Source organism: Nocardia sp. NPDC055321 (genome assembly GCF_053645575.1).
The window spans coordinates 229341-279321 of record NZ_JBSHMS010000002.1; the positions used below are offsets into that span (position 1 = coordinate 229341).

Sequence of the window (49981 nt, forward strand, 5' to 3'; positions counted from 1 at the left end):
CGTGCTCTTCGGCGGCACCGTGAACCGCCTGCTGGACGAAAAGGCCGGGCGCGGAATCGAATCCGCGCCGGCGGTGATCGCCGCACGGGACGCCGCCGACCAGGCGCGAGCCGACCGGACCGCGCTGGATCAGCAGATCGTCAAGGCGCAGAACGACGTCGACAAGGCGATGACCCTCGCGCGCTGCGAATCCAACCCGCGACCCGAGTGCACACAGCTGCCCGTCACCGGGGTGCCGGGGCGCGGGCCCGAGGAGCGCACCGCCAATCAGCTGCTCACCGACTACCTCGCACAGCTGTCCGCCGCGCAGGGCCGCACGGCCGGGCTCGACGCGCAGATCACCGAGAAGAACGACGCGCTGAGCGCGGCCCGGGCGGGCGCGTACACCGGCGGCGACCGCGGGCTCGGGGCGCGCTGGGTCGCCATGAACGACCACACCACCGCGCACGCCGGACCGCTGGCGCTGCGTGTCGTGCTCGCACTGCTGTTCATCGTGCTGGCGCTGCTTCCGGTGCTGCTGCGCTGGTGGCGCGGGGAGACCTCGTTCGATCGCGAGATCGCCACCCGCACGATCACCGACCGGGTCGAGCAGGCCGCCGACACCGCCATCGCCGTCAAACAGGCGGAGGTACGGGTGGAGGCCGAGACGCTGCGGGCCGACCAGCAGCTCACCGCGGCCAAGCTGGCCGCGCACGCCGACACCGCCATCGATCGCGAGCGCCAGCGCACCCGCATCATCGCCGCGATCGGCAATTTCGAGATCGGCATCACCGAACCGGCGCAGCGCGCGATCGACGAATTCGACCGTGCCGCACAGCGTGAGCTTCCGGCGGCACGGGGGGAACTACCGGCCGGGAGCACGGCCGGCAACGACATGCCTCAGGAGGGGACCGTGACTCACACGCCGAACTTGCCCGACCGCTACGCCCCCGGCCCGGTGGCGCCGGTCGGCGCCGGCGGAGCGCTCGCACCGGCCGCGCCGGCGCCGATCGCGGCGCAGGCCGCGCCCGCGAACAAGGGTGGCGGACTGGAACTTCCGATCATCGGCACGGTGCCGTTCACCGACACCGCGGCCCGCTGGATCCGCCCGCTGGTGCCCTCGTTCGTGGCGAACGCGATCGACACCGCGACGCATCCGCTGCGCACGGTGCGCCAGGCGTTCGAGGAGGCCGAGGAGATCACCTTCACGCTGCGCCGGACCCGCAAGGTGACGGTGGATTCGGAGGATTCGGCCGCGCAGCGGGCGCAGCAGCAGGTCTACGGCGCTCCCCCGCAGTACGGCTACCAGCTGCCCGCTGGGTCGCCCCAGCACGTGTACGCCCAGCGTGTGGCCGCCGACGTCCTGAATCCGTATCCCCGGTACCAGCCCTACGCCGCAGCCCCGGGCTACCCGGCGCTGCCGCCCGGCCAGGTCGTCGAGCCCGGCTACCCGCTGCCGCCCGCCGACCGGCAGGGTTCGCTGCCCGCCCAGCACCGCCCGGAACTCGACCACCGGCACACCCCCGAACTGGGTGGCCGCGATCAGCGCGAATTGCCCCCGGGCACAAGCTCTTAACCGTCCATCGGTGCTGCCCCGGCAGTACCACCGCCCGAGCCCGCGACCATCCCGGCCGCGGCAACTCGGCCTCGCGCAACCTGCGCGGTCGCCACGGGGTGCGAACGATCCGGGGGTACCGGGCCGCATCGACGCGGTAGGAGCCACACCGATCCCCCGCGGAGCTCCGGCGATCGCGACGAGACAGTCGTCACGTACCGCCCGTGCCGAGAAGCGCAGCGCGTCAGTGATATTCACCACCGGCGGTCTCGGTGGCTCTCCCAGGGACCGGTACCGGCCCCGAATCACACCGCGGCCCGGCGTCTCACTCGGAAACAGCCGGGCCACAGGGATTTTCAGTTGTCCGTTCACCGCACCCGATGCGATGCGGTGAGGGTCAGCGCGTCTTCGCCCGCGCGCTGCGGTAGGTGAGGAACGCGGTGATCAGCAGGATCACCGTCGTGCCGGTGGCGGCCACGTGCACGCCGTTCACGAAGGCGTGGTGGGCGCCGTCGGCCAGGGCCTGCCCCGCCGCGGCGGGGAGCTGCCGGGCGGTTTCCAGTGCGCCGCCGAGGGATTCGCGAGCGGCGGCGGTCCGGTCGGCAGGGACGCCGGTCAGATCCAGGCCGCGGCGGAACACCGCCATGACGGCGCTGCCCAGCACGGCCACGCCCAGGGCGATACCCGCTTCCATCGCGGTCTCGGAGATCGCGGCGGCGTTGCCCGCGCGTTCGGCGGGGGCGGTGCTGACGATGAGGTCGGACGACACCGTCAGCGCCACACCGACTCCGAGGCCGATCAGGACGAAGCCGAGCACGAACGGCAGCACCGTGCCGGTGGGCTCCGCGCCCAGCAGCCAGAACAGCGACGCGCCCGCCGCGGCCGTGACCAGCGCCGCGGTCAGCACCGTCACCGGCCGCCAGTAGCGCACGGCGTAGGCGGCGGCCAGTGAACCGGCGATGCTGCCCAGGGTGCCCGGAATCAGCAGCAGACCCGCCTGCAGGGGCGTGCGGCCCAGCACCAGTTGCAGGTATTGAGAACCGAAGAACAGCACGCCGGCCAGCGCGAAGACGGCCAGTAGGTTCGCGAACACCGCGGCGCGGAACGGCGGCAGCCGGAACAAGCCCAGGTCGATCAGCGGTGCGGTCAGCGCGCGCTGGCGGCGGATGAAGAGCCATCCGGCCACCACGCCGGTCGCCAGGAACGCGAGCAGACTCATCTGCGGCCCGTGCGCGGCGAATTCCTTGACCGCGTACACGATCGGGATCAGCGCCAGCATCGACAGCGCGGCGCTCACCAGGTCGAAGCGGCCCGGGTTCGGGTCCCGCGACTCCGGCACCAGGAACGGCGCGGCGACGATCAGGCCCGCCATGACCGGCAGGTTGATCAGGAACACCGAGCCCCACCAGAAGTGTTCGAGCAGCCAGCCGCCCAGCAGGGGCCCGAAGGCCGCGCCGCTGCCGGCCATGGCGCCCCAGACCGAGATGGCCAGGGTGCGTTCGCGGGAGTCGGTGAACATCGACCGGATCAGGCCCAGGGTCGCGGGCATGAGCGTGGCGCCGGCGACACCCTGCAGCACGCGCGCGGCGATGAGCATCTCGGGGCTGACGGCCCAGGCGGCGAGCGCGGAGGCGATGCCGAATCCGGCCGCGCCCAGCAGTAGCAGCCTGCGGCGGCCGATGCGGTCGCCGAGGGTGCCCATGGTGATGAGCAATCCGGCCAGGACGAACGAGTAGACGTCGATGATCCACAGCAGCTGCGGCGTGGTCGGGGCGAGGTGCGCGGTGATCGCGGGGACCGCCAGGTCCAGCACGGTGGCGTCGACCGAGATGAGCAGCAGGGCCAGCGCGAGCACGCCGAGGCCCGCCCAGGTGCGGGCGGTCGCCTTTCCGCCGGGTCGCGGCGCGAGGTCTTTCGTCGTGGCGTGCTCGTGCGGTGACACGGGTCCGGAACGTGCCGTGGTGTCGGGGCTCATTGTCTTTCTCTTTCGGGGTTGCTGGGGCCAGATTTGAACCGTCCAGACGGTACAGTAACAGATCAACCGTCCAGACGGTACAGTTATTCGCCGTGACCACCCGTGATCCGTCCGGCACCCGCAACCGGATCCTCGACGCCCTCGAGACGCTGCTGCTGGAGAAGGGCATGTCCCAGGTGACGCTGGAGAGCGTCGCCGCCGCGGCCGGCGTCTCCAAGGGCGGCCTGCTCTATCACTTCAAGTCCAAGGACGCCCTGCTCGCCGGGTTGGTGCGCCGGCTCGGCGAGCGCGCCGACGAGCAGGTCCGCGCCGCGGTGGACAGCGGGCAACCGGTGGCCGAGTGGTACCTGCAGAACCCGCAGCACTACGACGCCGCCGACGCGCACGAACTCGCCCTGTACCGCTCGATGCTCGCGGCGATGCGCACGGTCGACGGACCCGTCGACGGCAGCGCCGACGAGACCGACCGGGCGCTGTTCGAGGTGCTCGACGCCTGGAAAGGCGTGCTGGACAACGAGATCGAGGATCCGGTGGAGGCCGAGATCATCCGGCTCGTCGGCGACGGCGTCTATCTGCGCGCCCTGCTCGGCATGCCGCCGGTCGACGCGGAGCTCTATCGCCAGGTCGTCGCACGGCTAACCGGTGGTTCGTCCGGTTAGACTCGGGCCGTGTTGCCAGCCGCCGCCGACTCCGTCGGTCCGTCGACCGGCTCGGTGGGGGGGACGACCACCGATTCGGTGATCGTGCCCGTTCGCCCGATGCAGTTCCGCGAACTCCTCGATCTCCCCTTCGCGCTGATACAGGCGCGCGTCAAACCGCTCGCCGCGATCGCCGCGGTGACCGTGGCCGGCGCCGCGGCGATCGCCATCGCGGCGACGGTCCTGATCTCGGTCGCCACCGGGGATTCCGACGACGGCGTGCTGGTCGGCGCGATCATCACGACCCTGGTGTGCGCGTGGCTGGTGCGCCTGATCATGCGCGGGGTCACCGTGCCGCTGGGACTGGCCGTGGTGCACCGGCGACCGCTGACCTGGCGCGCCGCGTTCACGCGACTGTCCGAGGTGTCCGGGCCGGTACTCGGCTACCAGGTCGTGTTCACCCTGATCGGCCTCGGCGTGCTGGCGCTGGGCACGCCGCTGATGATCACCCTGCCGTTCGCGGTGCTCTGGCTGGCGTGGCTGCGCGCGCGCCGCTCGCTGATGCTGCCGCTGATCTTCGACGAGTCCGCGCCCTACAAGCTCGCCGTCATGCGCTCGCGGGTGCTCACCGGCGGCACGGAATGGCAGCTCGTCTGGGTGTTCATGTACCTGCGCGCGCTCATGGTGGTGCTGCTGGTGCCGCTGTTCGCGCTGTGGAACTACGTCTCCGACATCACCGGCACCCGCCGGTGGACGGTGACGGTCCTGCTCATCACCCTCGCCCTGCTGATGGTCGCCTTCGCGGAAATGGTCGAGTCGGCCGCGCAGGTCGTGGCCTACGTCGACCGGCGGTGCCGGCGCGAGGCCTGGGACATCCGGGTACCCGGGCAGGCGCGGCCGTGACCGAATCCCAGCTCGGACAGCACGATCCGGCCCCGCCCGAACCCGCGCTCGGCCCCGCCGCCGCCCACCTGGCCGCCGCCGAGGAGGCCGCCCGCCGCGCCGACTTCGGCACCGCGGTGCGCGAGCGCTACCGCGCCGTCACCCGCGGCCTGGAACAGCGCGGCATTCTCGAGGAACAGCGCGCCCGCACCGCCGGGGAGACCGCCCGCGCGGCCACCACCGCCGTCCCCGAGGACGCGGCGGAACTGCCGTGGGCGGCACACAGTTTCGACGAGATCGTGTACGGCGGACGGCCCGCGGGCGAAGCCGAGTACCGGCGACTCGCCGCGGCCGACCGCTTCTCCACGGCGCCGCCGCCCAAGGACGCGCCCGCCGAGATCGTCTCCGCGAAGAAGCGCAAGAAGCGCGTTCGCAAGACCAGGGACAAGCGCGAACGCGAGCCGTTCGAGTGGCCGCCCATCCTGCGCGACTGGCGTTTCTGGGCCGCGGTCGGCGGCACGCTCGCGGTGTTCCTCTTGATCTACGTGCTGCTCAATGCCGGTGCGCCGCCGGACGTTCCGGATGTGCCCGACACGCCGAAACCGCCGACCGAGGCGCCCGATCCGCCGGAGCGGCCGCGCGAATTCGGCGCGGGCCAGGACTCGATCTTCGAAACCATGCCCGCCTGGGCGGCGTTCGGCGGGCTGCAGTTCCTCATCGCCTGGGCGCTGGTGCTGTGCTGGCGCGGCCGCCGGCGCGGCACCGTGGTCGAGGAACCACTGCCGGTCCGCGCGCCCGCGCACGAACTGCTCGAGGGACAGGCCGGGCTGTACCGCCGGTCCCGCGATCACGATCACGTGGCGAGCAAACTGCGCGCGGCCACGCTGCGGCGCCTGCGCCCGGTCCTGAGCCTGACCGCCGACAGCACGCCCGAGATGGTCGTCGGCGCCGTCATCGCGCGCACCGGCACGGACCCGGCCCTGGTCCGGGCCGCCCTGTACGAACCGGTCGCCGACCGGGCCACGCTGGAAGTCGTGGCCGCACAACTCGAATGGATCGAAGCGGAGGTCCTGTGACCCGATCGGAGCCCCAGGTGGACGCGTTCGCCAAGGCCAATCACACCGTCACGGCCGAACAGGCCCAGCAGGCGCTGCTCGCGCTGCGCGGTGAGATCGGCAAGGCGGTCGTCGGCAACGACCAGGCCGTGATGTACCTGGTGCTGGCCCTGCTGTGCCGGGGCCACGTACTGCTGGAAGGCGTTCCGGGCGTGGCCAAGACGCTGCTGGTGCGCGCGCTCGCCACCGCGCTCGACCTCGAGCACGCGCGCATCCAGTTCACCCCGGACCTGATGCCCGGCGACGTCACCGGATCACAGATCTACGATCCGCACTCGGCCGAGTTCACCTTCCGGCGCGGCCCGGTGTTCACCAATCTGCTGCTCGCCGACGAGATCAACCGCACCCCGCCGAAAACCCAGTCCTCGCTGCTGGAATCGATGGAGGAGCGCCAGGTCTCGGTGGACGGCGTACCGCAGGCGCTGCCCGACCCGTTCGTGGTGATCGCGACGCAGAACCCCATCGAGCAGGAGGGCACCTACCCGCTGCCCGAGGCGCAGCTGGACCGGTTCCTGTTCAAGGTCGACATCCAATTGCCCGGCCGCGACGACGAATTCCGGATCCTGCAGCGGCACGCGGCCGGGTTCGATCCGCGCGACCTGGTCGCGGCGGGCCTGCGCCCGGTGGCCGGGCCCGCGCACATCGCCGCCGCCCGGCGGGCCGTGGCCGGGGTGACGGTCAGCCCCGAGGTCCTGGCCTACACCGTCGACCTGTGCCGGGCCACCCGCACCTCCCCCGCCGTCACGCACGGCGCGTCCACCCGCGGCGCGACCGCCCTGATGGCGGCGGCGCGCGCCTTCGCCTGGCTGAACGGCCGCGGCTTCACCACCCCCGACGACGTGAAAACCGTTGCGACGGCGGTCCTCCGGCACCGGCTGCAACTGCGGCCCGAGCACGAGGTCGAGGGCGTGACGGCGGAGGGCGTGATGGCGTCGCTGCTGATGTCCGTGCCCGTCCCGGTGTAGCGCGTGATCGTCACCGGCCGGCTGGCCGCCGCGGCGGGCCTCGCGGCGCTGTTCGTCACCTTCGTGCTGCCGTCCTGGCCCGGGGTGCTGCTGGCGACCGGCCTGCTCGCCGCGCTGGCGCTGACCGACCTCGCGCTGGCGGGTTCGGCGGCGGCGCTGGAACTTTCCCGCGAACCTGTCACGACGGTGCGCAGCGGGCGCACCGCGGAGGTCGAACTCACCGCGCTGAACACCGGCGCCCGGACGCTGCGTGGCGTGCTGTGGGACGACTGGCCGGCCAGTGCGCACGCCGATCGGCGCGGGCACGCGCTGCGGCTGCCGCCCAACACGAAGACGCGGCTGCACACCGAACTCACGCCGCGGTACCGCGGCGATCGCGTCGCCGGGCCCGTCACCGTGCGGCTGTACGGGCCGCTCGGCCTGGCCGGGCGGCAGACGCGGCGCCCGGTTCCGGCCCGGCTGCGCGCGCTGCCACCGTTCCGCAGCGAGAAACTGCTGGCCTCCAAGGTGAAGCGACTGCAGCACCTCGAGGGGCGCAACACCACCGTCATGCGCGGGCAGGGCACCGAGTTCGACTCCTTCCGCGAGTACGTGGCCGGGGACGACGTGCGCACCATCGACTGGCGCGCCACCGCCCGCGCCAACGACGTGCTGGTGAAAACCTGGCGGCCCGAACGCAATCGGCACGTGGTCATGCTGCTGGACACCGGGCGGGTGAGCGCGGGCCACGTCGGCGCGGGCACCCGGCTGGACGCCACCATCGAGGCGGCGCTGCTGCTGGGTGGTCTGGCCGCGGCCGGCGGCGACGCGGTCGACCTGCTCGCCTACGACCGCCGGGTCCGCGCCGAGGTGCGCGGGGTCGGCGGAAAACGCCTGCAGCTCAAGCTCATGCACGCGCTGGCCCCGGTCACCCCCGAGCTGGTGGACACCGACTACCAGGGGCTGATGCGCACCACGCTGCAGCGCGCGAAGCGGCGCAGCCTGGTGGTGTGGTTCACGCATCTGGACGCCGCCACCGTGCAGGAGGGACTGCTGCCGGTACTGCCGGTGCTCGCCGAACGCCATCGGGTCCTCGTGGTGTCGGTGACCGACCCGGAGGTAGCCGACGCCGCGGGCCGCCGCTCCGGTCTCGCCGATCTGTACGCGGCCGCCGCCGCGGAGAACGTCGTCGCCGACGACGCGGTGGCCCGGGAGACGTTGCGGCGCATCGGTGTCCGGGTGATCACGGCCGCTCCCGACCGGCTGCCCGAGGCCCTCGCCGACGAGTACCTCGAACTCAAGCGCACCGGCGCGGTCTGAACCGAGGAGCTAGCCCGCCACGGGCAGGGGGCGGGCGGCCGCGTGCCCGGCGGGAATGGGCGGCTGGATCGCCATGATGGCGCGGCGCTGGCGTTCGGCCAGGACCGCGCCCAGAATCTGCAGGGGCGGATAGCCGTTGGGCGGGGGCACCGACAGCTGGGTGCACACCGCGAGCACCAGGGTGCGGCCCAGCTGCTCCTGCGCCATCGGGGTGAGGGTGCGCGAACGGGTCAGGTAGGTGCGGACCGCGAGCGCCAGTTCATCGGTGAGACCGGACAGATCCAGCGGCCGGGACCACGCCAGCAGCCACGGCGGCGGCGCGGCCAGGGCGGCGAAGGGCAGCCGGCTGCGGTCGTGCACCACCACGGTGCCCGCCAGCGCGTCACCGATCCGGCGGCCGTCGGCCGAGCACAGCGAACTCACCACCGCCACCAGTCCGGTGCCGAGCAACCAGAAGTCGACCGTGCCGGCCAGCCCGCGGGTGACCGCGTGCCGGAAGTCCACCGGGCCGCCGTCCGCGCGCACCACGCGCAGTCCCAGCGCCAGCTTGCCGATCGAACGCCCGCGCGTGAACGTCTCGCTCAGCGTCGGGTAGCCGATGAGCACCCCGACGATGACGACGATCATGGCGGCGTCGTGCCACGCGGGGTCCGCGCCCCATTCGGCGAGGGTGAGCTGGGTGATGAGCACGAGCACCAGGCCGAGGAACAGCTGCAGCATCAGATCGAGCAGAAACGCCGCCGCCCGCGTGGGGATGCGCGCGATCGGCAGTTCGACCGCGACGGCCTCGCCCGTCGTGAACAGAGCCATGTTGTCCGCCTCCCCTCCGCGATCGACCAGAGCCTCTTCGACGTTCACCGCGGTTCGGGTGCGACCGATCGGGTGGACGCGCTGGATAGCATTCTGTCGAGTGGTAGCACAGGAAGGCAACCGATGGATCTGGACGCGTACACCTTCGTGCACAGGCGCTCGTGGGACCGGCTGGACCAGCTGGCGTCGCGGCGGGGGCGGCTCACCGGGGCGGAGGCGGACGAGCTGGTGCGGCTGTACCGGATCGGCTCACAGCAGCTGGCCCGGTTGCAGACGCGTTCCGCGGATCCCGAACTCGTCGCCGGGCTCTCGGCGGTCCTGACCCGGGCCCGGGGCCGCGCGCTCGGCGCGCGGGTGGACACGATGCGCGAGATCGGTCTCTTCTTCACCCGGCGCTTCCCGGCGGCGGCGTACCGCGCGTGGCCGTGGTGGGTGTCGGTGGCCGCGCTGTTCCTGGCGGTGTCCACGGCGCTGGGGGCGTGGGTGGCCGAATCCGATTCGGCGCGCACGCATCTGGGCCTGGAGTCGGACACCAGCGAGCTGACGAAGCCGGGCGGGGCCTTCGAGACCTACTACTCCGAGCACTCGCACGACGCCTTCGCCGCGAAGGTGTGGACCAACAACGCCTCGGTGGCCGCGGCCGCGCTGTTCACCGGCGTGCTGATCCTGCCCGCGGTGTACGTGATGTTCATGAACGCGCTGAATCTGGGCATCAGCGCCGGGCTCATGGCCGAGGCGGGCCGGCTGGAATCGTTCTTCGGCTTCATCCTCCCGCACGGAATGCTGGAGCTGACGGCCATTTTCGTGGCGGGCGGCGCGGGCCTGAAACTGGGCTGGACGCTGATCGACCCGGGGCACGAGACGCGGGCGCGGGCCCTGGCCCGGCAGGGCCGCGCGACCGCGGTGATCGCGCTGGGCCTGGTCGTGGTGCTGTTCGTGTCCGGGCTGCTGGAGGGTTTCGTCACCCCGAGCGGCTGGCCGACCGCGGTGCGGGTCGGGATCGGCGCGCTCGCCGAAATCGGTTTCCTGCTCTACGTCTTCGGGCTGGGGCGGCGCGCCGTGCTGGACGAGGAGGCGGCGGCGGAAGCGGCCGCACACACCTTCGGTGATCCGGCGCACACCTTCGGCAATCCGATGGCGACACCCGCTGTTCATGTGGGCGAAGGCCCGGAATTCCCTGCGGCACCGGCTACTCGGACGCCGGCGACAACGGCCAGGAATTGATTTGCACTGGCCGCAGCGAGTCCGGCTCAGCTGCGGCCAGCGTTGCCGATGACTCTACACAATCGTTATGGCTACGCAACCTCCGACTCGCTGAGTGGACGCACGACGCGACCAGGCGAAATATGGTTGCTCCGAACACAACCCGAGGCAATCGCTAATTCCTGGCTTCCCCTTTGCGGGGTGGCTGCCGAGCCGTCCGAAACCGGGCATTCGGCGCCTTTTTCCGGACCCTTCCGGTCCCGCCACGGGCACCCGATGGACGCGCCCCGGCGGTGTTTGCCGATCGGTCCGGCCAATACCGATCTCCGGCGGTTCAACCCGCGTTAAGCTGGTGTTTCGCACCGAATCGGCCGCATTGCCCGGTGGTCACCGGAAGTGAAACAGACCCCAAGTCTGTTTAACCTCATTTTGGCCAACCTGGCATCCGGCAATGGCGGAAGAAAATCGGGCGCATACCCGATTCGAAACCTTCCGGCAATCGATTTACACCCCCGCGCGGACCGTCGGAGGCCCTCCGGCAACGCCCCGGCCGAGGAGTTCACGCGCGTGTCTGCGATCTTCGTCACACCCCGTTTGACCTGGTCGTTCCGGGGCATGGAAACCGGACTTCCGGCGACGCCGCGCAAGACCCGAGAAACGGGGTATCGCCAAGGAGTGCGGCCCGGCACACGATGGCAGTCGAGCCGGCGGGAGCAGCGACCCGCCGAGCCGGGCCCGCACGGGCGCGGCAATCCGGAACGGACCACGAAACGCAGTAGGCCCCATCCGGATTCGGATGGGGCCTACTGGTGGTGGGCGAAGGGGGACTTGAACCCCCACGTCCTTACGGACACTGGCACCTGAAGCCAGCGCGTCTGCCATTCCGCCACTCGCCCGAGCGACGGGAAGAAACGTATCACGGGGTATGCGCCAAAACGAAATCCGCTGGTTATCGGCCATGCGGATGGGTGGTGGCACGCTGGGAACCCAGGGGTGCCGCCAAGAGTTACAGGTGTGGGTGATCGCGGATATCATGCAAGCACCGTGTCCCCACAGCGACACGCCATGCTCGCGTGCCGCTGTATCGGACGAACGCGCAGGTCAACGGCATCACACCCGCAGACCCGACACGACGAACGCTTCACTCCAGGGAGCGTCCTGACCCGAGAGGAGGGGCGATGGGAATTGTTTCGCGATTCGAACGTCGCCTCCAGGGGGCAGTAGGTGACGCCTTCGCGCGTGCGTTCGGCGGCAGCGTTGTCCCGCAGGAGGTGGAGGCCGCGCTGCAGCGCGAGGCCTCGGACAACGTGCAGGACATCGGCGGCGGACACCGGCTCGCACCGAACAGCTACGTCATCACCGTCAACGAGTCGGACCTGGGGCAGCTCGTCCAGGGCGAAGGACAGGCCGATCACGACCTCACCGTGCGCGCATTCGCCAAACATCTGCAGGACTACATCCGCGAACAAGGGTGGCAGACCTACGGCGAAGTACACGTCGAGTTCGAGGCATCCCCTACGCTGCACACCGGACAGTTCAGGACACGCGGCCGAGTGGACCCGGACGCTGTCGGCGGCAGCGTCGACCGCCGGGCCGGCCCGGCGGCGGGACCTGAACGCAGACCACGACCCAACCCGCAACCAGGAGCTGGCCCCATGACGCAGAACTCAGGCTACGACCCCAGCCGTGAGCCCGCGGAGTCCGATCCACGCCGTGGATACGGCGCTCCGCCTGCGGGCCGCCCCGCACCGCAGGGAGGCTATGGCGACCAGGCCGGCTACGGCCAGCAGGGTGGCTACGGCGCCGAGCAGGGCTACGGCGAGTACCAGAACGGGTACGACTACCAGCAGGGCCAGCCGGGCCAGCAGGGCTACGGCGGCCAGCAGGGCGGCTACGGCGACCAGGGTTACGGCCAGCAGGGCGGTTACGACCAGCAGGCGTACGGACAGCAGCCCGCGTACCCGGCGGACCAGGCGTACGGCCAGCAGGGCTACGACCAGGGTTATGACCAGGGCTACGGGCAGCAGGGCGGCCAGCAGGGCTACGCCGACCAGGGCGGCTACGGCGATCAGGGCCAGGGCGGCTACGGACAGCAGGGCGGCTACGGACAGCAGCCCGCGTACCCGGCCGATCAGGCGTACGGCCAGCAGGGCTACGACCAGGGTTATGACCAGGGCTACGGGCAGCAGGGCGGCCAGCAGGGCTACGCCGACCAGGGCCAGGCCGGCTACGGCGGCGACCAGGGGTACGGCCAGCAGGGCGGCTACGGACAGCAGGGCGGCGGCTACGCGCCCGCGGCGGCGTCCGGCTACTCGGCGACCCTGCAGCTCGACGACGGCAGCGGCCGCACGTACCAATTGCGTGAGGGCAGCAACATCATCGGCCGCGGGCAGGACGCACACTTCCGACTGCCCGACACCGGGGTCTCCCGGCGGCACATCGAGGTGCGCTGGGACGGCCAGACGGCCATGCTCTCGGACCTCGGTTCGACCAATGGAACGCTGGTCAACGGGTCTCCGGTGCAGGATTGGCAGCTCGCCGACGGTGATGTCATCCGCGCCGGGCATTCCGAGATCCTGATCCGGATCGTCTGATCCCGTAAGCTCGCGGTGCAGGTCACGATATGACCCGAGAATCCTCGGTCGTATCGTGATCGCAACCGGTCTACGGCCCTATGATGCTGCCAGCACGCGTGGCGTCTGCTACCACTTGTCGAGAGACGGACATGCGTAGCGATAGGGCCGATTCGACCAGCACACCGGTTGGGGGTCGAAAGCCGTACCTACGACACGGTCGAACAGGAGGTGGAGCACCGTGCAGGGATTGATCCTGCAATTGACCCGTGCGGGGTTCCTGCTGTTGTTGTGGCTGTTCGTATGGGCGGTGCTCCGGACCTTGCGCAGCGATATCTACGCGGCCTCCGGCATCCGGGTCGCACCACGGGCCCCAGGTGGTTCAGCGGTGCTCCCATCCTTGCGCCGAGGCCAGAAGGGCGCCAAATATCTCGTGGTGACTCAGGGTTCACTCGCCGGCACTCGAATCTCGCTCGGCGCGCAGCCGGTGCTGATCGGGCGCGCGGACGATTCCACACTGGTCCTCACCGACGACTACGCCTCCACCCGGCATGCGCGACTCTCGCCGCGCGGGGAGGACTGGTACGTCGAGGATCTCGGTTCCACCAATGGGACCTACCTCGACCGGTCGAAGGTCACCACCCCGGTGCGAGTTCCACTCGGCACCCCTGTCCGTGTCGGTAAGACAGTGATCGAGCTGCGATCGTGACTCTTGTTCTCCGCTACGCCGCGCGTAGCGACCGCGGTCTCGTCCGAGCCAACAACGAGGACTCCGTCTACGCCGGCGCGCGACTGCTCGCGCTCGCGGACGGCATGGGCGGCCACGCCGCCGGTGAAGTCGCCTCGCAGTTGATGATCGCCGCGCTGGCGCATCTCGACGACGACGAGCCCGGCGACGATCTCCTCGGCAAGCTCGATCGCGCTGTGCGCGAGGGCAATGCCGCCATCGCCGATCAGGTCGAGGAGGAACCGGAACTCGATGGCATGGGCACCACGCTCACCACCATCCTGTTCGCGGGCCGCAAACTCGGCCTGGCCCACATCGGCGACTCCCGCGCCTACATGCTCCGCAACGGCGAGCTCACCCAGATCACCCGCGACGACACCTTCGTGCAGTCGCTCGTGGACGAGGGCCGCATCACCCCGGAGCAGGCACACACCCATCCCCAGCGTTCGCTCATCATGCGGGCGCTCACCGGCAACGAGATCGAGCCCACCCTGGTGGTGCGCGAGGCGCGGGCCGGTGATCGCTACCTACTGTGCTCCGACGGCCTGTCGGACGTGGTCAGTGACGAGACCATCGCCAACACCCTGCGCGAGGGCAGCACCGACGAGTCGGCGGATCGGCTCATCGAATTGGCCCTGCGCAGTGGCGGTCCCGACAACGTGACCGTCGTGGTCGCCGATGTCATCGACCTGGACTACGGGCAGAGCCACCCCATCGTCGCGGGCGCGGCGTCGGGGCAGGACGAGGACACTCCCCCACCCAACACCGCCGCCGGCCGAGCCGCCGCCATGAGACCACCGCGCGCCGCACCCCGGCGCGCGGTCGCGCAGCCGGAGCCGGATCCGCCCAAGAAGAGTCACAAACTGCGCTGGGTGGCACTGTCACTCGCGCTGCTGGTGGCCGTCGGGGCGGGTCTGACGGTGGGCTACAACATGATTCGCGGCAACTACTACGTGGGCGCCGACGGTGACCGCGTGGTGATTCACCGCGGTCTGCCCGGTTCGGTACTCGGTTACTCCATTCGCGATGTGGATCAGCGCGGTTGCGTCACCCGCGGCGGCGATCTGCAACTGGTCGCGCCCGACGCGGAATTCCCCGCCGGCTGCCGCGAACTCAAACTCATCGATCTCAAGCCCACCGGCCGTGATTCGGTCGACAAGGGGCTGCCTCCCGGCTCGCACGACGACGCCGTCAAGCAGATGCAGGCCCTCGCCGAGCGCGAACTGCTGCCCCCGTGCGAGAAGCCGGCCGCCTCGACGCCGCCCCCCACGACCACGACGCCGCCCAGCGACAGCAACGCGCCCGCGAGCACGACGGTCGTCCCGACCACCACCCCCGGCGCGCAGCCCGGTGGCGAGAACCGGCCGCTGGAGCCGCGCAAGACCGACCAGCCGTCGGTCACCACCACGACAGCGCCGCAGCAGCCTGGGCAGAACTGCAGGGTGGCGGACTGATGTCCGCACCGGCACCACCGTCCGCTGGGGCATTTCCCAGTCCGCCGGGCGGATTCGCTCCCGCGCCTCCGCCGTCCACCCGGCGGAATGTGGAACTGTTGCTCCTCGGACTGGCGGCGGTCATCACGACGGTGTCGCTGGTGCTGGTCGAGGCCAGTCAGGAACAGTCCATCTCCTGGGACATCGCCAAACTGGGCGCGGCCTACATGGCCCTGTTCGGGGTGGCGCACCTGGCGGTGCGGCGTTTCGCGGCCTTCGCGGACCCCCTGCTACTACCGATCGTCGCCCTGTTGAACGGGCTCGGGCTGGTGTTGATCCACCGCCTGGACCTGGCGGAGAAGCAGGACGCGATCTTCGCCTCCAAGTCCATCCCCTCCCCCGATGCCAATCAGCAGGTGCTGTGGACGGGGCTGGGGATGGTGGTTTTCATGGGGGTCATCATCGTGCTGCGCGACTACCGCACGCTGGCCCGCTACGCGTACACCCTCGGGCTCGTCGGCCTGGTCGCGCTCGCCATCCCGGCGCTGCTGCCCAGCAAGTACTCCGAGGTGAACGGCGCGAAGATCTGGATCCGGTTGCCGGGCTTCAGCATGCAGCCCGGTGAGTTCGCGAAGATCCTGCTGATCATCTTCTTCGCGGGGGTGCTGGTCGCCAAGCGCGATCTGTTCACCGCCGCGGGCAAGCACGTGTTCGGCATGGAACTGCCGCGCGCCCGCGACATGGGCCCGATCCTGGTGGTGTGGCTGGTCTGCATCGGCGTGCTGGTGCGCGAGAAGGACCTGGGTACCTCGCTGCTCATCTTCTGCACCGTGCTGGTGATGCTGTACATCGCCACCGAGCGGGTGGGCTGGGTGGTCATCGGCCTCGGGCTGCTCGGCGTCGGATTCTTCTTCGCCTACAAGATGTTCGGGCACGTGCAGGTGCGCGTGGAGACCTGGCTGCACCCGTTCGACGACTACAGCAACACCGGGTATCAGATCTCCCAGTCGCTGTTCGGCCTGGCCACCGGCGGGCTGGCGGGGACCGGCCTCGGCAGCGGCAGGCCCTCGCAGGTGCCGTTCGCCAAGACCGACTTCATCATCACCTCCATCGGTGAGGAACTCGGCCTCATCGGCCTGACCGCCGTGCTGATGCTGTTCTGCGTCTTCGTCATTCGCGGTCTGCGGACCGCACTGGCGGTGCGCGACAGCTTCGGCAAGCTGCTGGCCGCGGGCCTGTCGTTCACCATCGCGATCCAGTTGTTCGTGGTGGTCGGCGGCGTCACCAAGCTGATCCCGCTGACCGGTCTCACCACCCCGTTCGTGTCCTACGGCGGCTCGTCGCTGCTGGCCAACTACGCGCTGCTGGCGCTGCTGATCAAGGTGTCCGACGCGGCGCGCGCGCCCGCGCCGGTGCGCAAGAAGGCGCCGGAGCCGATCGCGGAGGCGCCCACCCAGATGGTGCGCCGGCCGCCGAAGGGGGGCCTCGCGTGAACACTCCGCTGCGCCGGGTCGCGATGGCCGTCATGGTCATGGTGCTGGCCCTGCTCGCCAACGCGACCTACGTCCAGGTATTCAAGGCCGACAGCCTGCGCAACGATCCGCGCAACGTCCGGGTGCTGCTGGACGAGTACGCCCGCCAGCGCGGGCAGATCTCCGCCCAGGGCACCGTGCTGGCGAGTTCGGTGTCCACCGACGACCGCTACCGGTACCTGCGCACCTACCCGACCGATCCGCTGGGCTACGCGCCGGTCACCGGCTTCTACTCCATGCAGTACGGCAGCACCGGGCTCGAGCACGCCGAGGACTCGGTGCTCAACGGCTCGGACAATCAGCTGTTCGGGCGGCGGCTCATCGACATGGTGTCCGGCCGGGATCCGCGCGGCGGCAACGTGATCACCACGATCAACCCGGTGATGCAGCAGGTGGCGTACGAGCAGCTCACCGCGAAGGGCTACACCGGTTCGGTGGTGGCCATCGAGCCGAGCACCGGCCGCATCCTGACCATGGTGTCGACCCCGTCCTACGACCCGAACCTGCTGTCCGGGCACGACGGCGCCGCCTCGGCGCAGGCGTGGCAGACCCTGCGCACCGATCCGCGCCAGCCGATGCTCAATCGCGCCGTCTCGCAGACCTACCCGCCGGGCTCCACGTTCAAGGTGATCACCACCGCGGCCGCGCTGGCCAACGGCGTCGCCAAGCCGGACGATCAGCTCACCGCCGCGCCCCGCATCACGCTGCCGGACACCACCACCACGCTGGAGAACTACAACGGGAGCCATTGCGGCCCCGGCGATTCCGACACCGCGTCGCTCGCCGAGGCGTTCAAGCGCTCGTGTAACACGGCTTTCGTGGAACTCGGTATCAAGGTGGGGGCCGCGCGGCTCAAGGACGAGGCCGCCGCCTTCGGTATCGGGCAGCACCCCAACATTCCGATTCCGTGGGCGGACAGCACCGTCGGGACCATCCCGGACGGCGCGGCCCTGGGCCAGAGCAGCATCGGTCAGCGCGATGTGGCGCTCACCCCGCTGGACAACGCCGTCATCGCGGCCACCGTGGCCAACGGCGGCGTCCGCATGCAGCCGCATCTGGTGGATCAGCTGCAGGCGCCCGACCTGACCATGCTCGAGACCATCAAGCCGATGTCGGTCGGGCAGGCGATCAGCGCCCCGGTGGCCACCCAGCTGACCAACATGATGATCGAATCGGAGAAGAACACCCAGGGCGGCGGCCAGCGGGCCTACCAGATCGCCTCGAAGACGGGCACCGCCGAACACGGCAGCGACCCGCGCAACACCCCGCCCCACGCCTGGTACATCGCGTTCGCGCCGGCGCAGAAACCGCAGATCGCGATCGCGGTGATCGTCGAGAACGGCGGCGACCGCTCGCTGGCCGCCACCGGCGGCTCGGTCGCGGCCCCGGTCGCCCGCGCGGTGCTCGATGCCGGACTGGGGGGCTGAACGACATGAAGGCGCAAGGTAGACAGGGTCTGGAATGCTGAACAACGGTGCGATGATCGCGGACCGCTACCGGCTGCAGCGGCTCATCGCCACCGGCGGGATGGGCCAGGTCTGGGAAGCGCTCGACACCCGCCTCGACCGCCGCGTCGCGGTCAAGGTGCTCAAGGCGGAGTTCTCCGCCGACCCCACGTTCCGGCACCGGTTCCGGACCGAGGCCAGGACGACGGCGCAGCTGAACCATCCGGGTATCGCGGGCATCTACGACTACGGTGAGACGCTCGATCCGTCGGGTGGCGAAATGGCCTACCTGGTCATGGAACTGGTGCAGGGCGAACCGCTCAACGCGGTGCTGTCCCGGCTCGGGCGGCTCTCGGTCCAGCAGGGCCTGGACATGCTCGAGCAGACCGGGCGCGCGCTGCAGGTGGCGCACTCGGCGGGCGTGGTGCACCGGGACGTCAAACCCGGCAACATCCTCGTCACCCCCACGGGCCAGGTGAAGATCACCGACTTCGGCATCGCCAAGGTCGTGGACGCCTCGCCGGTGACCAAGACCGGCATGGTCATGGGCACCGCGCAGTACATCGCGCCCGAACAGGCCACCGGCGAGGACGCCACCTCGGCCTCGGACGTGTACGCGCTCGGCGTGGTCGGCTACGAGGCGCTGGCGGGCGAACGGCCCTTCACCGGCGACGGCGCGCTCACCGTCGCCATGAAGCACGTGCGCGAGACCCCGCCGCCGCTGCCCGCCGATCTGCCGCCGAACGTGCGCGAGCTGATCGAGATCACCATGGCCAAGGATCCGCAGCAGCGCTTCGCCACCGGCGGCGAGTTCGCCGACGCGGTGGCCGCGGTGCGCGCGGGCCGCCGCACGCCCACCCCCGGCGGTGGCATCGCCCCGACCGGCGCCACCCGGGTGCTGCCGCCCGGGCCGACGGTGATCATCCCCAACGCGCCGCGTCCGGACTCGGCCACCACCCGGTACCCGACGCCGCCGCAGCCGATGCGCCAGCCCCCGCCCGCGCCGCCGACCGGCGCGACGGTCATGATGTCCGGGTCGCAGACCCCGGTGGGCCACACCGCTTTCGGTGCGTCCCCGGCCGGTGAGCCGGAGCCGCAGGGCCGGTTCACCAACAGTCAGAAGGCCCTGGCCGGACTCGGTGTCGGCGCGCTGATCCTGGGCGCCGCGGCGGGTTTCGTGCTGCTCAGCGGGACGCCGGACGATCCGGCCCCGACCACCCGGACCAGTGCCGTCATCGCGCCGACCGCGCCGCCGAGTACGACCACGACCACCGTTCCGCCCACTACGACGAAGGAGAAGCCGGTTCCGCCACCGGTGACCACCTACGAGCCGCCGCCCACCACCGAGGAACCGCCGACCACGACGGTGCCGCCGACGACGACGCCGCCGGTGACCACCACGGTTCCCAAGACCACGACCACGGTCCCGCCGACCACGACCGCGCCGCCGACCACCACGGCGGGCGCGACCACGACCACCACGGCGGGCCGTCCGGGCATCGGCATACCATCATTTCCAATTCCCGGTGCTCGAGGAGTCGAGGGCGCAACCGACAGTGATCCAGCCATCCCCCAAGGACAGCGATGACGACCCCGAAGAACCTCTCGTCCCGCTATGAGCTGGGCGAGATCATCGGTTTCGGCGGCATGTCCGAGGTGCACAAGGCGCGCGACATGCGCCTGGCCCGGGATGTGGCGATCAAGGTCCTGCGCGCCGACCTGGCCCGGGACCCCACGTTCTACCTGCGCTTCAAGCGCGAGGCCCAGAACGCGGCGGCGCTGAACCATCCGGCCATCGTCGCGGTCTACGACACCGGCGAGGCCGAGGTGGACGGCGGCCCGCTGCCGTACATCGTCATGGAGTACGTCGACGGCGACACCCTGCGCGACATCGTGCGCGGCAAGGGCCCGATGCCGCCCCGGCGCGCCATGGAGATCATCGCCGATGTGTGTGCGGCGCTGGACTTCTCGCATCGCAACGGCATCGTGCACCGCGACATGAAGCCCGCCAACATCATGATCAACCGCGCGGGCGCGGTGAAGGTCATGGACTTCGGCATCGCGCGCGCCCTGGCCGACAGCTCCAACCCCATGACCCAGACCGCCGCGGTCATCGGCACCGCGCAGTACCTGTCGCCCGAGCAGGCGCGCGGCGAACAGGTCGACGCGCGCTCGGACGTGTACTCGGTCGGCTGCGTGCTGTACGAAATCCTCACCGGCGAACCGCCTTTCACCGGCGACTCACCGGTAGCGGTGGCGTACCAGCACGTCCGGGAGGACCCCCGGCTGCCCTCGCACGTACTGCCCAGCGTCCCACGCGAACTCGACTCGGTCGTGCTCAAGGCCATGAGCAAGAACCCGGCCAACCGGTACCAGACCGCCGCGGAGATGCGCGCCGACCTGATCCGGGTGCTGGGCGGGCAGAAGCCCACCGCGCCCATGGTCATGAGCGACGAGGACCGCAACAGCTTCCTCGACGACGATCTGCCGCCCCCGCGCAGCTACCGCACGGTCGAGCGCCGCGACGACACCACCGAACAGGAGATCGTCGACAACGACGGCAACCCGCGGCGCACCGCGCTCATCGTGGCCGGCGTGCTCGGCACCCTCGCCGTCGCCTTCGGCCTGTTCTGGGCGCTGCTCGGGCCCGGAAGCAACGCCGAGCAGATCACCGTGCCGGACATGGCGAACAAGAACGGCGAACTGGCGCAACGCGATCTGGAGCGGCTCGGCTTCACCGTCGTCAAGGCCAGCAAGGCCGACGGCAAGATCGCCGAGGGCAACGTGATCTCCAGCCAGCCGCTGGGCGGCTCGCGCATCGACAAGGGCAGCACCGTCACCCTGCAGATCTCGTCGGGGCCCTCGCAGGTCCCGGTGCCGCGCCTGGCCGGGCTCACCCAGCAGCAGGCCGAACAGCAGCTGAACGCGGTGGGCCTGCGGCTCAATCCGGAAACCCAGCGCGAGGCCTCCGCCGCCGAGGAGAAGGACAAGGTCACCAGCCAGGTCCCGGGCGAAGCCCAGAAGATCGACGCCGGCGGACTGGTCACCATCACCCTCGGCTCGGGTCCGGAGAAGGTCCGCGTCCCCGACGTCATCGGCCAGAACATCGATGTGGCCCAGCCGAACCTGACCGAGAGCGCGGGCTTCAAGGTCACCGTGCAGGAGGTGCCGAACTCCCAGCCCAAGGGCACCGTCATCGGCACCACCCCGGGCGCGGGCACCATGGCGGACAAGGGTTCCGCGATCACCGTGCAGGTCTCGAGCGGCGATCAGATCCCCATGCCCAGCCTCATCGGGCTGTCCCCGGCACAGGCCGTGGACATCCTGCGCCAGCGCGGCTGGAACGGTCAGATCAGCCAGACCACGCAGAGCACGCTGGACGCCTCCGCCGTGGGCCGGGTGCTGGCACAGCAGCCGACGGCCGGATCGTCCATCTCCAAGAGCCAGACGGTGACCATCACGACCGGGGTGCTGTCCCTGGGACCGCCGTGAGGCCCGGCCGATAGACCACGAAAGCCGCACCCACGGGTGCGGCTTTCGTCGTTCCGGGGCGAGACATCCCGCCCGGCAGCCCGATTCGGCCCGGCGGGCGCGAAAGTCAGAGCGAGAGATGCCGGTTCATCGACATGGCCTCGTCGGCCAGATCCCCCAGCTCCACGACCTCGACGCCGTGCTCGCGCAGTTTCTCCACACCCTGGCAGTTGTCCACGAAGGTTCCCGGCTCGCGCCAGGCGATGACCACGCGGCGGATGCCCGCGGCCAGTATGCGGTCGGCACAGGGCTTGCGATCCTGGCTCGCGCGCTGCGAACAGGGTTCGAGGGTGCTGTAGAGGGTCGCGTGCGGCAGCCGGGAATCGCCGGGTTCGAGCTTGTTCAGCGCCGACTCCTCGGCGTGCACCTTCTCGTCGGTCTCGCGCGACCAGCCGTGGATGATCTCCACGCCGTCCGCGCCGACGATGACCGCGCCCACCGAGAACGCGGTCGAACTGGGCGGGCTCAGGCGGGCGAGGCCGATCGCGTGCCGCATCCAGCCGCGATCGGTGCGCGCCTCATCGTTCTTGTGCGGCATGGACATCCGAACCCTCCTTGGGCAGATAGCGCAGCACGGCCACATCTCCGACGCGGCCGACCTCGGCCAGTCGCATGCGATACGCGGGACCGCCCGGGAATTCGGCCGGCCCGAGAAAGCGCGGGGCGGCGGGATCGCCCACCACCAGGGGCGCGACGGCCATGCTGAGCTCGTCGGCCAGACCCGCGGACAGGAAGGCGGTGTGTATCGAGCCGCCGCCCTCGACCATCAGCCGGCCGACACCGCGCCGTCCGAGATCGTCCAGCAGCGCGGCGAAGTCGATCGCGTGGCCCAGGGACACGACATCGGCGCGGGCATCGAGCCGGCCGCCCAGCGCGATTCGCCCGGAATCGGTGGTGTAGAGCACCCGGTCGCCGCCGGTGTGCCACAGCCGCGCCGACGGGCTCACCGCGCCGGACGCCGAGACGACCACGCGCAGCGGGTATTCGGGCTTGCCCGCGGCCAGCCGCCGCGACCGGCGGTCGGCGCTGGTGACCAGCAGTCGCGGATCATCACCGCGCAGGGTGCCCGCGCCGATGAGGATCGCGTCCGATTCCGCCCGCAGCTCGTCCACCCGGTCGAAGTCGGCGGCGTTGGACAGCAGCAGCCGGTCCGGGGACGCGTCGTCGATGTACCCGTCGACGCTCACGGCGACCGACAGCAGCACGTACGGCCGCGCACCGGGCGCGCTCATACGAGGGCCGCGACCTCCGCCTCGAGCCTGGACACGAGGGCCTCGTCCGGGCGTTCGCCGCACACGCCCAGCCAGTTCGCGAGCATGCGATGCCCGCCCTGGGTGAGCACGGACTCGGGATGGAACTGCACGCCGTGGATGGGCAGGGTGCGGTGCCGCATGGCCATGACGATGCCGGACTCGGTGCGGCCCAGCACCTCCAACTCCGGCGGCATGGTCTCCTCGACCACGGTCAGCGAGTGGTAGCGGGTGGCGATGAACGGATCCGGCAGCCCGGCCAGCACGCCCGCGCCGATGTGGAAGACCTCGCTGGTCTTGCCGTGCAGCAGTTCCGGGGCGCGGGTGACGGTCGCGCCGAACGCCGCGCCGATGGCCTGGTGGCCGAGGCAGACCCCGAGCAGCGGGCGCTCGTTCCGGGCCGCGGCCCGGACCAGGTCCATGCTGGCCCCGCCGCGCTCGGGCGTACCCGGCCCGGGCGAGATCAGCACACCGTCGAAGTCCCGCACCACGGCGTCCACGTCGGCCAGCCGTGCGTCGTCGTTGCGCCAGACGGTCGCCTCGGCACCCAGTTGGCCCAGGTACTGCACCAGGTTGAACACGAAGCTGTCGTAGTTGTCGACGACCAGAACACGCATGAGTCGAGAGTAGTTGGCGCGCGCGTGCGCGTCGCACGCAATACCGGGTTGGCGCGCCTGTGCACAGTGATCCACAACCCCGCACACAACGATCAAGGATCGTTCCTTCCCCAGCCGGTGAACTTTGGGGCACGCTTGCCACAGAGACCCGGGCAGACCGCCCGGTCCCGGAGTTCGGGGGCCGATCCCTCGACACTCCTCACGGGGCTTGGGGAAGCAGTCCCCGAGTGACCTGGGATAATCTCATCGAGACTGCACGCCGAAATTGAGGACGTCATGCCCAAGTCGAAGGTCCGGAAGAAGACCGACTACACGATCAACCCGGCCAGCCGTACGCCCGTGAAGGTGAAATCGGCCGGGCCGTCGCCGGTCTGGTACGTGTCCATCATGCTGGGCTTCATGCTCGCGGGCCTGGTCTGGCTGCTGGTCTACTACCTGGCCGCCGAGCAGATCTCCTGGATGAACGACCTCGGGCCGTGGAACTTCCTGATCGGATTCGGCCTCATGGTCGTCGGCCTGATCATGACCATGCGCTGGCGATGATCGCCTTACACGATTGTTATTCATACACACCTGTGGATAACCGTGTGGACAACTCGAGGAGAGACTGGGGACAGTGACCGAGCCCACCCCTCGACTCGACTGGGCCACCCCCCTGCCCGCGGTGATCGCCTGCGGAATCGGCGGCCTCGGGCTGCTCGTGGCGAGCGCGCTCGCCACCGACGCCGCGGGCAGGCTGCTCATCGGGGTGGCCGCGCTCGGCCTGATCTTCCTGTCCGTCCTCGGGTTCCGGCAGCGCCCGCGCCTGGCCGTGGAACCCGGTGATCCGGCCGCCATCGTGGTGCGCGGCCTGACCGGCGCCCAGCGCTACTCCCCGGACAGCATCGTGCGCGCCCGCGTGGTCGCCTACCGCAGGCTCGGCCGGCGCATGCCCATGCTGGAGATGGACGTCGAGCAGGACGGTGACGAGAAACTCCTGCTCTTCGGCCGCTGGGATCTCGGCACGCATCCGGAGGACGTCCTGGACGCCGTGCGGCCGTACCTGCGGCGCTGACCGTCCCGCGGCGCGCTAGGTGTAGTTCAGCAGATCGGTGAAGTCCGGCGCGCCCACCGCGATGGCCGCGATCAGGATCACGGCGAGGGCCGCCACCGACACCCAGCCGATCGCCATCGCCGCCTGCGGGGTCTTCGCCTTCAGCCAGCGCGGCAGATACAGGATCCCGCCCGCGGCCAGCGTGCCCACGAACAACCCGCCCAGGTGCCCGAGCATCGAGATGCCCGGCACCGCGAAGGTGATGACCAGGTTGAGCACCAGCAGCATGAGGATCTGTGTCAGGTTCTGCCGGGTGCGCAGCATGATCACCGCGACCGCGCCGAACAGGCCGAAGATCGCGCCGGAGGCGCCGACCGTCGCCACGTCCGGCGCCCCGAGCAGCGTCACCGCCGCCGAACCGCCGAGCAGCGACACCAGGTACACCGACACGTAGCGCGCCCGGCCCAGCGCGGCCTCGCAGTAGGGCCCGAGCACGTACAGCGCGAACATGTTCGCCAGCAGGTGCAGCGGGCCGTAGTGCAGGAACCCGGAACCGATGATCCGCCACCACTCGCCCTCACCGACCAGGGCCGGAATCAGCCGCCAGTCGCGGAACAGCTGGGACGCGGTGTTCTGCACCGGATTCCGCGCCTGCAGCGCCGTGATCGCGAAGACCAGCACGTTGAGCCCGATGAGCGCCCACGTGACGTACGGCTTGCCGATCGCCGACTGCACCGCGCCGGTCATGGTGCGCACCGGCCGGACATCCCTGCGGCCCTGCGCCACGCACTCCACGCAGTGCTGCCCGACCGCGGCCGGGGTGAGGCACTCCGGGCAGGCCGGGCGCCCGCACCGGGTGCACCCCAGACCGGTGGGCCGGTCGGGGTGCCGGAAACAGGTCGGTGCGGGCTGGTGCGGGTTCATGTCGAATTCTCTTCTGGATCGGGTGAACTCAGGAGATGGTGATGCTGGAGATCGCGATCTCGTCCTTGGGACGGTCGTTGCGATCGGTCGCCGCGGTGGCGATGGTGTCGACCACCTTGCGCGAATCCGGGTCGAGCACCTCGCCGAAGATGGTGTGCTTGCGGTTGAGGTGCGACTGCGGGCCCACGGTGATGAAGAACTGCGAACCGTTGGTGCCCGGGCCGGCGTTGGCCATGGCCAACAGGTAGCCGCGGTCGAAACGCAGTTCCGGGTGGAACTCGTCCTTGAACTCGTACCCCGGGCCGCCGCGGCCGGTGCCGGTCGGGTCGCCACCCTGGATCATGAAGCCGTCGATGATCCGGTGGAACACGGCGCCGTCGTAGAACGGGCCGGACGTGGTGCCCGAGGCGTTCGGGGTGGTGTACGGCGCGGAACCGTCGGCGAGCCCGAGGAAGTTGCGGACGGTCGCGGGGGCGTGGTTACCGAAGAGCGCGATCTTGATATCGCCGAGGTTGGTGTGCAGCGTCGCCACGGCGGTCTGATTCGGTGAGGTCACGGAGCCAAGGGTAGTTGGTTGCGCGTCCAGGGTTTCCCGACACTCGGGACCGGCGCGACCCGAGCCGGGGCCGTCCACACCGCAAACACCGCCGGTCACGAGATTCACCGCACTTCCTGCCCGAATCCGGGCAGATAAGTTGCGGAGTAGGGGTGATCATGGCAGGTTCGGTGCGGTGAATGACGGGGTTCCGGCCGATCTGGTGCGCCACGTGGCGGCGTCCACCGGGCTACCCGCAGCGGTCGCGGCCCGGGTGGTCGCCGATGTCGCCGGATACTTCGACGAGACCGCCGAACAGTTCGTGCGACGCAGACACGCCGAACTGCAGCGCCGGCAGGTGCGCAACGCCGAGATCTGGCGGCAGCTCGCCGCCGAACTCGCCGGGCGGCCGGTCGCCGCCCCGGAATTCACCGAACGGCAACTGCGCCGCATCGTCTACGGATAGAGGAGAGCCTCGCCGCAATGTGTGGAATCGTCGGATACATCGGGCACCGCGACGCCGTGCCGGTCCTGCTCGAGGGCCTGCATCGGCTCGAATACCGCGGGTACGACTCCGCCGGACTCGCCATCCCGCACCGGGGCCGGTTGCGGATCACCAAAACCCAAGGGCGGGTGCAGGATCTGCGTAACCGGGTGGACGCCGAGGGAGCCCGCCTGCGCGGCAACGTCGGCATCGCGCACACCCGCTGGGCCACGCACGGCGAGCCCAGCGACGCCAACGCGCACCCGCACACCGACGGCGCCGGCCGAATCGCCGTGGTGCACAACGGGATCGTGGAGAACGCCGAGGAACTGCGCGCCGAATTGACCGCCGCGGGTGTGGAATTCGTCTCCGACACCGACACCGAGGCCATCGCCCACCTGGTGGCGGCCGCCCTGACCGACGCCGATTCCCTGGAGGACGCGGTCCGCACCGCGCTGCACCGCGTCGAGGGCACCTACGGGCTGCTCGTGCTCGACCCGCGCCGCCCCGACGAGCTCGTGGTCGCCCGCAACGGCAGCCCGATCGTGCTCGGCGTCGGCGACGGCGAGATGTTCGTCGCCTCGGACGTCGCCGCGCTGGTGCACCACACCCAGCGCGTGGTCTTCCTCGACGACGGCGAGCTGGCCACCGTGCGCGCGGGCGAATTCCGCACCAGCACACTCGGATTGGACGCGCGCCGCACCGACAAGACCCCGACCACCATCGCCATGGCGGCCGAGGACTACGCGCTGGGCGGCTACGACGACTTCATGCGCAAGGAGATGGCGGAGCAGCCCGACGCCGTCCGCCGCGCCCTGCGCGGCCGGCTCGACGAACGCTTCGCCACCGCCATCCTGGGCGGACTCAACATGGACGCGCGCGAACTGCGCGGCATTCGCAAGGTGGTGTTCCTGGGCTGCGGCTCGGCCTACTACGCCGGACAGCTCGGCGCCCAGCTGGTCGAGGAGCTGGCGCGCATTCCGGCGACCGCCGAACCCGCCTCCGAGTTCCGCTACCGCAACCCGGTGGTGGATCCGGACGCGCTGTACGTCGCCATCAGCCAGTCCGGGGAGACCCTGGACACCCTGGCCGCGGTCCAGGAGCTGCAGCGCAAGGGCGGGCGCGTGATCGGCGCGGTGAACGTGGTCGGCAGCGCGATCGCCCGCGAATGCGGCGCCGGGGTGTTCCTGCACGCCGGCCCCGAGGTCTCGGTGGCCTCCACCAAGGCGCTCACCAACATGACCGTGTCCTTCGCCATGCTGGCGCTGCTGCTCGGCCGGGTGCGCGACCTGTCCGCCGCGGGCGGCGAGCGCATCGTCGGCGGTCTGCGGGCGCTGCCGGACGCCATCGAGGCGGTGCTCGCCCAGGACGCCGAGATCGCCGAGATCGCGGCCAACTACGCCAAGGCCCGCAGCATGTTCTTCGTCGGCCGCGTGCGCGGCTGGCCGGTGGCCCGCGAAGGGGCGCAGAAGCTCAAGGAGATCTCCTACATTCACGCCGAGGCGTACCAGGGCTCCGAGCTCAAGCACGGTCCGCTGGCCCTGATCGACCCCGACATGCCCAGCGTGGTGCTGATCCCGGGTGACGAGCTGCTGGCAAAGAACATCACCACCATCGAGCAGATCAAGGCGCGCGGCGGGCCCGTCATCGCGGTCACCAACACCGAACTGCCCGAGGGACTGGCCGACGCGGTCATCCGGGTGCCCGCGGTGGCGCCCGAACTCGACCCGATCGTTCTCACCATCCCGCTGCAGCTGCTGGCGTATCACACCGCCATCGCGCTGGACCGGGATGTGGACAAGCCCCGGAACCTGGCCAAGAGCGTCACGGTCGAATAGCGAACCGGCGACAAACGAATCGATTGGTGCGCGATGTCGCGTGCCGTGACACAGTGGTCGGATGGGACGCTCTCGCAAATCGATCATCTTGGCGGCACTGCTGGCAGCGGCCGGTGGGGCCGCCGCGTTCGTCCTGAGCCGGCGGCCGCAGCCGCCCGTCCCGGCGGCCGAGCCGCCGCGGCTGGGCTACTCCCGCAACGGTTCCGCGCCCGCCCCGCTGGCGGACGCGGAGACCAACCGCTGACCCGCGGCTAGCGGCTCACCGAACGCTTGTACTGTCGCACCGCCAGCGGCACGAACACCACCAGGATCACCACCACCCAGATGAGGGTGGTCGCTACCGGATGCCGCATGGACCAGGCATCCGGCGGCGGGAACGCCGCACTGGTGTTGCCGAACAGTTCGCGGGTCGCCTGGGTCAGCGCGGACACCGGATTCCATTCGGCGAAGACCTTCAGCGGGCCCGGCAGATCCTCGAGCGGCACGAACGTGTTGGCCAGGAAGGTGAGCGGGAAGATCACCATGAACGTCGCGTTGTTGAACACCTCGGGCGTGCGCACCATCAGGCCGATGACGGCCATGATCCACGAGATGGCGTAGGCGAACAGCAACAGCAGCAGGAAGGCCAGCACCGCGTCCCAGAACGAGCCGCGAATGCGCCAGCCCACCACCAGACCGGCCAGCGACATGACGATCAGGCTCACCACGTTGATGACCACGTCGGCCAGGGTGCGGCCGATGAGCACCGCGGCCGGTTCCATGGGTAGCGAGCGGAAGCGGTCGATGATGCCCTTCTGGATATCTTCGGCCAGGCTCAGACCCGTGAACGAGCCGCCGAACACGACCGTCTGGGCGAAGATGCCGGCGATGAGGAATTCCCGGTAGCCGCCCTCGAGACCCGGAACCTTGATGGCCGTGCCGAAGACGAACGCGAACAGCAGCACGAACATGATCGGCGACAGCGTCGAGAAGATCAGCACGTCGGGGACGCGGCGAATCTTGATGACATTGCGCTTGGTGATGGTGAGGCTGTCGCTGACCAGCATCGAAGCGCGTTCGGCCAGCGACGGTTTCGCGGCGGTGACGACACTCATCGGTTCTGTCCTTCCGTCGTCGCGGCCTTGGCGCCGTTGACCAGATCGTCGGCCTCGTGACCGGTCAGGGTCAGGAACACGTCGTCGAGCGAGGGGCGGCGCAGCGCCACGTCGTGAATCACGACCTCGTGCTTGGCCAGCTGCCCGATCGCGTCGACCAGCGCCTGCGAGCCGTCGCTGACCGGGACGATGATGCGGCGCAGACCCGGCTCCAGCCGAATCTCCCCCTGCGCCAGATTGATCAGCGCCTCGTGTGCGACGCCGAGACTGTCGACGTGGTCGACGGTCAGCTCGATGCGGTCGCCGCCGACCATGGACTTGAGCTCATCGCTGGTTCCTTCGGCGATGACCTTGCCGTGGTCGATGACGGCGATGGAATCGGCCAGGCGATCGGCCTCCTCCAGGTACTGGGTGGTGAGCAGGAGCGTGGTGCCGCCGGCGACCAGTTCCTCGATGACGTCCCAGAGATCAAGGCGCGCACGGGGATCCAGGCCGGTGGTCGGCTCGTCCAGGAACAACACGGGCGGATTGGCGACCAGGGCGCCCGCCAGGTCGAGCCGGCGGCGCATACCGCCGGAGTAGCCCTTGACCGGGCGATCGGCGGCGTCGGAGAGCCGGAAGCGCTCCAGCAGTTCGCGGGCGCGCTCCTTACTGCGCTTGGTGCCCATGTGATAGAGCCTGCCCACCATCTCGAGGTTCTCGAAACCGGTGAGATATTCGTCGACCGCGGCGTACTGCCCGGAGGTGCCGATCCGAGATCGCAAGAGCTGCGGCTCTTTCAGCACATCCACGCCGGAGACCGTGGCCCGGCCGGAGTCGGGGATGAGCAGGGTGGTGAGTACGCGCACCGTGGTCGTCTTGCCCGCGCCGTTGGGGCCGAGCAGTGCGGTGACTGTGCCCTCCGGCACGGATAGATCGAGTCCGTCGAGTGCGACCGTCCGGCCGTACTTCTTGACCAGACCCTCGGCGACTACTGCGTCGGGCATGATTCTCCTGATGTCGTGTGGTGAGGCGCTCGCAGGGGGTCTGAACTGCGCGAACGCCACGGAACGAGATCGGACATATGGGGCAAGTATCGTCCGAATCGCCGCGAAATGTCACCTGAATAACACCGCGGTTCCGGTACGAACACATGTTCGCACAGGGGTACGACAGGTTTCGGTGCAAAAAATCTTCCGAACGCGATGCCCCGATGGCCACGCGATCTGCCGGTGTCGCGTAGGATCGTTTTCGTCGGCCCCTCCCCCCCGGGCCGACCCTACGCGGGCCTCGGCTAACTCCCCCCCTTCGCCGAGGCCCGCCCCCATGTCCGGGGTAGGTTCGCCCGCCGGGGCGACGAGGGATCAATCAGACGAATCAGACCAACGGCCGGATCTCGTTGCGGCGCAGGACATGTCCGTGCAGGCGGTTGATCCCGCGGACGCGGACCGTGCGCAGGTGCCGCAGATCGAACTGCGGATCGGAGCTGATCTCCTGTGCCGCACCGTCATCGATGAGCACCGTGCCCGGCCGGGCCACACCCGTGAGGCGCGCGGCCACGTTCACCACCGACCCGTAGAGGTCCCCGAAGCGTTGCAGGACTTCGCCGTACGCCAGACCCACCCGCAACTCCTGGGTGACGCCGTGCGAGGCCGTGGCGGCCTCCTGGATGGCCAGCGCGATCCGCGCGCCCTGCTCGGCGCTGTAGGACGCGAACATGACCTCGTCGCCCACGTTCTTGATCACCCAGCCGCCGTTGGCGGTGATGGCGTTGCTGGTGGCCGCCTCGAACGCCTCCAGCAGCGCCGCCAGCTCCTCCACCTCCAGGTGCCGGGTCAGGCGGGTGTACCCCACCATGTCCGCGAAGCCGACCGCCAGCATGCGCTGGGTGTCCCCCGCGTACGTGCCCTCGTCCAGCGAACGGGCCAGGGCCGCGTCCAGGTGCCGGCGCCACGCGTAGGAGTGCAGCGCCTCGAAATCGGACACCACCTCCTCGGTGGCCGCGCGCGCCACCTCGGCCCGATCCGCGCCCGGATCCTCCGCCAGCCGGTTGGCGATCCGCGCCTGGATCTCCTCGGTCACCAGATCGACCTGCCACTCCGCCAGCCGCGCCATCGACCGGCCCAGGGTGCGCGCGGTGGTGGTCTGACGGTGAATGTCCGCTTCCGCGAGCACATTCAGGCGGGCGAAGGTCCGCGCGGCCTGAATATCGGCGTCGGTGTACTCGACGGCGTCGTCATCGGGATCGGCCGGGAAACCCAGCGCGACCCACAGCCTGCGGGTCAGCGAGGACGGCACCCCGGTGCGCCGGGCGACTTCGCGGCGGTTGTACTTGCGGGGACCGTTGAGCAGGTACGGCTCGACCACGGATTGGACGAGTTTCGAGATTTCCGTGGCAGCCATGCAGTCACCTTACGGGGCGATCAGGCGCCGGTTCAGCGCACTGTCTCGTGTCACAACCGAGCACCGTTCGTGTCATGAGGAACAGCGGCGGTGGATTCCCCTACACCGGGCCCGGGACGATCGGCGGGTTCGTGGACACCGCGGACGCGCGACGCGGCCAAGATCACGGATGTGGGCTTGACCTGCGAGAGATTGTGGAGCCTAGGGGAATCGAACCCCTAACCCCTGCCTTGCAAAGGCAGTGCTCTGCCAATTGAGCTAAGGCCCCGAACGGGACGAGTCCCGAAGAGGATCACATCAGCGAGTGGTTACCTCGTGCCAGAGATCCGCGTCGCTGCGCTGACGGAGCTTGCTGATTCCGAAGATCACCGCGACGACTACACCGACCGTGAGGAGAAATTTCATGAATCCCACCCTACTGTGATGTTCGAGAGTGGGCCTAGGAGGACTTGAACCTCCGACCTCTTCGTTATCAGCGAAGCGCTCTAACCGCCTGAGCTATAGGCCCTCATCCGGTTCAGAGTGTGTCACCCTGACCGAGGCAGAAGATTACCGGATGACCGTGCGGATAAGCAAAACGGCCGGTCACCGGCCTGAAATTACAGGCGGGACCGGCCGTTTCGGCACGGGGATCAGCGACCGTTAATCGGGGTCCGCCAGGGTCACCTGGATACCGCCGACGAGATCGCAGCACTGGTTGTAGACGAACACCCCCACCGTGGAGAGCGCGGTGAGCAAAACCACATTGATGAGGCCGATGACGCCGGCGTAGCCGAAGACCGAGCCCGCGTCGATGATTCCCGAGGACGAACTGTCCGACACCATGTCGGTGAAGGTGCTGTTGAGCCGCTCCCACACGCCCATGCCCTCGAGCACGAGGTACAGCATGCCGACCGCCAGCATCCACACGAAGAACATGGCCACGCTGATCACCAGCGAAACCTTCAGCGTGGACCAGGGATCGATGTGGCGCACCTGCACGGTGGCGCGCAGCGGCTCACCGGTGGCCGCGGCCTGCGCCACCGCCGCGGGAGCGGACGGCGACACCGGACCGGCCGGCGGAATCGGTTCCGGCATGGGCAGCGGATGCCGGATCTCCGACAGGTCCGGCAGATCCTTCACCAGCTCCGGACGGGCGATGCTGCGGGTCGGTCCGTCGATGCCGACGGACTTCACCATGGCGGCCTCCTTGCGGGCCGCCTTGGCCGCGAGGTCCGCGGTCGTGCGGGCGTTGGAGGCGCCGGCGTTCAGGCCGCCGCCGCCGAGCCCGCCACCGCCGCCGAGCCCACCGCCACCCAGACCGCCGCCGCCCGCCGGGCGACCGGTGGTGGGCGACTGGCCCGGCCGGTACAGGTTGGACTGCGGCTCGCGCTGCGGCAGCTGCGACCAACCCCCGTCCTGATAGGGCGAATTCCCAGCCTGACCCTCCACCGCCTCGGGAGCGGCCGCCTCGGACTGGTCCGTCGTGCGCGCCCCGGGTGCCTCCGGCGCGAAATCGCCGGAGGCGTCCGGCGTTTCGTGCGGTTGCGGCACACCGCCCTCGTTCCCGGATCCCGGACGCGGGCGCGGCGGAATCGGGGACGGTGCGATCCTCTCGGTCACACCGTTGGCGTGACCGCGCTGGTCATTCGGCTGATTCGTGGTCAATGGTGAATCCTTCGATCCGTTGTGCCGCCGCTGTGTGGTGAAACTACTGCTTCGCCGAATCGCCGGTGTCGTCATCGGCGACCTGGTCGGGCTCGTCCGCGTTCCGCGCGATCGCAAGCAACGTATCGCCCTCGCCGAGGTTCATCAATCGCACACCCTTGGTCTGGCGTCCGGCTTTACGAACCTGATTGGCCGCAGTGCGAATAACTCCGCCGCCCGAAGTGATGGCATACAGCTCGTCGTCATCGTTGACGATGAGCGCCCCGACCAGACTGCCACGTTTCGGGTCGTACTGAATGGTCAATACACCCTTTCCGCCACGGCCCTGAGCGGTGTACTCGTCGATCGCGGTGCGCTTGGAGTACCCACCCGCGGTCGCGACAAGCAGGTAGATTCCGTCGCCGTCGCGAACCACGTTGAGCGAGAGCAGTTCATCGTCCGCGTTGAACCGCATGCCCTGCACGCCGGAGGTCGCGCGGCCCATCGGGCGCAGCACCTCGTCGTTGGCGGAGAAGCGGATCGACTGGCCGTGCGCGGACACCAGGAGCAGATCGTCCTCGGCCGAACACAGTGCGGCGCCGACCAATTCGTCGTTGTCGCGCAGGTTCACGGCCACGATGCCGCCGGTCCGGTTGGAGTCGAAATCGGTCAGGCGCGACTTCTTGACCAGGCCGTTGCGGGTGGCGAGCACCAGGTGCGGGGCGTCCTCGTAGGTCTTGAGCTGAATGACCTGCGCGATCTTCTCGTCCGGCTGGAAGGCCAGCAGGTTCGCCACGTGCTGACCGCGCGCGGTGCGCAGCGCCTCGGGCAGCTCGTACGCCTTGGCCCGGTACACCCGGCCCTTGTTGGTGAAGAACAGCAGCCAGTCGTGCGTGGAGGTGATGAAGAAGTGCCGGACGATGTCGTCCTGCTTGAGACCCGCGCCCTGCACGCCCTTGCCGCCGCGCTTCTGCGACCGGTAGAGGTCGGTCTTGGTGCGCTTGGCGTACCCGGTCTCGGTGATGGTGACCACCACGTCCTCGCGGGCGATCAGATCCTCGTCCGCGACATCGCCGTCGGCGGCGATGATCCGAGTGCGGCGATCGTCGCCGTGCTTGTCGACGATCTCGGCCAATTCGTCACGGACGATGGAGCGCTGACGCTCTTCCTTGGCGAGGATGTCCTTGAGATCGGCGATCTCGAGCTCGATCTTGGCCAGCTCGTCGATCAGCTTCTGGCGCTCGAGAGCCGACAGGCGGCGCAGCTGCATGTCCAGGATCGCGGTCGCCTGGACCTCGTCGATCTCGAGCAGCTGCATCAGGCCCGTGCGGGCGGTGTCGGTGTCGGCCGAGCGGCGGATCAGGGCGATGACCGCGTCCAGCTGATCGAGCGCCTTCACCAGGCCGCGCAGGATGTGGGCGCGCTCCTCGGCCTTGCGCAGCAGGTACTTGGTGCGCCGGACGATCACTTCCAACTGGTGCGTCACGTACAGCCGGATCATCTGATCCAGGCGCAGCGTGCGCGGCACCCCGTCCACGATCGAGAGCATGTTCGCGCCGAACGAGGTCTGCAGCTGGGTGTGCTTGTAGAGGTTGTTCAGCACCACCTTGGCGATGGCGTCGCGCTTGACCGTGACCACGATGCGCATGCCGACGCGGTCCGAGGACTCGTCGTGGATGTCAGAGACGCCCGCGATCTTGCCGTCCTTGACCTGCTCGGCGATCGCGTTGATGAAGTTGTCGGTGTTGACCTGATACGGCAGCTCGGTGATGACGATCGTGGTGCGACCGCGCGAGTCCTCCTCGATCTCCACCACGCCGCGCATGCGGATCGAGCCGCGGCCGGTCCGGTACGCGTCGTTGATGCCCTGGGTGCCCACGATCAGGCCCGCGGTCGGGAAGTCCGGGCCCTTCACGCGCTCCATGCACGCCTCGAGGGTGGCCTCCTCGTCGGCGAGGTGGTTGTCCAGCGCCCAGAAGATCGCCTCGGCCAGCTCGGTGAGGTTGTGCGGCGGGATGTTGGTGGCCATACCGACGGCGATGCCGTTGGAGCCGTTCATCAGCAGCGCGGGCACGCGCGCCGGGAGCACGACCGGCTCCTGCGTCTTGCCGTCGTAGTTCGGCGTGAAATCGACCGTCTCGTGGTCGATCTCGCGCAGCATCTCCATCGCGAGCGGGGTCAGGCGGCACTCGGTGTAGCGCATGGCGGCCGCGCCGTCGTTGCCGCGCGAACCGAAGTTGCCCTGCCCGTCGACCAGCGGATAGCGCAGCGACCACGGCTGGGCCATGCGGACGAGGGTGTCGTAGATCGCCGTGTCACCGTGCGGGTGGTAGTTGCCCATGGTGTCGGCGACCGGGCGCGCGGACTTCACGTAGCTGCGGTCCGGGCGGTAGCCGTTGTCGTACATCGCGTACAGGATCCGGCGGTGCACCGGCTTCATGCCGTCGCGCACCTCGGGCAGCGCGCGCCCGACGATGACGCTCATGGCGTAGTCGATGTAGGAGTTCTGCATCTCCTGCTGGATGTCGACCGGTTCGATGCGGTCGCCGCCCGACGGGGGAAGCTCGGTCTCAGTCATGAATTGGTCTCCGTAGGAAGTCTTTTGGATGGTTCCGGACGCAGGAGGGGCCTAGGGGAATCGAACCCCCGGGCCCTGCCTCGCTAGACGTCGAGGAACCGAACGTCCTTGGCGTTGCGTGTGATGAAGCTGCGGCGCGCTTCCACGTCCTCACCCATGAGGATCGAGAAGAGCTCGTCGGCCGCGGCCGCGTCGTCGAGCGTCACCAGACGCAGGACGCGGACCGTCGGATCCATGGTGGTCTCCCACAGCTCCTTCGGGTTCATCTCGCCCAGACCCTTGTAGCGCTGGATGCCGTCGTCCTTGTTGATCTTCTTGCCGGCGGCCAGACCGGCCTCCAGCAGCCCGTCGCGCTCGCGGTCGGAGTACGCGAACTCCGGCTCGCTGCGCTGCCACTTGAGCTTGTACAGCGGCGGCTGCGCGAGGTAGACGTGACCGTGCTCGACCAGCGGGCGCATGAAGCGGAACAGCAGGGTCAGCAGCAGCGTCGAGATGTGCTGGCCGTCCACGTCGGCGTCGGCCATCAGCACGATCTTGTGATAGCGCAGCTTGGCGATATCGAACTCGTCGTGGATGCCGGTGCCGAAGGCGGTGATGATCGCCTGGACCTCGTTGTTCTTGAGCACCTTGTCGATACGCGACTTCTCGACGTTGATGATCTTGCCGCGCAGCGGCAGGATCGCCTGGTACATCGAGTCGCGGCCGGACTTGGCCGAACCACCGGCGGAGTCGCCCTCCACGATGTAGATCTCGGACTTCACCGGATCCTTGGAGCGGCAGTCCGCCAGCTTGCCCGGCAGCCCGCCCAGGTCGGTCGCGGACTTGCGGCGCACCAGCTCGCGGGCCTTGCGCGCGGCCACGCGGGCCTGCGCGGACGAGACCGCCTTGGTGACAATGGTCTTCGCGTCCGCCGGGTTCGCCTCGAACCAGTGCGCGAGATGCTCGTTGCAGGTGCGCTGCACGAACGACTTGACCTCGGTGTTGCCCAGCTTGGTCTTGGTCTGGCCCTCGAACTGCGGGTCCGAGATCTTCACCGAGACGATGGCGGCCAGGCCCTCGCGGATGTCGTCGCCGGTGAGGTTGCCGTCCTTCTCCTTGAGGAGCTTCTTGTCCTTCGCGTACTTGTTCACCACCGTGGTGAGCGCCGCGCGGAAGCCCTCCTCGTGGGTGCCGCCCTCGTGGGTGTTGATGGTGTTGGCGAAGGTGTGCACGGACTCGGAGTAGCCCGAGTTCCACTGCATGGCGACCTCGAGCTCGTGCCCGGTGCCCTTGCCGGTGAAGCCCACGATCGAATTGTGGATCGGGGTCTTGGTCCGGTTGATGTGCTTGACGTAGTCCTCGAGACCGCCCGGGTAGTGGTAGGTCCGGGTCTTGACCTTCGGCTCGGCGGCCGGGGTGTTCTCGTCGACGTGCTTGGGCGCCTCGGCGGTATCGCTGACCACCTCGTCGGTGATCTCGTTCTCGGCGACCCGCTGATCGGTCAGGGTGATGGTGAGGCCCTTGTTCAGGAACGCCATCTCCTGCAGCCGGCGCGCGACCGTCTCGAAGTTGTAGGTGGTGGTCTCGAAGATGTTCGGATCGGCCCAGAACCGGATCGTCGTGCCGGTGCGGCGGGTCGCGTCGCCCTTGGCGAGCGGGCCCGGCTTGGAATCCTTGTACTCCTGGGTCCAGTGGAAGCCGTCGGTGTCGACCTCGGCCTCGAGGCGGGTGGACAGCGCGTTCACCACCGAGATGCCGACGCCGTGCAGACCGCCGGACACCGCGTAGGCGTCGGAGTCGAACTTGCCGCCCGCGTGCAGCTGGGTCATGACGACCTCGATGGTCGGTACGCCCTGCGCGTGCATGCCGACCGGGATACCGCGGCCGTCGTCGACGACCTCGACGCCGCCGTCCGCCAGCAGCGTGACATCGACGCGGCTGGCGTAGCCCGCCATCGCCTCGTCGACGGAGTTGTCGACGACCTCCCAGATCAGGTGGTGGAGGCCGCGCTCGCCGGTCGAACCGATGTACATACCGGGACGCTTGCGGACCGCCTCGAGGCCCTCGAGAACAGTAATGGAGTCGGCACCGTAGCCCGGGTTGCCTGACTTGGGCTTGGTCGAGCCGTCTGCGTTGGAGTCCATGGCAGCCACTGGTCGGTAGCTCTCCTTACTTGCTGATCCTCCCGGCGCCGGACGAGCGCACACGTGGGGCCCGAAAGCATGTCTGCTCGAGAGTTACGGGTCCACGCGCGAGCTGTCGCTGAACGCGCCGGGAGGTATCGCCGCTAGTTACTCCCCCATCCTACTGGTACGACCGACAAGGAATGCACCTATGACACCCCTGAGTGGGCCGTGAGTGCGAGAAATCGACCAGCAATATGTCCGGTCATGGGTGAACGGCGTGGAAAGAGCCTCAGCGGGCGGACGAGCGCGCGGCGGACGAGTTTGCGATGCGGTTCGCGGTGATCGTGATCGCGGGCCCGGGAATTCCGGGCGCCTGCCCCGAGAGCAGGTTCAGCCTAGTGCGGGGCACCGACACGACACGGCCCGCCGTTTCACGTGGAACGAAGCGGCGGGCCGGTCGGGACGGGGACGAGCGGGGCCGGTTCCGCCACAGGCGATTCCGGCGCCGGGCGCACGGGGGATCTACCCGTAGGTGTCGCGCGGCCCCCGGCCCTTGATGTGCCGCTCCCCCTTGCGCCAGCTCGGCGCGATGGGCCCGTTGATGCGCACCTGTTTGACCACGCCGTGGCCGACCGCGGCCGCGATCTTGGCCAGAATCTGCGACTGGAACATGCGCAGCTGCGTGGCCCAGGCGGTCGACTCGGCCTGGATGCTCAGCACGCTGTTCTCCAGCGAGATCGGCTGCGCGTGCGCCGCGATGTCCTCCCCCACCACCTTGGCCCACTGCCCGAAGACCATGCCCTCGGCCACCTTGCCGGACCAGCCGCGTCCCTTGGCCAGCTGGCTGGTCAGCGCGCCGAACAACTGTGGATCGCGATCGTCCGGGCCCGCGCCGGACCAGCCGCGGCGGCGGCCGCGCAGCGCGCGCACCCCGCCCGTGCGCGGCGAGGACCGGCCCTGGCCGACCGACTTGCCGGCCGCGCGGGCCGCCGCCCGCGCCTCCTCCAAGGCCCGGCGCGCGAGATCGACCCCGCGCAACTCCGGTTCCGACCCCGCCGCACCGCTCGCGGCGGCGGGACGATCGAGGTCACGGGGTTCGGACTGCTCGGCCACTCCACCTGTCCCTTCTCATCGTTGTCCCGTCGCTCGCCGGCGGTGTGCGATCACCCGGCGCGCCCGCCGGTCCCGCGCGCACGGCTCTCGTTCCCGGGCCGCACACCGGTCGGTGGTCCTGCAGGATTCTGCCGCATGCCGCCGACGAACACGGCCGCGCCGGGCGGTGATGTCGCACTCGCGCCATCGCGCCGGGTGCGAAGCCGGGGATGTCGTGCGCCGAGCCTGGGGACAAAGCTGGGGAATTGGGGACAGCTGGGGACAACTCCGCAGCAGGCGCGGAACACGCACGGGCGGCGACAGTTCGGCCCGCGCCGCGGCAGGGCGACCGGCCCCGATACGCGCCGGGACGTTCGACGCGCGTGCGGGTGCCGGCGAGTACTACCGGGCGGAAAGGCGTGCGTACGAGCTCGATCCGGAGTCGCGAATCGGCGGGCGGACGCGCGACGGTCGTTCAGCGCGCGATCCGCGAGGCGCGGCGGTCCGCCTCGCCCGTGGTCTCCACCGGCATCGGCGCGGCCTCCAATTCCGGCGGCACGTCCTCGGGCACCGCCGCGGTGATGAACACCTGCTCGGCCCCGGCGGCGACGGCGGCCAGCGCGGTCCGGCGACGACGATCCAGCTCGGCGAACACGTCGTCCAGGATCAGGACCGGGTCGGTGCCCGCGGTCCGCAGCAGCTCGAACGCGCCCAGCCGCAAAGCCAGTGCGAAGGACCAGGATTCACCGTGACTGGCGAAACCCTTCGCGGGCGCCGAACCCAGCATCAGATCCAGATCGTCACGGTGCGGACCGACCAGGCACACCCCCCGGTCGAGTTCCTTCGACCGGGCCGCGGCCAGCTCGCGCAGCAGAATCGCCTCCAGCTCGCCGTCGTCACCAGCCTGTGGAGAACGCGCCGGATCGAGCAGTTCCGGTGGGAGATAACCGCTTCGGTAACCGATCGATGCCGGTCTCGACTCCGGGGCGATCGAGCCGTAGGCCTGTGCGAGGTGTGGATAGAGCTCGTGCACCAGGCGCAGGCGCTGGGCCAGCAGCACCGCGCCGTGCGCGGCCAGATGCCCGTCCCACACGTCCAGCGTGCTCAGCTCGTTCCCGCGCGAACCCGAACGCGCGTGCCGCCCCGCGGTTTTCAACAGCGCCGAGCGCTGCCGCAGCACCTTGTCGTAATCCGCGCGCACCCCCGCCAGCCGCGGCAGGCGCGCGGTGGCCAGCTCGTCCAGGAACCGCCGGCGCTCGGAGGGATCGCCGCGCACCAGCGACAGGTCCTCCGGTGCGAACAGCACCGTCTGCAGAATCCCCAGGATCTCGCGCGGGCGCCGCACCGGCGACCGGTTGATCTGCGCCTTGTTCGCGACGCCCTGGTTGAGCTCCATGTCCACGCGCAGCTCGCGACCGGTGTTCACCACCGTCGCGCCGATGCGGGCGCGCTGGGCGCCGATCCGGATCAGCGGGGCATCGGTGGACACACGGTGTGAACCGAGTGTGGACAGATAGCCGACGGCCTCGATCAGATTCGTCTTGCCGTTGCCGTTGGAGCCCAGGAAAACCGTTCGGCCCGGCGGCAATTCGAGCTCGGCGGCTTCCCACGACCGGAAATCGCGCAGCGACAGGGTGCGCACGTACATCCGGTCAGTCCACCGTGCCCTTCGCATCGGCCGCGCGCGCCGCGCGACCGCGACCCGGCGACATCGTCCTGTGGAGCGGCGATACCCACCTGGGGAGAAACGGCCCGGTGCCGGCGAGCGCGGGCGGCCGCGACGGGGCAGCGGCCGCGGCGCGCGGCGGAATCGTCACACGCACCGAAAAAAACCCGGCGGGCAGAGGAATCGAATCCTCTACGCGCGCCGAGTTTTTCACAGGGTTGTCAACACTGTGCACAGATCAGCCCGGGAGCCGCACCGGCATCAGCAGATAGATGTAGCTGCTGGCCAGCGCCGCGAACGCGCCCGAATCCAGCTGTGCCGGATCCTCTTCCGGCGCGGGCACGAAGACGGCCGGACGGCTGGGCGTCGTGAAACCGAAGGTCACCTTGTCGGTGTGCAGCGCGGACAGGCCGTCGACGAGGTAGCCGGGGTTGAAGGCGATGGTCAGCGGCTCACCGCGGAAATCGGCGTCCAGCCATTCCTCGGCGCGGCCCGCGTCGTCACCGCCGGCGGAGAGCAGCACGCCCTCCTCGGAGAACTCCAGCCGCACCTGCGCGCCGCGCTCGGCCACCAGGGCCACACGCTTGATGGCCTCGGTCAGCGCCGCCACGGTGAGGGTCGCGATGGAGGTGTGCTCCTTGGGGAGCAACTGGCGGAACTTGGGGAATTCCGCGTCGAGCAGGCGCGTGGTGGTGCGGCGGCCGCCGTTGACGATGCCGAGCAGACCGTCGCTGCCGGTACCGAACGCCAGCTGCACCGGCTGATCCGAGGCGCCGAGGGTCTTGGCCGACTCGGACAGGGTGCGGGCCGGGACCAGCACCGAGGTCTCCACGTCCGCGCGGCCCGGGTTCCACTCCAGTTCGCGCACGGCGAGCCGGAAACGGTCGGTGGCGGCCAGGACGACCTTGGGGCCCTCGATCTCCACCCGGATGCCGGTGAGCATCGGCAGGGTGTCGTCGCGGCCCGCGGCCACGGCCACCTGCGCGACGGCGGCGGAGAACACGTCCACACCGAGTTCACCGGTCTGGGGAGGAAGTTCGGGAAGCTGGGGATAATCCTCGACCGGCATGGTCGGCAGCGAGAACTTCGCACTGCCGCAGGCGATCAGCACGCGGGTGCCGTCCACCGACACGTCCACCGGCTTGTTCGAGAGCGCCTTGGTGATGTCGGCCAGCAGGCGGCCCGAGACGAGCACCTGCCCGGGGCCGGCCACCTCGGCGGCCACCCGCATCTGCGCGGAGACCTCGTAGTCGAATCCCGAAACGGTCAGACCGCTTTCGTCCGCCACGAGGAGCACACCGCCGAGCACAGGGACCGGAGGCCGCGACGGCAGGCTGCGGGCCACCCAGGCTACGGATTCGGCGAAGTCCTCGCGAGCAACCCGAAACTTCATGCTTGCAAGCTCCATCGCCCGGCTGTCCTCTCCCAGTCTCGATAGATCGTGGTCTGCGAATTTCTCAGGGGGGCTAGAGCCCTCTCCCCCGGAAGCCGCCTACGCAGTCTCGCACAGGGGCACGACAAGGAACCGTACCCGCGCGAAGTTCGCCGGTGCGCGCCGACCCTCCCACCGGCTCGGCGCACACCCGCCGGCTCGTCGCCCGTGGTCATGGACCTGGGGACCGGCGCACGGACGAAGTCGGCGCCGACGCACGGACGGAGTCCGCGATGAAACGGCCCGCCGGTCGCGAACGAACCACTCGGTGTGTGCTCCGGCCGATGCTCCGGGTGTGTGGGGACAACCCGTCCCCGTCCTTCTCCATGCCTCGTTCGAGTGGGGAGCGGCTACCCGTCGAACCGTTCACTCCCAGACCGACTTTCCACACACCTGTTTTAAAAGAGAAATCTAATTAGAGAGAACTGAAGTAGTAGTAGGCGGTGTGGAATCTGTGGACTTCCCCGGTTTCCGCAGGTCCGAGGGTGTGGCGGCGTGTGGATGTCTCGAGGGTGTCTCGAGGATGAACGTGGAGTGGCTGTGGAAGCACGGCCGGTTTCCACATTCATCCTCGAGTCATCCTCGAGTTGCTCCCCGGTTTCGGGCCCACCTACCCACATGGGAGCGAATCGGGGGACAACCCGGTGTTTACTCGAGGACTCCTCGAGGAGTCCTCGAGGAATCCACAGGGCACAACTCCCATCGGCCCAGGTCAGACCTCGAGGATGAACGAACCTGTGTGAACTGTGGACAACCGGTTGTGCACCCCTGTGGATCGAGCCCTGTGGGTAAACCGGTGCACAACTCGAGGATTCCTCGAGGATTCCACAGGCTTTCCTCGAGGACTCCTCGAGGAATCCCCAACCCCGGAAACGACAAACCCCCACGTCAACCGACGTGGGGGCCTGTTAGTTGTGGATCAGCGCGAACGTTGCTTGATTCGGGCTGTGAGTTCCTGAACCTGGTCGTACACCCGGCGCCGCTCGGTCATCTCCTTGCGCACCTTCTTCTCGGCGTACATGACCGTGGTGTGGTCCCGGCCGAACGCCTGGCCGATCTTGGGCAGGGATAGGTCGGTGAGCTCGCGCGACAGGTACATGGCGATCTGCCGGGCCTGGGCCAGCGGCCGGGCCTTACCCGGACCGGTCAGCTCCTCCAGCGTCGTGTTGAAGTACTCCGCGGTCACGGCCATGATCGTGGCCGCGGTGATCTCCATGGTCGCGGTGTCCGGCATGAGATCGCGCAGCACCATCTCGGCCAGGCCCAGGTCGAGGGGCTGACCGTTGAGCGAGGCGAAGGCCGTCACCCGGATGAGCGCGCCCTCCAGCTCGCGGATGTTGCGCTCCACCCGGCTCGCGATGAGCTCGAGCACGTCGTGCGGCGCGTCCAGCCGGTCCATCCGCGCCTTCTTGCGCAGGATGGCGATGCGGGTCTCCAGCTCGGGCGGCTGCACATCGGTGATCAGGCCCCACTCGAAGCGGGTCCGCAGGCGTTCCTCCAGCGTGGCCAGCTGTTTCGGCGGCCGGTCGGAGGAGACCACGATCTGCTTGTTGGCGTTGTGCAGGGTGTTGAAGGTGTGGAAGAACTCCTCCTGGATGCCTTCCTTGCCCTCGATGAACTGGATGTCGTCCACCAGCAGGATGTCGGTCTCGCGGTAGCGGCGCTTGAAGGCCACCTTGCGGTCGTCACGCAGCGAGTTGATGAAGTCGTTGGTGAATTCCTCGGTGGACACGTACTTCACCCGCATGCCCGGGAACAGCCGCTGGGCGTAGTGCCCGGCCGCGTGCAGCAGGTGTGTTTTGCCCAAACCCGAAGCGCCCCAGACGAACAGCGGGTTGTACGCGCGCGCCGGAGCCTCCGCGATGGCGACCGCCGCGGCGTGCGCGAAGCGGTTGGACGCGCCGATGACGAAGGTCTCGAAGGTGTACTTGGCGTTCAGGCTGTTCGCCGAGGGCGGCTGCGGGGTCTCGCGCTCGGGCGACTTGCTGGGGAAATAGGACGGCCACGAGTTGCGGGCGTTGACCACCGGCTCCTCGTCGTCGTGGTGATCCTCGTCCACGGGCCGGCGCGCGGGCGGCGGCAGCGGTGCGGGCTCCGGGTCGGGCTCGGGCGAGAACAACGACTCCTGGCCCGGCGGCATGGCCGGGGCCCGATGGGGTTCCCGGCGGCGCGGCGGGGCCTGCGGCTCGGGTGCGGGCGGCGGTGGCAACTCTTCGGCCATCGGCGCCGGGGCGAATTCCACAGGTGGATAGGTCTCGCGTTCGCCGTACTCGGTGGGGTAGTCCTGTGGAGCGTTGTAGCGGGCCGCCGGGTACTCCGGTTGTGCCTGGTAGTGCGGTACGGGCCGGTCCGCGGGGACCGGTGCGGGCGGCGCCGGCTGGTAGCCGCCGGGAGCGTGATCGGTCTCACGCGGGCGTTCCGGGCGCGAGGTCATCCGTGCGTGCCGCGGCGTACTGGGCGCCCGGTCCACCTGCGAGTTCTGCTGTGCCCGAATACGAACGCCCAGTCCCTCGACCTGGAGGCCGCGCCGCGCCAGCGACCGCAGAATGGGCTCGCGAAGATCTCTTTCCACGACCTCCTGCGCCATCGTTCCGGGCACCGAGAGCAGGGCGAATCCCTGTGCGAAGGTGATGGGTTCGATAATGCCGAGCCATGCCTTGTGAGCCTTGCTGACCGGCTGGATCTCCCCATCGGCGGAGCCGCTCGCAAGCTCGGCGATCACCTCTGGCCAGACAGCGGTCAGCACATTCTGCTCGTCGTCCACGAACGTAGTCCTCCCCGGAGCAAGGTCGATTGGAGCAAACGGGCAGGCACTACTCGGTTTCCCCATAACCGAGCGTGGGCGGGCGCCGTCGGCTCTACGAATATGCCACTTCAGGGGTCTTTCCACACAATTATCCACAGATGTGGACAACCTGGGGATGCGTGTCGCATCCCGGTGGATTGTCATAATTCAGCGTGGACCTGCAGTTCTTCAGCTAATCGTTAGCAACTTAGCTCGCGGTCTCCGACGCAGATAAGGACCGTACATGACCGAGGCGCGTGCGCACCAACCCGCAGGATGCGCCGCGTGGCGAACCCCGGACACCGGGCGTGGCGGGCCCGGGCGCACGGTCCCGAGGAGCCGAAAGGCGCGGGCGATCCCACGCTTAACCCCGAGTTTGACCCTCGTCCAGCAGATCAGTACCCTTCTACAGTCACCCTATGGTGCGGTGGCGGCTGTCTGCTGCCCGTGCCGAACTAAAGGGTATGCACCGAGGGATCTCACCGATCCGCCGTGGTGCACACTGATTTACCGACAAAGCTTCGGGCGTCACCGGACGTCCACCACCTAGAGGAGTGTTGACCGTGGCCAAGGGCAAGCGGACGTTCCAGCCGAACAACCGTCGTCGGGCGCGCGTCCACGGCTTCCGTCTCCGGATGCGTACCCGTGCGGGTCGCGCCATCGTTTCGGCGCGCCGTAACAAGGGTCGCAAGACTCTCACGGCCTGATTCGACAACACCGAGATGCGGCGACGTATGCACGGCTCGCCGTGGAGCCGGACCTTCGGCTCGTCGTCTCTCGGGTCGCTCCCCCGCCCGCACTGCGTCGGCGGCTCAGGTGTTGCCTGAGCCGTACCGGCTGCACCGGCGTACCGACTTCTCCCGGACGGTACGCCAGGGCCGGCGGATCGGGAGGCGGGATCTCGTTGTGCACGTACTGCTACACGACGCTCAGCCGAGCGGACCGATGCCATCCATCCGGGTGGGCGGTCCGCGTTTCGGCTTGATCGTCAGCAAGGCGGTGGGTCCAGCGGTGGTACGCCACCGTGTGGCCCGCCGCCTGCGTCATATCTGCGCGAGTATCGCGGCCGAACTGCCCGACAACACGGACATCGTGCTGCGCGCCCTGCCGGGCGCCGCCGATGCATCCTCCGCCGATCTCGAACGGCAAGTCAGAGGCGGGCTGCGCAAACTCGGCATCACAGGTGACGCGGGCGCCGATTCCGGCGCCGGCGCCGGCACCCGATCATGAGCGCGCCGAGCCGAGCTCGCGCCCTGCCGCGCGCCGCTGCCCGCTTCCCGGCCCGAGCTCTGATATTCCTCATCGAGCTGTATCGGACCTACGTCTCCCCCACCCGCATGCCGGTGTGCCGGTTCACGCCCACCTGTAGCGAGTACGCCGTCACCGCCCTGCGCACCCGAGGTCTGTTCGTCGGGCTCGGACTGGCGGCCGTGCGACTGGCCAAATGTGCGCCCTGGCACCCTGGTGGGTGGGACCCCGTACCGGAACGTTCGCGTCGCCGGCACGCGGCATCAGCCAATGAAGGGTCGCCGTCCGCGGTGACCGGCGATACGAACGACGGGAGTACATAACGCCGTGCTCGATTTCATCTACTACCCGGTGTCGGCCATTCTGTGGTTCTGGCACCGCGTCTTCGGGTGGGCCCTCGGCGACGACAACGGTTTCGCCTGGGCGCTGTCCGTGGTCTTCCTCGTCTTCACGCTCCGGCTGGTGCTGTACAAGCCTTTCGTGAAGCAGGTCCGGACCACGCGGCAGATGCAGGAGTTGCAGCCGCAGATCAAGGAACTGCAGAAGAAGTACAAGAACGATCGTCAGCAGATGACGCTCGAGATGCAGAAGCTGCAGAAGGACCACGGCTTCAACCCGCTCATGGGCTGCCTGCCCGTGCTGCTGCAGGTGCCGGTCTTCCTCGGTCTGTTCCACGTGCTGCGCTCGTTCAACCGCACCGGCACCGGCTGGGGCCAGCTGGGCATGTCGCCGTACGACAACGCGCACACCGCGAACTACGTCTTCAGCGCGGGCGACGTCCAATCCTTCCTGACCGCACGGCTTTTCGGTGCGCCCCTGTCGGCCTTCATCACCGAGCCGACCGCCGTGCTGGAGTCCTTCGCCGAGTACGGCGGCGTTCCGAGCAAGGTCGCCATCATCGCGGTGTCGGTGCCGCTCATGGTGATCGCCGGTCTGGCCACCCACTTCAACGCGCGCGCGTCGGTGGATCGCCAGAGCCCGGAGGCCGCGGCCAACCCGCAGGCCGCCATGATGAACAAGCTCGCGCTGTGGGTCTTCCCGCTCGGCGTGCTCGTCGGTGGTCCCTTCCTGCCGATCGCCATCCTCATCTACTGGGTCGCGAACAACATCTGGACCTACGCGCAGCAGCATCTGGTCTTCGGCCGCATGGAACGTGAAGAGCAGGCGAAGAAGGAGCAGGCGCTGGAGCGGCGTGCGCAGAACGCGCCGAAGCCGGGCGCCAAGCCGGTCGATGTGCGCAAGAAGCAGGACGCCGTGGACACGGTGACCGCGGAGGGGTCCGAGACCGCCGCCAAGAACGGCGCCGCGCCCAAGGCCAACCAGAACGGTGCCAAGTCGACCGCGAACAAGAAGCGTTCCGGCAACCGCGGGCGGGCCAACCAGAAGCGCCGGCGCTGAGTCGCTCTTGCCCTATTGAGGCGCACCGCGCCGACAACTCCAGATGAAGGAACCAACCATGACTGTTGAAACCGACGGAGGGGACCCCACTGTGACGGCTGCGACGGCGGCACCGGAGGCGACATCGGAGACCACGGCCGAGCCCGTGGTGGATGCCGAGGAAGCCCTCATCGAAGAAGGTGAGATCGCGGGCGACTACCTGGAGCAGTTGCTCGACGTCCTCGACTTCGACGGTGACATCGACCTCGACGTCGAAGGCGACCGGGCCATCGTGAGCATCGACGGCGGCAAGGATCTGGCCAAGCTGGTCGGCCGGCGCGGCGAGGTGCTGGACGCGCTACAGGAACTCACCCGCCTCGCGGTGCAACAGGCGACCGGTGTGCGCAGCCGGCTGATGCTGGACGTGGCCGGCTGGCGCGCGAAGCGCCGCTCGGAGTTGAGCGAGATCGGCACCGAGGCGGCCAAGCGCGTGCAGGCGTCCGGCGAGCGTGAGGCTCTCGCTCCCATGACCCCGTTCGAGCGCAAGATCGTGCACGACGCGGTCGCCGCCCAGGACGGCGTGATCAGTGAGAGCGAAGGCGTCGAGCCCAACCGCCGGGTCGTGGTTCTGCCCGCGTGACACGCACCCCCGCACAGCCAGGGCCCCCGCGTCGAGTCGACCGGGGGCCCTACGCTTTGTCTGGCACCGCTTTGTTCGGAACCCCCGTTCACCGCTCCCCCACAGAAGGATGTTTCACGTGGAACCTGACACCGAAGTGACCGCTTCGGCTCTCGTCGAACCGCCCGCCGCCGCGGCCGTCGTCTTCGGCGACCGGCTGGATCTGGCCCGGCGGTACTACGCCGCGCTCGCGGGCGCGGGCGTCGAACGGGGACTGATCGGGCCGCGTGAGGTGCCGCGGCTGTGGGATCGCCACATTCTCAATTGCGCGGTGATCGGTGAGCTCATTCCGCAGGGCTCGACCGTCGTGGACATCGGCAGCGGCGCGGGCCTGCCCGGTATCCCGCTCGCCATCGCGCGACCGGATCTGCGCATCACACTCGTCGAACCGCTGTTGCGCCGCACGGTTTTCCTGGCCGAGTTCATCGAGTCCGCCGGACTGGATGTGACCGTGGTGCGCGGGCGCGCCGAACAGCCCGGCGTGAAGAAGGAAGCCGGCGGGGCGGACGTGGTCACCTCGCGCGCGGTCGCTCCCCTGGCCAAGCTGGCGGGCTGGTCCATGCCGCTGGTTCGGGACCACGGGCGGATGCTGGCGCTCAAGGGCATCAGCGCGATCGAGGAATTGGAACGCGATCGGGACGAGCTCACGAAGTCCGGCGCGGGTCGTGCGGAAGTGATCGAGGTCGGGGTCGGCGTGCTGGAGACGCCCACGATGGTGATCAGCGCCGAGCGGCTTCCCCGCGCCGAGCGTCGCCGTCGCTCCGGTAAGTGATCGCCGCGCGGTCGTATCGTCACGTGGCGTGAGCGGGTTCGCCCGCCTCGGGTGCCGGGTATTCGTTGCGTGGTGAGTGGGCGTCGCTATCGTCTTTTCCCGCCTTTTTTCGCGGGGCCGATTATTTTGAAAGATTGGTCCTTCAAAATAGCTGTGCTCCGCCGCGCGCGTCGGTACTGTCCCGATGACCCACACGGCAGTGGGTTTCGGAGCACAGGAGCACACACATGAAGACTGCACGGCGAACTGGACTCGGCGCTGGACTCCTCGGCGCGCTGGCGACCGCGGCGCTGGTGGCAGCACCCCAGGCGAACGCCCTCGTTCAGGGGATCAGCGTGTCGGACACGACCCTGTACGTCGGCACCGCGTACACCATCACCGCGGACGTCACCGCCACCTCGTTCCTGTTCCCGGTGACCTTCAGCGACAACGGCACCGAGATCGGCAAGGCGTCGGTCAAGGACGGCATGGCCACCATCTCGTGGACCCCGTCCACCGCGGGCACCCATGAGCTGAAGGCGGTCCAGGAGATCATCAGCAGCAAGACCGTCAGCGTCACTGTGACGAACAAGCCCACCACCCCGGGTGGGGGCACCGGCTCCTCCGGCAGCAACCCGCTGGCCGGATTGCTGAGCAGCCTCTCCGCCAAGTAGGCGGTTCATCCGGCACGGCAATCGATTCCACCCGATGCGGGGGCGGGGGGACGGCGATCCGAGCCCGCAAAGTGGGGTGGGGGGGGGGGTGGGCCGGGGCCCGGCGGTGGCGTTTTTGGACGGGCTAACGCGTAGCGGCGAGGGGTGTA

General features: G+C 69.2%; 44 protein-coding genes and 3 tRNA genes (1 of these 47 running past the window's edge). 26 read left to right on the forward strand and 21 right to left on the reverse strand.

What is annotated here, in order from left to right; translation table 11 throughout:
* Window positions 1-1555 carry the 3' portion of a DUF4407 domain-containing protein gene (locus ACWIGI_RS03595; protein ID WP_454200776.1) on the forward strand. Its footprint begins 359 nt before the window's first position, so 1555 of the gene's 1914 nt are visible here — the last part of the coding sequence; the start codon falls outside the window, past its left edge; it ends in the stop codon at window positions 1553-1555.
* 376 nt (window positions 1556-1931) lie between these two features.
* Here the strand turns inward: ACWIGI_RS03595 and ACWIGI_RS03600 are convergent, their stop codons facing one another.
* On the reverse strand, window positions 1932-3509 hold the full coding sequence (locus ACWIGI_RS03600) for an MFS transporter (RefSeq protein ID WP_454200777.1): 1578 nt from the start codon (window positions 3507-3509) through the stop codon (window positions 1932-1934).
* 92 nt (window positions 3510-3601) lie between these two features.
* Here ACWIGI_RS03600 and ACWIGI_RS03605 point away from each other — a divergent pair, with 92 nt between their 5' ends.
* From ACWIGI_RS03605 to ACWIGI_RS03625, 5 genes are read left to right on the forward strand one after another with little or no spacing between them, the layout of a single operon-like run.
* Window positions 3602-4168, forward strand: coding sequence for a TetR/AcrR family transcriptional regulator (locus ACWIGI_RS03605; protein ID WP_454200778.1), 567 nt, complete (start codon window positions 3602-3604; stop codon window positions 4166-4168).
* Between the two features lie 9 nt (window positions 4169-4177).
* A complete protein-coding gene (locus ACWIGI_RS03610) occupies window positions 4178-5050 on the forward strand; it encodes a hypothetical protein (protein ID WP_454200779.1) in 873 nt (290 codons plus the stop codon).
* The gene (locus tag ACWIGI_RS03615) at window positions 5047-6105 is read left to right on the forward strand and encodes a DUF4129 domain-containing protein (RefSeq protein WP_454200780.1); all 1059 of its coding nucleotides are present in this window, start codon (window positions 5047-5049) and stop codon (window positions 6103-6105) included. Before ACWIGI_RS03610 ends, ACWIGI_RS03615 begins: the two co-directional genes overlap by 4 nt.
* On the forward strand, window positions 6081-7109 hold the full coding sequence (locus ACWIGI_RS03620) for an AAA family ATPase (protein ID WP_454200781.1): 1029 nt from the start codon (window positions 6081-6083) through the stop codon (window positions 7107-7109). The genes ACWIGI_RS03615 and ACWIGI_RS03620 overlap by 25 nt, the downstream gene beginning before the upstream one ends.
* A 3-nt stretch (window positions 7110-7112) precedes the next feature.
* Window positions 7113-8408 (forward strand): DUF58 domain-containing protein, encoded by a 1296-nt coding sequence (locus ACWIGI_RS03625; protein ID WP_454200782.1) that lies wholly within the window; start codon window positions 7113-7115, stop codon window positions 8406-8408.
* A gap of 9 nt (window positions 8409-8417) precedes the next feature.
* Here the strand turns inward: ACWIGI_RS03625 and ACWIGI_RS03630 are convergent, their stop codons facing one another.
* A complete protein-coding gene (locus ACWIGI_RS03630; RefSeq protein ID WP_454200783.1) occupies window positions 8418-9218 on the reverse strand; it encodes an RDD family protein in 801 nt (266 codons plus the stop codon).
* Window positions 9219-9341: 123 nt separating this feature from the next.
* On the opposite strand from ACWIGI_RS03630, the gene ACWIGI_RS03635 reads away from it, so the two are divergent.
* Entirely contained in the window at window positions 9342-10442 is a 1101-nt protein-coding gene (locus ACWIGI_RS03635; RefSeq protein ID WP_454200784.1) for a stage II sporulation protein M, read from the forward strand.
* Window positions 10443-11231: 789 nt separating this feature from the next.
* Here ACWIGI_RS03635 and ACWIGI_RS03640 read toward each other — a convergent pair.
* Window positions 11232-11317, reverse strand: a tRNA-Leu gene (locus tag ACWIGI_RS03640).
* A gap of 282 nt (window positions 11318-11599) precedes the next feature.
* On the opposite strand from ACWIGI_RS03640, the gene ACWIGI_RS03645 reads away from it, so the two are divergent.
* The 7 genes from ACWIGI_RS03645 (at window position 11600) to pknB (ending at window position 21623) form a co-directional block, all read left to right on the forward strand.
* Complete coding sequence (locus ACWIGI_RS03645) at window positions 11600-13015, forward strand: FhaA domain-containing protein (protein ID WP_454200785.1); 1416 nt, start codon at window positions 11600-11602, stop codon at window positions 13013-13015.
* Window positions 13016-13235: 220 nt separating this feature from the next.
* Window positions 13236-13703 (forward strand): FHA domain-containing protein FhaB/FipA, encoded by a 468-nt coding sequence (locus tag ACWIGI_RS03650; protein ID WP_354988195.1) that lies wholly within the window; start codon window positions 13236-13238, stop codon window positions 13701-13703.
* Window positions 13700-15175, forward strand: a complete 1476-nt coding sequence (locus tag ACWIGI_RS03655; RefSeq protein ID WP_454200786.1) for a PP2C family protein-serine/threonine phosphatase — start codon at window positions 13700-13702, stop codon at window positions 15173-15175. Before ACWIGI_RS03650 ends, ACWIGI_RS03655 begins: the two co-directional genes overlap by 4 nt.
* Complete coding sequence (locus tag ACWIGI_RS03660; RefSeq protein WP_454200787.1) at window positions 15175-16647, forward strand: FtsW/RodA/SpoVE family cell cycle protein; 1473 nt, start codon at window positions 15175-15177, stop codon at window positions 16645-16647. Before ACWIGI_RS03655 ends, ACWIGI_RS03660 begins: the two co-directional genes overlap by 1 nt.
* The gene (locus tag ACWIGI_RS03665) at window positions 16644-18113 is read left to right on the forward strand and encodes a peptidoglycan D,D-transpeptidase FtsI family protein (RefSeq protein ID WP_454200788.1); all 1470 of its coding nucleotides are present in this window, start codon (window positions 16644-16646) and stop codon (window positions 18111-18113) included. The genes ACWIGI_RS03660 and ACWIGI_RS03665 overlap by 4 nt, the downstream gene beginning before the upstream one ends.
* Before the next feature lie 34 nt (window positions 18114-18147).
* On the forward strand, window positions 18148-19719 hold the full coding sequence (locus ACWIGI_RS03670) for a serine/threonine-protein kinase (protein WP_454200789.1): 1572 nt from the start codon (window positions 18148-18150) through the stop codon (window positions 19717-19719).
* The gene (pknB, locus tag ACWIGI_RS03675) at window positions 19716-21623 is read left to right on the forward strand and encodes a Stk1 family PASTA domain-containing Ser/Thr kinase (protein ID WP_454200790.1); all 1908 of its coding nucleotides are present in this window, start codon (window positions 19716-19718) and stop codon (window positions 21621-21623) included. Before ACWIGI_RS03670 ends, pknB begins: the two co-directional genes overlap by 4 nt.
* Before the next feature lie 106 nt (window positions 21624-21729).
* Here the strand turns inward: pknB and ACWIGI_RS03680 are convergent, their stop codons facing one another.
* Genes ACWIGI_RS03680 through ACWIGI_RS03690 form a run of 3 tightly spaced genes read right to left on the reverse strand, consistent with a single transcriptional unit; the run spans window position 21730 to window position 23529 of the window.
* Window positions 21730-22206: a deaminase gene (locus tag ACWIGI_RS03680; RefSeq protein WP_454200791.1), complete on the reverse strand. Its 477-nt coding sequence runs from the start codon at window positions 22204-22206 to the stop codon at window positions 21730-21732.
* On the reverse strand, window positions 22181-22894 hold the full coding sequence (locus tag ACWIGI_RS03685; RefSeq protein ID WP_454200792.1) for a RibD family protein: 714 nt from the start codon (window positions 22892-22894) through the stop codon (window positions 22181-22183). Before ACWIGI_RS03685 ends, ACWIGI_RS03680 begins: the two co-directional genes overlap by 26 nt.
* Window positions 22891-23529 (reverse strand): aminodeoxychorismate/anthranilate synthase component II, encoded by a 639-nt coding sequence (locus ACWIGI_RS03690; protein ID WP_454200793.1) that lies wholly within the window; start codon window positions 23527-23529, stop codon window positions 22891-22893. The genes ACWIGI_RS03685 and ACWIGI_RS03690 overlap by 4 nt, the downstream gene beginning before the upstream one ends.
* Window positions 23530-23805: 276 nt before the next feature.
* Here ACWIGI_RS03690 and crgA point away from each other — a divergent pair, with 276 nt between their 5' ends.
* The gene (crgA, locus tag ACWIGI_RS03695; RefSeq protein WP_454200794.1) at window positions 23806-24072 is read left to right on the forward strand and encodes a cell division protein CrgA; all 267 of its coding nucleotides are present in this window, start codon (window positions 23806-23808) and stop codon (window positions 24070-24072) included.
* A gap of 73 nt (window positions 24073-24145) precedes the next feature.
* Window positions 24146-24583, forward strand: coding sequence for a PH domain-containing protein (locus tag ACWIGI_RS03700; protein WP_454200795.1), 438 nt, complete (start codon window positions 24146-24148; stop codon window positions 24581-24583).
* Between the two features lie 15 nt (window positions 24584-24598).
* Here the strand turns inward: ACWIGI_RS03700 and ACWIGI_RS03705 are convergent, their stop codons facing one another.
* Both ACWIGI_RS03705 and ACWIGI_RS03710 read right to left on the reverse strand, forming a co-directional pair.
* Entirely contained in the window at window positions 24599-25486 is an 888-nt protein-coding gene (locus ACWIGI_RS03705) for a rhomboid family intramembrane serine protease (protein ID WP_454200796.1), read from the reverse strand.
* Between the two features lie 28 nt (window positions 25487-25514).
* Complete coding sequence (locus ACWIGI_RS03710) at window positions 25515-26042, reverse strand: peptidylprolyl isomerase (RefSeq protein WP_454200797.1); 528 nt, start codon at window positions 26040-26042, stop codon at window positions 25515-25517.
* Between the two features lie 175 nt (window positions 26043-26217).
* Here ACWIGI_RS03710 and ACWIGI_RS03715 point away from each other — a divergent pair, with 175 nt between their 5' ends.
* The 3 genes from ACWIGI_RS03715 (at window position 26218) to ACWIGI_RS03725 (ending at window position 28587) form a co-directional block, all read left to right on the forward strand.
* Complete coding sequence (locus tag ACWIGI_RS03715) at window positions 26218-26487, forward strand: hypothetical protein (RefSeq protein ID WP_454200798.1); 270 nt, start codon at window positions 26218-26220, stop codon at window positions 26485-26487.
* Between the two features lie 17 nt (window positions 26488-26504).
* A complete protein-coding gene (glmS, locus tag ACWIGI_RS03720; RefSeq protein WP_454200799.1) occupies window positions 26505-28343 on the forward strand; it encodes a glutamine--fructose-6-phosphate transaminase (isomerizing) in 1839 nt (612 codons plus the stop codon).
* Between the two features lie 61 nt (window positions 28344-28404).
* Window positions 28405-28587, forward strand: a complete 183-nt coding sequence (locus ACWIGI_RS03725; RefSeq protein ID WP_354991561.1) for a hypothetical protein — start codon at window positions 28405-28407, stop codon at window positions 28585-28587.
* 7 nt (window positions 28588-28594) lie between these two features.
* Here the strand turns inward: ACWIGI_RS03725 and ACWIGI_RS03730 are convergent, their stop codons facing one another.
* The 13 genes from ACWIGI_RS03730 to dnaA all read right to left on the reverse strand — a co-directional run bounded on the left by ACWIGI_RS03730 (window position 28595) and on the right by dnaA (window position 45082).
* Window positions 28595-29437 carry an ABC transporter permease gene (locus tag ACWIGI_RS03730; protein ID WP_454200800.1) on the reverse strand — a complete coding sequence of 281 codons (843 nt, stop codon included), beginning with the start codon at window positions 29435-29437 and terminating at the stop codon, window positions 28595-28597.
* Window positions 29434-30423 carry an ATP-binding cassette domain-containing protein gene (locus ACWIGI_RS03735; RefSeq protein ID WP_454200801.1) on the reverse strand — a complete coding sequence of 330 codons (990 nt, stop codon included), beginning with the start codon at window positions 30421-30423 and terminating at the stop codon, window positions 29434-29436. Before ACWIGI_RS03735 ends, ACWIGI_RS03730 begins: the two co-directional genes overlap by 4 nt.
* A 370-nt stretch (window positions 30424-30793) precedes the next feature.
* A complete protein-coding gene (locus ACWIGI_RS03740) occupies window positions 30794-31819 on the reverse strand; it encodes an adenylate/guanylate cyclase domain-containing protein (RefSeq protein WP_454200802.1) in 1026 nt (341 codons plus the stop codon).
* A gap of 195 nt (window positions 31820-32014) precedes the next feature.
* A tRNA-Ala gene (locus ACWIGI_RS03745) sits at window positions 32015-32087 on the reverse strand.
* Window positions 32088-32116: 29 nt separating this feature from the next.
* Window positions 32117-32224 (reverse strand): DLW-39 family protein, encoded by a 108-nt coding sequence (locus ACWIGI_RS03750; RefSeq protein ID WP_454200803.1) that lies wholly within the window; start codon window positions 32222-32224, stop codon window positions 32117-32119.
* A gap of 29 nt (window positions 32225-32253) precedes the next feature.
* A tRNA-Ile gene (locus ACWIGI_RS03755) sits at window positions 32254-32327 on the reverse strand.
* A 134-nt stretch (window positions 32328-32461) separates the two neighbouring features.
* Window positions 32462-33352, reverse strand: a complete 891-nt coding sequence (locus ACWIGI_RS03760) for a DUF3566 domain-containing protein (RefSeq protein WP_454200804.1) — start codon at window positions 33350-33352, stop codon at window positions 32462-32464.
* Between the two features lie 157 nt (window positions 33353-33509).
* Entirely contained in the window at window positions 33510-36023 is a 2514-nt protein-coding gene (gyrA, locus tag ACWIGI_RS03765; RefSeq protein ID WP_454200805.1) for a DNA gyrase subunit A, read from the reverse strand.
* A gap of 83 nt (window positions 36024-36106) precedes the next feature.
* Window positions 36107-38146, reverse strand: coding sequence for a DNA topoisomerase (ATP-hydrolyzing) subunit B (gyrB, locus tag ACWIGI_RS03770; protein WP_454200806.1), 2040 nt, complete (start codon window positions 38144-38146; stop codon window positions 36107-36109).
* Window positions 38147-38650: 504 nt separating this feature from the next.
* Complete coding sequence (locus tag ACWIGI_RS03775) at window positions 38651-39241, reverse strand: DUF721 family protein (RefSeq protein ID WP_454200807.1); 591 nt, start codon at window positions 39239-39241, stop codon at window positions 38651-38653.
* A 454-nt stretch (window positions 39242-39695) separates the two neighbouring features.
* Window positions 39696-40868, reverse strand: coding sequence for a DNA replication/repair protein RecF (gene recF, locus ACWIGI_RS03780; protein ID WP_454200808.1), 1173 nt, complete (start codon window positions 40866-40868; stop codon window positions 39696-39698).
* Between the two features lie 256 nt (window positions 40869-41124).
* Complete coding sequence (dnaN, locus tag ACWIGI_RS03785; RefSeq protein ID WP_454200809.1) at window positions 41125-42294, reverse strand: DNA polymerase III subunit beta; 1170 nt, start codon at window positions 42292-42294, stop codon at window positions 41125-41127.
* A gap of 943 nt (window positions 42295-43237) precedes the next feature.
* Window positions 43238-45082 (reverse strand): chromosomal replication initiator protein DnaA, encoded by a 1845-nt coding sequence (gene dnaA / locus ACWIGI_RS03790; RefSeq protein WP_454200810.1) that lies wholly within the window; start codon window positions 45080-45082, stop codon window positions 43238-43240.
* A 584-nt stretch (window positions 45083-45666) separates the two neighbouring features.
* On the opposite strand from dnaA, the gene rpmH reads away from it, so the two are divergent.
* The 7 genes from rpmH to ACWIGI_RS03825 all read left to right on the forward strand — a co-directional run bounded on the left by rpmH (window position 45667) and on the right by ACWIGI_RS03825 (window position 49832).
* Entirely contained in the window at window positions 45667-45810 is a 144-nt protein-coding gene (rpmH, locus tag ACWIGI_RS03795) for a 50S ribosomal protein L34 (RefSeq protein ID WP_454200811.1), read from the forward strand.
* A gap of 109 nt (window positions 45811-45919) precedes the next feature.
* Complete coding sequence (rnpA, locus tag ACWIGI_RS03800; RefSeq protein WP_454200812.1) at window positions 45920-46333, forward strand: ribonuclease P protein component; 414 nt, start codon at window positions 45920-45922, stop codon at window positions 46331-46333.
* Window positions 46330-46674: a membrane protein insertion efficiency factor YidD gene (yidD, locus tag ACWIGI_RS03805; protein WP_454200813.1), complete on the forward strand. Its 345-nt coding sequence runs from the start codon at window positions 46330-46332 to the stop codon at window positions 46672-46674. The genes rnpA and yidD overlap by 4 nt, the downstream gene beginning before the upstream one ends.
* Before the next feature lie 4 nt (window positions 46675-46678).
* Entirely contained in the window at window positions 46679-47749 is a 1071-nt protein-coding gene (gene yidC / locus ACWIGI_RS03810; RefSeq protein WP_454200814.1) for a membrane protein insertase YidC, read from the forward strand.
* A 58-nt stretch (window positions 47750-47807) separates the two neighbouring features.
* Window positions 47808-48368, forward strand: coding sequence for a Jag family protein (locus tag ACWIGI_RS03815; protein WP_454200815.1), 561 nt, complete (start codon window positions 47808-47810; stop codon window positions 48366-48368).
* 109 nt (window positions 48369-48477) lie between these two features.
* A complete protein-coding gene (gene rsmG / locus ACWIGI_RS03820) occupies window positions 48478-49179 on the forward strand; it encodes a 16S rRNA (guanine(527)-N(7))-methyltransferase RsmG (protein ID WP_454200816.1) in 702 nt (233 codons plus the stop codon).
* Between the two features lie 227 nt (window positions 49180-49406).
* The gene (locus ACWIGI_RS03825; protein WP_454200817.1) at window positions 49407-49832 is read left to right on the forward strand and encodes an Ig-like domain-containing protein; all 426 of its coding nucleotides are present in this window, start codon (window positions 49407-49409) and stop codon (window positions 49830-49832) included.
* The last annotated feature ends 149 nt before the right edge of the window (window positions 49833-49981 follow it).

What these genes read in the sequence shown, in the direction of transcription:
- ACWIGI_RS03600 (WP_454200777.1), bottom strand. Translation starts at nt 3,509, where the DNA reads ATGAGCCCCGACACCACGGCACGTTCCGGACCCGTGTCACCGCACGAG.
- ACWIGI_RS03620 (WP_454200781.1), top strand. Translation starts at nt 6,081, where the DNA reads ATGGATCGAAGCGGAGGTCCTGTGACCCGATCGGAGCCCCAGGTGGAC.
- ACWIGI_RS03630 (WP_454200783.1), bottom strand. Translation starts at nt 9,218, where the DNA reads ATGGCTCTGTTCACGACGGGCGAGGCCGTCGCGGTCGAACTGCCGATC.
- ACWIGI_RS03635 (WP_454200784.1), top strand. Translation starts at nt 9,342, where the DNA reads ATGGATCTGGACGCGTACACCTTCGTGCACAGGCGCTCGTGGGACCGG.
- ACWIGI_RS03645 (WP_454200785.1), top strand. Translation starts at nt 11,600, where the DNA reads ATGGGAATTGTTTCGCGATTCGAACGTCGCCTCCAGGGGGCAGTAGGT.
- ACWIGI_RS03660 (WP_454200787.1), top strand. Translation starts at nt 15,175, where the DNA reads ATGTCCGCACCGGCACCACCGTCCGCTGGGGCATTTCCCAGTCCGCCG.
- ACWIGI_RS03670 (WP_454200789.1), top strand. Translation starts at nt 18,148, where the DNA reads ATGCTGAACAACGGTGCGATGATCGCGGACCGCTACCGGCTGCAGCGG.
- pknB (WP_454200790.1), top strand. Translation starts at nt 19,716, where the DNA reads ATGACGACCCCGAAGAACCTCTCGTCCCGCTATGAGCTGGGCGAGATC.
- ACWIGI_RS03680 (WP_454200791.1), bottom strand. Translation starts at nt 22,206, where the DNA reads ATGTCCATGCCGCACAAGAACGATGAGGCGCGCACCGATCGCGGCTGG.
- ACWIGI_RS03685 (WP_454200792.1), bottom strand. Translation starts at nt 22,894, where the DNA reads ATGAGCGCGCCCGGTGCGCGGCCGTACGTGCTGCTGTCGGTCGCCGTG.
- ACWIGI_RS03690 (WP_454200793.1), bottom strand. Translation starts at nt 23,529, where the DNA reads ATGCGTGTTCTGGTCGTCGACAACTACGACAGCTTCGTGTTCAACCTG.
- crgA (WP_454200794.1), top strand. Translation starts at nt 23,806, where the DNA reads ATGCCCAAGTCGAAGGTCCGGAAGAAGACCGACTACACGATCAACCCG.
- ACWIGI_RS03705 (WP_454200796.1), bottom strand. Translation starts at nt 25,486, where the DNA reads ATGAACCCGCACCAGCCCGCACCGACCTGTTTCCGGCACCCCGACCGG.
- glmS (WP_454200799.1), top strand. Translation starts at nt 26,505, where the DNA reads ATGTGTGGAATCGTCGGATACATCGGGCACCGCGACGCCGTGCCGGTC.
- ACWIGI_RS03725 (WP_354991561.1), top strand. Translation starts at nt 28,405, where the DNA reads ATGGGACGCTCTCGCAAATCGATCATCTTGGCGGCACTGCTGGCAGCG.
- ACWIGI_RS03730 (WP_454200800.1), bottom strand. Translation starts at nt 29,437, where the DNA reads ATGAGTGTCGTCACCGCCGCGAAACCGTCGCTGGCCGAACGCGCTTCG.
- ACWIGI_RS03735 (WP_454200801.1), bottom strand. Translation starts at nt 30,423, where the DNA reads ATGCCCGACGCAGTAGTCGCCGAGGGTCTGGTCAAGAAGTACGGCCGG.
- ACWIGI_RS03740 (WP_454200802.1), bottom strand. Translation starts at nt 31,819, where the DNA reads ATGGCTGCCACGGAAATCTCGAAACTCGTCCAATCCGTGGTCGAGCCG.
- ACWIGI_RS03750 (WP_454200803.1), bottom strand. Translation starts at nt 32,224, where the DNA reads ATGAAATTTCTCCTCACGGTCGGTGTAGTCGTCGCGGTGATCTTCGGA.
- gyrA (WP_454200805.1), bottom strand. Translation starts at nt 36,023, where the DNA reads ATGACTGAGACCGAGCTTCCCCCGTCGGGCGGCGACCGCATCGAACCG.
- gyrB (WP_454200806.1), bottom strand. Translation starts at nt 38,146, where the DNA reads ATGGACTCCAACGCAGACGGCTCGACCAAGCCCAAGTCAGGCAACCCG.
- recF (WP_454200808.1), bottom strand. Translation starts at nt 40,868, where the DNA reads ATGTACGTGCGCACCCTGTCGCTGCGCGATTTCCGGTCGTGGGAAGCC.
- dnaN (WP_454200809.1), bottom strand. Translation starts at nt 42,294, where the DNA reads ATGGAGCTTGCAAGCATGAAGTTTCGGGTTGCTCGCGAGGACTTCGCC.
- yidD (WP_454200813.1), top strand. Translation starts at nt 46,330, where the DNA reads ATGAGCGCGCCGAGCCGAGCTCGCGCCCTGCCGCGCGCCGCTGCCCGC.
- ACWIGI_RS03815 (WP_454200815.1), top strand. Translation starts at nt 47,808, where the DNA reads ATGACTGTTGAAACCGACGGAGGGGACCCCACTGTGACGGCTGCGACG.
- rsmG (WP_454200816.1), top strand. Translation starts at nt 48,478, where the DNA reads ATGTTTCACGTGGAACCTGACACCGAAGTGACCGCTTCGGCTCTCGTC.
- ACWIGI_RS03825 (WP_454200817.1), top strand. Translation starts at nt 49,407, where the DNA reads ATGAAGACTGCACGGCGAACTGGACTCGGCGCTGGACTCCTCGGCGCG.